This is a genomic window from Streptomyces sp. 8N616, assembly GCF_052246385.1.
Lineage (GTDB): Bacteria > Actinomycetota > Actinomycetes > Streptomycetales > Streptomycetaceae > Streptomyces.
In genome coordinates this window covers 1-57018 of record NZ_JBQQBY010000023.1, presented here as the reverse complement: position 1 = coordinate 57018, position 57018 = coordinate 1, and the positions used below count along the sequence as shown (strand labels likewise).

Here is a 57018-nt window from a genome sequence, read left to right as displayed (position 1 = left end):
TTGATCCGTATGTCCCCGGCCACCACGACGCCTTTGTCGAGCACCCGTTCCAGGATGTCCGCGAGATTGGCGCTGCTGCCGGAGGGACCGTAGGGCTCGGGCAGAGTTCCCGTCACGCCGGCCGTCCCCTCCCCGGCCCAGGTGTGCCCGTACGCCGCCGCTGTGCGATCTCGAGGCGATCCAGCAGCTCGTCCTCCCGGCGGTCGAACTCGGCCTCGTCGATCAGCCCGTTGTCCAGTTGATCCGCCAGGTCGCTGAGCTCGCGCTGGATCGCGGCCGGGTCGTAGTACTGCCGCTCCGCCTCCGCGACGACTTGTCTCAGCACCCAGCCCACTCCGCGTACCGGTGCGACCGGCAGGAGCAGGACCTCGCCGATGAGTCCCATCACGACTCCGCCGGGTGTGCGGCGGGCGCCTCCGTGACGAAGCTGTACGGGGGGAGCGGCCCGGTCGCCTGAAGGTTCAGGTGGAGGTTGGCCTGCCGAAGGTCCTCGACGGCGTTGAGGAAGGCAGCCGACTCCTTCTGCTCCAGCAGGAAGGAGACGTTGACCAGCCAGGCGGGCGACTCCGGCCCGGGACACTGCTGCTCGGCGTGCGGGGCCAGCGCCTCCTGGACGGTTTTGGCGTCGTGTATCTCGCGCTCGCGCACCCGGTTCGCCACCAGCTCGCCCAGCCGCAGCTGGTCCTGGTAAGAACCGCCGCCCGCCCTCTGGTTGGCCTCGCTGAGCGCCCGCACCCGCGGGTCCTCGTTCATGATCATCTGCAGCACGGTCTCTTCGTGGTGCACGGCCTTCACGTTGTACTCGACACGGCCGTCCAGCCGGTCGAGCTGTTCCGCGTAGTGGCTCGCGTGCTCGCCGAGCACGGCCCGTACGGCGTCGTCGTCGTAGGAGAGACTGCCGAACCGCAGGGGCAGCACGGGGCCGGCCGCTCCGGACTCCGTCAGCACATGCTGGTGCGCCAGCAGGTCGCGCCGCTTGGGCCGCAGCTCCGGCGGACAGTCGCTGACGATCGCGGCCAGACCGCCCGCGCGCAGCGTCCTGACCGGGTGGGGCGGGTCGCCGATGCCGCTCATGCCCTCGGGCGGCTCGGGGTGTTCCTCGCGCATGATGCCGTAGACATAGGTGGTCACTCCGACTCCTCCTTCTTGCGGGAAGTCGTGCGCCGGGGCCTGCGCGGCGCGGATTCCTCCTCGCCCTCATCACTGCGGGAGTGGCCCTGCTTGAAGGCGTCGGAGATGGTCTCCGCTGCGCCGGACAGGACTCCCTTGGACTTGCCGCGCGCACCGGACTCGGTCATCTCACCGACCAGGTCGGGCAGTCCGGGATCCTTCCTGGGGCCCGCCTCCAGATCGAGCCGGTTGCAGGCTTCGGCGAACCGCAGATACGTGTCCACGCTCGCGACCACGACGCGGACGTCCACCTTGAGGATCTCGATGCCGACGAGCGAGACGCGTATGAACACGTCGATCACGAGCCCGCGGTCGAGGATCAGTTCCAGGACGTCGTAGAGGCCGCTGGTGCCGCCTGAGCCCCGGGTCTCTTGTGCCGGGACAACACTCACCTTGGGGTTTCCTCTCTATCGATGCGTTGCGCGGCGGACTTAGCGCTGATCAGCCCGGCCGCGCTCGTATCGACGGACCCGGCGATAGCCGGTGATCGTCCCCTCCCGGTCCGTAGTGACCTCGTACGACGCCATCAGGCTCATCGTGTCCGGGATCCTGGCCAGCTCGAGGATCTCCACCTCGAGGAGCCAGCCGTCCTCCCTGCGCTCGAACCGGGTGACGGCCTCCGCGCCCAAGCCGGTCAGCTCCCTGAACTGGGCCCCGGCGTTGCGCAGGACGTCCAACGCCGGGGGACTGCTGCCCGCCGCGCTGTTATCAGAGTTGTCAGATGTGTCTGCCATGGCTCCCTCGGTACAGCGGGTACCGCGTCAGGGCCGGGGCAAACCCGTTCCCGACACACATACGAAGACCCCGCGGGTGTCTACTCACCGAATTTTCAAGGAGTTTGAAAGGGCATCAGGCAAACGTGGGATTGGTCACGGCTTCGCGAGGAACGCGAGTTCGGCGACGCATCCTCCTTACCCGCTGATCGACTATCGTCGCAGCGCGGGGGCTGGTGCCGCGGAAGGATTCCGTACGCACGTCCCCGCGCACACGGACCGCTGCCAGGGAGAAGGAGACTGATGCGCGTACTGATGCCCCTCCCCGACCGGGACTTCGACGTCACCGAGGTGGCGGTCCCCTGGCGCGTGCTGACCGGTGCCGGCCATCAGGTCGTCTTCGCCACCGAGCGGGCAGGCACCCAACCGGCCGCCGATCCCCGGCTCCTGTCCGGCGTGGTCTTCGGCAAGCTCGGAGCGGAGGACGAGCCCAAGGAGTTCTACCGGCAGCTCACCGGCAGCAGTGAGTACCGCGACACCATCGCCTGGGACGCAATCGAGCCGACCGCGTTCGACGGGCTGATCCTGCCCGGCGGCCACGCTCCCGGGATGCGCCAGTACCTCGGATCCGCCACGCTGCGGGACAAGGTAGCCGAGTTCTGGAAGCTCGGCCGACCCGTGGGCGCCATCTGCCACGGCGTCCTCGTACTGGCCCGCACGCGCGACCCGGAGACCGGCCGTAGCCTCCTGTGGGACCGCACCACCACCTGTCTGCCCAAGTACATGGAGCGCAGCGCCTACTTGCTCACGGCCTGGAAGCTGGGCCGCTACTACCGGACCTACCCCGCGTACGTCGAAGACGAGGTGCGAGCCGCGCTCGCGGTCCCGGAGAGGTTCGAGCGAGGCCCCTGGGGCGGTACGAAGCGCGGCACCGCCGAGGACGACACTCACGCCTTCGTCGTCGAAGACCGGAACTACGTCTCCGCCCGCTGGCCCGGGGACGCCTACCTCTTCGCCCGGCGGTTCCTCGTCGGCCTCGGCGCATCCTGAGCGAGGCACGGGAGTTCTGGCCGTAGCAGCACACCGTAGCCGTTCGGCGCCCGGCCCAGCACGGCGCGCAAGGCGTGCCGGTTCACCGATACGGCAGCCCCTCTGGGCCGAGGCCGAGTGGAATCCCGTAGCTCACGTGACGGTGGCCCTTTTCTGCCGCTTCTGCCGTTTCCGCGGCTTCTGCAGCTTCTGCGGCTGCTTCCGCGGCTGCGGTTTCTGCTCTCTCGAGCGCCTTGCGCAGTTGCTTGAGCGCCCGCTCGTCGGCCTCGGTGAGCCGCTGCACCTCGGCTTCCTCGGCGGCGGCGACGACCGGCAGTTCCCGCAGGAGGACCACGGACGGCTCGACTTCCAGAACTTTGAACGAGGTTCCGGCGGGGAAAACCACCTGCTCGTCCTGGCCGGGGTCGGCGAGCGCTCCGGTGCGCCTGCCTCTGGCGGACCAGACGGCGCAGAGGACGTGGGGGACGGGGGCATCGGGGGCTGCGGCGGACCCGGGAGGTGCCAAGGAGGCCGGGAAGAAGGCGGGTTCGAGGAGGGTCATGCCCGGGGCGTAGACGTCACCCACCTTGTCCGCTCCCTCAGGGAGCCGGATGGCGGCGAAGACCGCGCCGCGGCGGGAGGGCAGGCGCCGCAGTCCCGAGGCGAGACAGGCCGCCGCAGGAGGGACCGAACCGGAGCGGAGGGCGTCGGCGAGTCCGTCCAGCTCGCCGACCAGGTAGGCCCGGACGGCGATCAGGTCGGTCACGGCGGCGTCGGGACGCTCCTTCTGGTCGGGCGTACGGAGCCCGGGGTTCTCCGAGATGAGCCGGCTCACCGGCCGGACGTGTACGTCGTACCGGGTACCCAACTGCTCACGGAACCGGCCGCGTTCCTTGGCGGTGCTGGCGTGTCCGGGGTGCAGCGACAGGGAGACCGGGATGTGGGCTGGTCGGGGTCGGGCAGGAGTGGAGTCCGCCGCGGCGGGTGCCGATTCCGGTTCCGGCTCCGGCTCCGGCTCCGGCTCGATCTCCGTTACGGGAGCGGCCGGGGTCTCCGAAGCCGGCTCCGCGTGAAGCTCCCCTACGGGGGTGGCCAGGTGAACGCGCGGGAACCGCCGGCTTCCTGGGGCCTGCGGCGGGTGGACCGCACCCGCCTCCGCGGGCTCCCGTACCCCTGGTTCGAAGCGGCGGAAGTCGGCATCCGTGACGAGGAGTCCGTCACGGGTGCGCAGGACGGTACCGAACGCGGTGGTCACCGGAACGCCCAACGCGGCGCCCACGCCCGCTGCGTGGCCCGCCGCGGTGTCGTGATCCCCGCCCGCATCCTGCCCACCGTTGAGGAGGAGCAGAAGGGGCCGCCCGCGCCACGCGGGGCCGGCGGCTACGAGCCGGGCGACCTCTTCGGCGAAGAGCAGCTCGCCGCGGATCCAGAACCCGAAGTCGTCGCAATGCGCTTCGATGAGACAGGTGTTGTGCGGGGCGAGTGCCGATGCGGCCAGAGCTGCATCGCCCAGGACGTCGCCGTCGAGCACGCGCCCCGCCGGTACGGGGAGCCCCGCCTCGACGAGCCGCGCGAGCCGCTCGTCGAGTCCCTCGGCGACCGTCGTACGCCACGGGTGTGATGCGGGCGCGGTACGCCGAGGCGCACGGGTCCCCTCCGCCGCCTGGTGGAGCAGGGCTGCACAGGCCCGGCCCGAGGCGCCCGCGCGTACGGCCCAAAGGGCCGTGACGGGCCGACCGTCCGGGCTCCGCAGGTGCAGACGGGTACCACCGGTCACCCGCCTGCGGGTCGCCGACGGAGGAGCGACCTGACTCGCGCCCTCTGCCGGACGGGATACCCGGCGCACGGGCGCAGCGGACACCGCTCCGCTGCCGCTGCCTCCGTCAGACCGGGCAGAGGACGCGGACGTCGCCACGCTTGCCCCATCGCCCGCGGAAGTTGGCACAGACCCGGACTGCGCCCCACCGCCCGCGCCAGGCGGCGCTGCGGGCCTCTCATCGCCGGTCGCGCCACCTGAGCCAGCCGCCCCCTCGCCGCCCGCAGCAGGGGGAGCAGGCGCCACAGGCCTGCCACTCTCTGTCGCCGACGCGGGCACGGCGCCAACCCCCCTGCCACTCACGGCCTTTGATGCGGGTGCGCCAGGCACCCCATCGTCGCCCGCGACAGAGGCCGTCGGCACAGCACGGCCCTCGCCCCCGCTCGCGACCGACGGAGCAGGCGCCACAGGCTCGCTGCTCGCATCCGCCCGCGCGGGCACACCACGCGCCCCCGCGTCGCTCGGCGCCTTCGCCCCGTGTGTGCGTTCGGGGAGGCGCTGCCTCCGGTGGGGTCGGTCCGGCCGGGCAGGTGCCTCCTCGGCCGGGGAAGCCGGGGAAGCCGGGGAAGCCGTGGGTGCCGGCGGCGGAGGCGCCATCGGTGCCGCGGGCTGCGCTGGGGGCGGCGGGGTGGGCTGGGCGTCCCATTCCGTGGCCTTGGGCATTTTGATGGTCAGCGGCTCGTGCGCCGCCACCCGCTGAGCACCCTTCGGCTCCGGAGCACGCCACAGCCGCACTTCGCCCAGCGCGGTGAGCAGCCACAGCGTCATCCGCGGCCACCGCTCCGTGAGCGACGCGTGGACCCGTACCAGGTCGCTCTCTGGTGTCGTGTCCGGGAGCACGACGCGCAGCCATGCCAGCGTTTCGGCAGGCAGCCGCTGCAGCAGGTCGGCGACGGGCGGGAACGTCTCTCCCCCGGCCGCACCGGGGTTGGAGACCACCAGCGTCGCCCAGTCCGGGTGCGGCGCGAGGAGCCGTACGGCCCGGCCCGCGCCCGAGTCCGTACGAGCGCGCAGCCACAGCCCCGACTGGACCACCTCGACCACCCACGGCCCCTCCAGCCCCAGCACCCCGGGCCCCTCGAGCGTCAGCCCAGGGACCGCCCGCGGCCACGCGGCGACCGTGGGCCACGGCTCCCGCTCGACGAACCACGGCCGGTAGGTGAGGGTGTGGGCGAACGGCTGCCATGTCGGGCTTCCGGTGCCGTCCACGAGCATGACCCGCCAGCCGCCCCGGCCGCCTGACCCGCCCTGCCCGCCTGACCCGCCCTGCCCGTCCGGCTCGTCCTGCCCGCCCTGCGACGGGAACGGGATGCCCGTACGGACCCGGACATCCGCGCCGAGCAGGTCGGCGAGCGCCTGCCCGCGCGGCACCGACTGCTGGGGCTCCGGCCCGTACGGCATCAGCACAGCGCGCCGACGGGCGTCTTCCGACAACCCCTCGAGCACGGTACGGATGGCCCGGTGGTCCACCGGCGGTTCGCCCGGCCTGCCGATCAGCAGCGTGACTGCGTCCGGGTCCGGCGGTACGGCGAAGGCCCGTTCCGGCGGGGTCGTCGCCTGTGCCGGGCCGCCGCGGATCCACAGCCCGGCCGGGATCGGCTCGACGACGGTCCAGGTTTCGCTGCGCCGCACCGGACCGTCGGCCGGAAGCATCCGCTCCCACCGCGGGACCGGATGGCGAAGCCCTTCGCGCTCCGGCGCGGCGCCGCGGCGGAAGCGCCACCATCCGCCGGGTGTGCTCTGCCCCAGTACGAACAGCGTTCCGCCGGGCACGGGCAGCACCGCACCGTCCGGAGCCACCACGTCCAGGCCCATACGGTCGGCCAGCCACTGCGCCGGTGAACCGGCCTGGCCCTGCCCCGCGCCCGACATGACGAGGCGCACCGCGTTGGCGCCGTCCGTGCCCGCAGCACTCGCAGCGCCCGCAGCACCCGCGCCCGGACCGGCCAGTCCGGCGAAGAGGGCACCGAGCCGGTCCCAGATGCCGTCGGTGCCCGCGGCGTGCGGGTCGACGACCACGGCGGTACGGCGCGGCTCACGTGGCAGGGCGCCGGCCAGTTCCACGATCTGCGGATTCGCGGCCTGGCCTGCGACCCGTACGACCAGGGCGTGGCCAACGGAGTCGGCGAGGAACTCGCCCCCCAAGGCGATCAAGGGCGGTACCACCCCTCATTACGAGTTCACGGTGTGCGATACAGGTCAGTCGTGCGCGCGGTCGTCCCCGGAAGCCCGATCCGGGCCCGGGGCCGGAACCGGGACCGGCTCCGGGTCCGGGTCCGGGTCCGGGCCGCCGTACGACCAGACGGGCTCCTCGTCCGTCGGCTGCTGCAGCACGGCAAGGGCCCGGTGCGCCGCGACACCGTCCACGTCCGGCATCCGGTAGCCGAGCTCGCGGATGTGCGCGAGGAGTCCGCGATCGGGTTCCAGCAAGTGCTCGCGGAGGTAGTACGTGGTGGTGTCGGTCCAGATCCATGTGCCGTCGGTGCGGAAGCTCATGGGGACCACCGCGCCGCGGGGCGGGTCCACGACGTCGTCCATGAGAGCGGTCGTCACCAGCAGCAGCTCGCCGCTGTCCAGGTATGCGAGGATCCGGTTCCGCTCGGGCTCGTCCTCCAGCAAGGCGTGGCCGGGCTCGAAGGACGGGCCGTCCCTTTCGTCGACACGGTCGAACACGGCGGCCACGGTGATCTCGGGTTCCGGCGCGGACGCCCAGACCAGCGAACCGTATCCGCGCACCATCCGCTGGTAGAGCGGCAGTTCCGTGCCCGTCGGGTAGACCTCGACCTGCGGGTGCGGCTCCCCCGCGGCGGCCAGCGCATCCTGCATACGGCGCGCGGTGCCGGGCAGGTCCGTCCGGCTCCTCACCTCGAAGAGGTATACGGGGCGCGGCGGCGGCCAGGGAGCGCCGTCGTGCGGGTACCGCCAGGCGCGCCACAGGCCGATGGCCCCGGTCTCCGCCCTGGCCGCGGTCACCGCCGCCTCGCCCGCGCTGTTCGCCTCTGCGCCCTCACGGCCATCCGCGTCTTCCGGGCCCTCCGGGCCGAAGGCGAAGGGCGGACTCGGTTCGAAGTCGGCGACATCGAGCCCGTCCAGCGGCGAGGAGTCGATGCCGAGCGCGGTGAGCAGGTCGGACAGGTGCTCGGCCTCGAGCTCGGTCAGCAGCACCCGGTGCTGCAGAACGCCGAACAGCACCGTACGGGCGACCGTATCGACACGGCCTTCCGCCAGCCAGGCGCGTACCTGGCAGACCAGCTCGTCCGGGACGTGTCCGGACAGGCGCAGGATCAGTTCGTGCCAGGTGACGGCCTGCTCGGGTCCCGAGCTCTCAGTGGTGGACACGGATCTTGCTCTCCTCGCGGTCGGGCAGGGCTCTTGCCACAGCGGGGAGAACGCGTGCCGGTGCTCTCCCCCTTTGGCCCTACGGACAGGGCGGGGTCTCGGTTCGGTCCGTCCGGAACCAATTTCGCACGGCTTCACGCGAGGGCCCGAAAGGGCCCGCCCCGAACACCGGCAAGGGAACCGGCACCGGCCACCATCCCCAGGGCGGATCGCCGAGACCCGCTCCAGGTCTCGGCGATCCGTTACGAGGTTCAGCTCAGCTCCCGCACCAGTTCAGCGCGCGACGCCGATCAGGTCCAGCCGGTCGCTGACGCCCTCGAGGAGTTCGCTGTGCCGCGACCCCGCCTTCGACGGGGAGGACGGCCCAGGCGCAGGCGGCTTCTCGTCCGCGCAGACGGTCCGCTCCGGCGGGAGGATGAGGTCCGTCAGATAGCTCGCGACCGCGGCGGTGGCGCACTCGCTCCGGCCGAATGCGGTGTGCCCTTCGGCCTTGAAGGTCAGCAGCGAGGCGTTGTGGAGCCGCCGCGACAGAGCGACGGCGTCGCGGTACGGCGTGTCCGGGTCGCCGGTCGTGCCCAGAACGAGGATGGGCGCGGACCCCTCGGCGCGGTACGAGCCCTCGTGGCGGCTGACCTGCTCACCGGGCCACTGGTCGCATGCGGTCCCGTGCTGGTGGTCGTACGTCGGCGGGCCGTAGCCCAGAGCCGGGCCCAGCAACGGCGCATCCTCGGTGTTGGCCGCCAGCCTCCGCTCGAGCAGGCCGGTGTCGTGCGGGTAGGCGCGGTCGGCGCACTCGACCACGACGTTGGCGGTCAGAAAGTCGAAGCTGGCCGCTGACAGCGGCTTGAGCAGGAAGGACTCGGCGTTGCGCAGCTCCGCCCGGTGCAGCGCCTCGCCGATGGCCGGCCAGAGGACCTTGCCCTCGTTGATGTTGAACAGCAGGCGGTAGACGAGGGTGTAGCCGTTCGCCTTCCCTTCGCCGGAGGTCGGCACGGGGCCGGCGTCCAGGTCCCGTACGAGCTCGCCGAAGGACTCCTTGGGCGAGCCTCCACCGAACCCGCAGGCGGACAGCTCGTCGGCGCACCAGTCGAGGAAGCGGTCCACCGCCCCGTCCAGGGCCAGGTACTGCCCCCGGTCGTAGGCGTGCGGCCGGTCGGCGTACTTCACCGGGTCGTACGCCCCGTCGAGCACCATCGCGCGCACCCGGTCCGGGAAGAGGTCGGCGTAGACCGTGCCGATGTAGGAGCCGAACGACCGGCCGTAGAAGGTGAGTTGCTGCTCGCGCAGCGCCTGGCGGAGCAGGTCGATGTCGCGGGCGACGTAGTCGGTGCCGACGAAGGGCAGCAGGTCGGCGGACTTCTGCAGGCAGGCCTGGTTGAATCCGGCCGCGGTCCTCAGCGCCGGGGCGAAGGCGCCCGGCCCGGGGTTCCCCTTGGCCTCGGTGACGGCCTGGAGGTACTGCTTGTCGTCCCAGCACTCCAGAGGCGAACTGCGCCCGACGCCCCGCACGTCGTACCCGAGAACGTCGAACCGGTCGCGGAGCCCGGCCGGCAGGTCGGTGTAGTTGCCGCGCGCGAAGTCCACTCCGGAGCTGCCGGGTCCGCCGGGCTGCAGGAAGAGCGTGCCCTGCCGCTGTGCCGGGTCGGCGACCTTGTGGCGGGTCACCGCGAGCGAGATCTTGCGGCCGTCCGGCTCGCGGTAGTCCAGCGGCACCTCGGCCTTCGCGCACTCGAAGCCCTCTTTGCCTCCTTCGTCTTCCGGGCACGGCGACCAGGACAGCTCGGGAACCGGTGGCGCGCTCCCGGACCCGGCCGGCGGCCCCGCGACCGCGAAACCGGCCCCGGCAACCGCCATCACGCCCACACCGGCGACGACGAACCGGAGGCGACGTAGGACACCGGGGCCGCTCGGCGCGTGGGATGCGGACGAACGACGACCGAGCCAGTGCGTCATGCGTCTACGACCCACCGGATCCTCTCTGGAGTTGCACATGGAACCGATCTTCCTGTTGTGGGGGGTTGTGGATCTGCGTGACCGGTTCCGCTCGGTGAGGAACAGGCGAGGGGGGGCCACGGGAGGCGCGTCGGCCGATCAAGCGTGGCACACCGGCGGTGCGCCGCCATTGCACGCGATCACATCCGCGAGCGCGTCCGGGAGCGGCAGCGGGGTGCCGTCCGGCAGGCCCTCCAGCTCGGCGTACGCCCGGTGCAGGTTCATCACCAGCCGCTCCGGCTCCCCCAGCCCGGCGAACTCCCCGAGGTCCGCCTCCAGCGCCAGCTCGCGCGGAGTGATCCCGGCCTCGCGGCCCTGCTCGGCCAGGCGCAGAATCCAGGTCAGATACCGCTCCACCGTGTCGTACACCTCCGGCCCGCAGACCGGCCCGTGCCCGGGTACGACCGTCTCGGCGCCGAGCCCGCGCAGGAGCCAGACCGCGGCGAGCGAGCCGGCCACCGACCCCATGAAGACGAACGGCGTGCCTCCGGAGAAGATCAAGTCACCGGTGAAGACCACCCTCTGCTCGGGCAGCCATACGACGGTGTCGCCCACGGTGTGCGCGACGCCGGGGTGGATGAGCTCGATGTCGCCGTCCCCGCCCCCGCCCCCGTCCCCGTTGTGGAGGGTCATGCGGTCGGCGTACGTCGTCGTGGGCAGGGTGACGGCGATGTCGCCCCATGCGACATCGGGCCAGATCGTCGGGAGGTCCACTCCGGTGCGCAGGATCTCCTCACGGCAGTGCGGGTGGGCGACCACGCGCGCGTGGGGGGTGAAGAGGTGGTTGCCGAAGGTGTGGTCCCCGTGGTGATGCGTATTGACGAGCACGCCGGGCATCCGGCCGGCAGTCGCAACCACGGTGTCGCGCAACGCGCGCGCCCGCGCCTCGGTCGCCGCGGTGTCGATGAGCACGGTCTCCGACTCCTCGGAACCGACCACGAAACCGGCGTTGTTGAGGCACCAGCCCCCGGGAAGCTGGAGGTACGCGAACACCCCGTCGGCGACCTCCTCGAGCTTCGCATCGGACGCGACAATGAACTCCTCCTCGTGGCAGATGACATCAGCCACGGTGACGAACGCGAGGCGCGCGCGGTTTCAACAAGAGTGACAACCGGGACCGCACTCGCCGCACCGCCATCGCCATTCAGCCAGAGCCACTACGCCGGACGCGAGGAGCGACGACTGGCGCGATGGCCGGCGCGATGACAGGCCCAAGCAAGTCCGCGGAGGCCGCTCTGCGGACAGGGAATGCGGGTGTGACGGTGACGTGGCCCCATGCCGGCGAGCAGCTCACACTGGGCCGGACGTGCTACGACGACATGGACTCCGGTTCGCCCGCGTCTACGTCACGGGCAACGGGCGCTTCTGCTCCAGCGACTCACTCACCACGGGGTCGTTCACCGTCACCGCGCTCCAGACCGGCCGCCGCACGGGTGAAGTGACGGAGTTCGGGGCCGACTTCGTACAGCACTGCGACGACGCCTTCGCGGCGCTGCGCGGCACCGTTCACTACAAGAAGGGCTGACGACGGGCCGGAGACGCCCGGAGAACCGGAGAACCGGCGACCCGGAGACCCGGAAATCGCCGCGCGGTGCGGCGGTTTCCGGGGCCGGGGCGGTGCCAAGACGCGAGCCGGAGCCGCCAACCCCGCCCCGGCCGGATCCGTCAGTAGGAGCCCTTTTCGCCGTCGAGGAGCTCGCGGATCGCATCCATGTGACCGGCGTGCCGTGCGGTCTCCTCGATCATGTGCAGCACCATCCACCTCAGGCTCGCCGCAGCGGAGCGGAAGTCCGGGTGCCGCCCCGCGTCATCCAGCGAGTGGGCCGCAATGATCTCGTTGGCCCGCAAAGGGCCCGCATGTCAGCTCCCCGTCCTTCCCAGCCTCCGCCGCACCCCCCGCACCAGCCGGTGCGCCGTGAACCCCGCCCCGTAGACGAAGCGCATCGCCGGCCCGAACGACGGCGCGGTCAGCAGGCCCGCGAAGAAGAGCCCGGGATACGAGGACTCGAACCGGCCGCTCAGCTCCGGGGCCCCGCCGCCCCCCACCCGCCGCAGCCCGGCCCCCAGTTCCCGGTCCAGCAGCCGCAGCCGCGTGAGATCAGGTGTGAAGCCCGTAGCGGCGATGACGTGCTCGGTCTCGAGGGCGGTCCGTGCGCCCGCCGGCGTGGTGAGGTCCAGCCGCACACCGCCTCCCGACGGGGACGCCGCCCGCAGCCGGTAGCCCAGCAGTACGGGTACGGCGCTCTCGAAGCGGTCGCGCAGCCACCACGCGCCCGCCGGCCCGAGCGCGGTGGCCGCGATGCGCAGCCGCGTGGAGCCGGGCAGGCGGCGCACCGCCCACGGGATCTCGGACCAGACCCAGCTCGGCCAGCCGGTGCCCAGACCGCAGTGCGGGTCGCGCAGCGAGCGCATCAGCCCGCGGTTCAGGGGCTGGGGCGGGGTGTTCCAGTTGAGGCGGCCCGAGCGGGCGACGACGCGGGCGGTGGCGCCCTCCTCGGCCAGCAGCGCCGCGGTCTCCAGGGCCGCCTGCCCGGCGCCGATCACGGTGACGTCCTTGCCCTTGAACCGGGCCAGGTCGCCGTGGTGGCTGCTGTGGGAGGTGAGATTCTCCGGAAGCGCGACGAGCGGCTCCGGGACGTTGACGAAGGGCATGACCCCGGGCGCGAGCGCGACGGTCCTGCTCGGGATCGTCTCCCCGTCGTCCGTGGTGACCACGAAGCGGCCGGCGCTGGGGCGCACGGAGGTCACGGTCTGCTCGTCGATGCGCTCCACGGCATGCCGGGCGAACCACAGCCCGTAGTCCGTATACGTGGCGATGGGCACCGGTCTGCCGTGCTCGGCGGGCAGTTTGCGGGAGGCGCAATACGCGGACAGCGTGCGGTCGCCGGTGGGGTCGGACAGATTCGAGGACCATGGTTCCGACTTGAGGAACATGCCCGGCGGCATGTGGTCCCGCCATGAGGCCATCGGGCGGCCGAGCACGCGCAGCCGCAGTCCGGCCGCGGCCGCGTGGGCCGCGATCGACAGTCCGTAGGGGCCGGCGCCGACGACTACCAGGTCGTACATGGATGGTTCCCGCTCTCTCGTCGTGCAGCGATCGCCGTGCGGCGATCGCTGGGGCAGCGATCGTCGTGAAGGTCGTGCGCCGGGGGGCGCGGTGGGTCGGGTGATCGGATTCGGGAGCAGCTCAGGCACAAGAGGGCCGCTGTGGCATCAGGGGGCCGCTACGGCGGCGGGCCGGGGCCGCAGCCGCCGCAGTCCCTTCCGGCCGCCCCGCCCCACCCACGCGGCGGCCATGGCGGCGAAGGGGGCGGGATCGTCGGCGGCGAACCAGGCGGTCTCCGGGGCCCGGTACAGCCTCCCGGTACGGGCCCGCCGCCGTTCCCGCGCCCCGGACCGCTGCCGCGCAGCCGCGGCCGTGGCCAGCCCGGACAGCAGGGCGTAGTTCTCCGCCACGAAGATCCGCCCGGGCAGCGGCTGCGGGGCGGCGACCTCGCGCCCCGTCAGGTCCAGGTGGAGCGCCCGTACGACGTCCAGCCCGGCCCGGTCGGCGAACAGCCGGAACTGCGCACCCGGGCGCGGGTTGAAGTCGAGCAGACAGTACGAGCCGGTCGCGGCGTCACGCCGGAAGTCGAGGTCGAGGATGCCCCGGTACCCGAGCCGCTCGGCCAGCCGCCGGGCCGATGCGTCCACCTCCGCGTTGGGCAGCCACGTGCCGACGGCCGTAAGCCCGGTCCCCACCGGCCAGGACAGCTCCTTGCGCCCCGTACCGCCGATCAGGCAGGCGGAGCGCTCGCCGAAGCAGCCGTGGAAGAACCAGTCGGTGCCCCGGCCGCCCGGCAGGTGCCGCTGAAGCAGCAGCGGGCTGCGCGCCTGCCCGCTTCGCTCGTAGAGCTGCCGCGCCTCGTCGGGGGTGTGAACGAGGGTGGTGCTGCGCAGCCCTGCGGCACCGGCCAGCAGCCAGGGCCTGCTCCACTTCGCCACGAGGGGCAGCCCGAGTTCGTCGGCGGCCGCGACCGCCTCGAGGGCACTGCCAGGGATGACGGTGGGCGGGTGCGGTACGCCGGCGCTGCGGCACAGGTCGGCGAGCGCGGCCTTGTCCGCCACCCGTTCCGGCAGCCCGCTGGGTTGACTCGCCATCAGGAAGGAGCCGGCAAGACGCTCGGCGAGCGCGGCGACGGCGATGGCGCTGACGTCGTCCATGGGGATCAGCACGGCACGCCGCCCGATCCGCTCCGCGACCTGGCAGAGAGCCATGGAGAGCTGGGCTGCCGACGGATCGCCGGAGGGCCAGCGGTGCGCCCGGTGGACGTAGCGGGACCGGTTGACCGGACTGCCGGGGGATTCGACGAGCGTATGCACCTCGATTCCGGCGCGTCCCAGGGATCTGACGGCCCCCAGGGTTCCGTGGTGAAAAGGATTGCGGTCGAGGCGGATCAGCAGTGCCGGTACTCCGGTGTCGAGCATGGGGGACAGGGCGGGGCGGGCCGCGGATTCGTGGTGCACTGCTCCTCTTCGGGATCAATAGGCCGTGCGGGCGATGGAGTTCTCCGGAATACGTCCCAAATGGATTCGTAGGGTATGCATTCCGCGCTGGTTGCACGCCGGAAGGAGTAGCCATGTCCCACCCCCCTCGGAGGCTGGCCGCGACCTGCCTGGGAGCGGTCACCGCGGGATTTCTGCTCGCCGGGGCGGCCCTCGGAGCAGGGGCCGCTGAGCTGGAACCGGCCGGGGAGAGTACACCCGCCGAGGAGAACGCGCCTTTCGTGGAGCCGGTGCCGGGCGTTCCCTGGGGGGCGTTCCTGGGCTCGGGTCCTGAGGGCGTGGAACAGATGGCCGGGATGCAGGACTGGCTCGGCGGATCCGAAATGCGGGTCGGGCACACCTACCTTCCCGGCAACCACTGGGCGGACGTCGAAGGCGACGTCCGGCTGCTCGAGTCATGGGCCCTGTGGCGGCGCTCCGCCCCCGGCCGAATGTTCGTGCTGAACGTCCCGATGCTGGAGCGCAACGAGGAAGGCGTGCCGGACGAGGAGGTCGCCGAGCTGCTGGAGCGCGGCGCGCGGGGGGAGTTCGACGGGGTCTTCCACACCCTGGCCGGGCGGCTGGTCGCGCTGGGGGTGCCGGAGACGGTGATCGTGCTCGGCTGGGAGATGAACGGCACCACGTACACGGGCCGGTGCGCGCCGCACCCGGACGCGTGGCGGGCGTACTGGCGGCGGATCGTACGGGCGATGCGCTCCATTCCCGGGCAGCGGTTCCGATTCGATTTCGCGCCCAGCCGGGGTGAGGACGCCATCCCGTGGACGGAGTGCTATCCGGGCGACGACGTGGTCGACATCATCGGCATGGATTCCTACGACCAGCCGCCCGGGCACAGTTTCGACGAGCAGGTCAGCCAGCCTCTGGGGCTGCGCGCGCAGGTGGAATTCGCGCGCGAGCACAACAAGCCCATCTCGTATCCGGAATGGGGCCTGTTCCGCAACGGCGACAACCCGGAATACATGCGTCGCATGCTGCGGTGGATCGCGGAACACCCGCCCGCGTACCACACCATTACCGACTACTGTCCGCACGGGGTCTGGCGCTGCGGGGAGAATCCGCTGGCCTCGAGGGTCTTCCGGGCCCAGCAGTTCACCGGGAAGCGGCCAGGGGAGCAGGGGGCCGACTGCCTGACGGTGGATCTGGGCGCGTGGGTGGAGTCGATCCTCGGAGAGCGCCGGCTCTGCATCCGCTTCAGCTGGCGCAGCGGTTAGGTTCTCGGCCCGGCCCACGGGGGCTGGGGCGGAGCCCAGCCCCCCGTCCGGGTCCGGCCGGGCGCGTCAGTGGGCCGGACGGGCCGCTCCGGCACGCCAGTTGTTGAGCCGGGCCCGCCAGGCGAGCAGTGCCGGGAACCGCGTTCTGGCCTCCTTCGCCAGCCGGGCCCGGCCCGCCACCTGGGCGGCGTGCAGCCGCAGCGCCGCCGCCATCTCCTGCCGGGCCAGCAGGAAGCGCTGGTTGGTGACGGTGACGGGCCGCCAGTGGTGCTTGGCGGTCTCGTTGCCGCGCAGCAGGCTGATCACGCTGCGGCCGGTCTCGGCGGCGTAGGCGGCGTCGTGGCGCAGCAGCATGGTGGTGATGTCGGCCTTGGCCGCCCGCAGATCGGGGTGTGCTCCGTAGAGGTAGCCGCCAGCCAGGTCGGGGGAGGTCAGCATCACGTCGATGGCCAGCACCTGCTCCCCCCTCCGGTATTCCGTGACGAGGGCGTCACCGGTTCCGGCCATCTGCCCGGCGGCGCGCGCGAGGTGTTCGACGAACCGGGGCCTGCGGTGCTCCGGCGTGACGCCGCGGCCCCGCCACTGGAGGTTGTGCAGCCGCAGCATCCTTGCGACCGCTTCCGGCACCTCGTACTCGGGCACGCTGCGGTGCTCGATGCCGATCGAGTCGAGCTTGCGCAGCTTGGCGCGCGTTCTGCGGGCGGCCGAGCGGGGCAGGCGCTGCATCAGCTCGTCGAACGGGAGGCCGGGGAGTTCGAGGCACACCGAGTCGTCCAGTCTGCGCTTGACGCCGGGCCAGCGGTCGACCACCCGCTCGGCCGCCGCGCCCGGGCGCACTTCGCGCAGATCGACGACGGCGCCCCGCGCGGCCCGGCGCAGCCCGCCGGCCAGCCCCGCCGCCGCGGCGCCCGGGCAGCTGTCGTCGATCAGCACATCCTGGAAGTCCGAGATGCCGCCGCCGAGGAAGACGAGCACCGGCAGCGGACGGTACGTCAGTATCAGCGGAGCGGCGCCCACCAGCCTGCCCTCCCGGTGCACCAGCAGGAGCCGGAGGCGGGCGGCGGCCCCGTAGGACAGCCACCACGAGTGCAGCCACGCATGAGTCTGGAAGGGCGTCGCGGTGCGGCAGCGCCGGTGCAGGCGGTCCCACTCGGGCGCCAGCGCGGCGAAGCGGTCCGGGTGGTGGCAGAGCGTCACGGACAGCCCGGTGGCGGGCGGTTGGTGTGCGGTGGGGGGCGCGGTCGTTTCCGCCGTCACCGAGCCCCCTCGGTCACCGGCTGCGCGGCGGTCCGGGCCGGCGGCGCGGGGGCCTCGGAGACCGCGGAGCGGCGGCCGCCACCGGGCCGTACGAGCAGGAGGAGGCCGCCGAGCAGTCCCCCGGCGCAGGCCCCGACGGCGGTGGCGATCCGCGCCGAGGGGGAGGTGGGGGCGGTGGGTGTGGGGGCCTTGGAGAGCACGGAGAGCCGCACGCCGGTGCTGGTGGCCGAGGCGTTGGCGTACTCGGTGAGGGCGCGCGCGATCTCGTTGGCGTTGGTGGCCGCCCGTTCGGCCCGCGCGTCGCGCCCCACGATCTCGATCATGGGCGCGTCGGGGGACGTGATCGACTGGACGCGCGCCCTGAGATCGGAGGCGGGGACTCCGGTCGCTGCCTGGGCGTCGGCGAGGACGGCGCTGTTGGTGACGACGCGGCCGTAGGCGTGCGCGAAGCCCAGCGCCGTCGCGGGGTCGGCGGACCGCGAGGTGGCGACGACCACATAGCTGGTGGCCGTGTACTGCGGCGGCTTCAGCACCCCGTAGGCCGCGCCGCAGAGTGTGCCCAGCAGAACGCACAGGGCCAGCGGCCACCAGGCGGGCGGCCGGAGCGCGGCGAGGATCCGCCTGCGCGGGCGCGGTGCCGAGTTCTCCGCTGACTGGTTCTCTGCTGACGAGCACTCTCCTGCCGGGCTTTCTGCTGCCGGGCTTTTTTCTGCTGCCGGGCTCTCTGCCAGGGCGGTGTCGGTCATGACGGCGGTCACCTCTTCGGTCGGGAAACGGCGGGGGCGTGGTGGTACGGGCGGTGGAACGCGTCCAGCCCGGCTCTCCCACAGGCAGCGGCGGTGCGTTCGTAGAGCCCCGTCAGCAGCTCGGCGCTGCGGGCGATGTCGTAGCGCGCGACGGCGGCGGGGGCGGGCAGGCGGCGCGGTCCCGCGCGCTCGTACTCGCGCAGGACGTCGGCCAGGGCGGCGGTGAGGGCCCGTACGCCGAGGCCGATCCGCCGCGCACCCGGCACCTCTCCGGCCGGCAGCTCGTCGATCGCCGGGCAGGTCACGTGCAGTACGGGCAGCCCGGCGGCCAGGGCTTCGAGGACGGCCAGTCCGAAGGACTCCTCGGCGGACGGGGAGACGAAGACGTCCATGGCGGCGAGGAGTCCGGGGATGTCGGTGGACCGGTCGGCGCTCCACTCGACGGCCCCGCCGCGCTCGCCCAGCAGCCGTACGCGCTCCTCGGCGCCCAGCCGTACGGCCAGCTGCTCGAGTGCGGCCCTCTCCGGCCCCTCCCCCACCAGCAGCAGCCGGGCGCCCGGCAGTTCGGCGACCGCCCGCAGCAGGATGTCGAAGCGCTTGCCCGGCACGAGGCGGCCGACTCCCCCGGCCACGAAGGCCTGGTCCGGGAAGTCGAGCATGGCCCGCGCGGCGGCCCGGGCGGCCGGGTCGAACCGGAAGTGCCGGGCTTCGATGCCGTTGGGGATCAGCTCGATGCGGTGGCGGGGCACGCCCCAGGCGCGCAGCCGGTCCGCGACGGTGGCCGACACGGCCACCGTCGAGGAGCCGAGGCGCTCGGTGGCGAGGTAGAGGGCCCGGGTGCCGGGGGTGAGCGGGCGGCCCTCGATGCAGGTGGCGCCGAGGGAGTGCTCGGTCGCGAGGACCGCCTCGACCCCGGCCATCCGGGCGGCGACCCGCCCGAACACGCAGGCCCGGTAGAGGTGGGTGTGCACGAGGTCGTAACGGCCGAAGCGGATGGCGGTGACCAGCCGGGGCAGCGCGGACAGGTCGCGGTTGCCGCCCATGCCGAGGTGGAGGACGCGGGTGCCGTCGCTGCGGATGCCGCGGGCCACGGCCCCGGGGTTGGTGAGGGTGACGACGTCGCAGTGCACGGGCAGATGACGCAACATCAGCCTGAGCTGCTGCTCCGCTCCTCCCGCGCCCAGGCCCGTGATGATGTGCAGCACCCTCAGGGGCGCCCTCCCCGGCACCCTCATCGGCCGGCTCCGGCGAGCGGCGTGGCGCTCCCCTCCCCGGGCATGGCGCGGCGGCGTACGGGGTGCAGCAGCCGCTTGACGGTCAGCCGCAGGGAGGTGTCGCGGTCGCCGACGTGGATACGGGGCAGGGCGAACCGGCCGGTGAGCGGGCCGGGGTCGATGGCGCAGGCGTAGTCGTATCCCGCCGAGCGGACGGCGGCGACGGCGCGGGCGTCGACATGGCCGTACGCGTAGCAGTAGCCGTCCACCGTACGGCCGGTGATCTCCTGGAGCAGCTCGCGGCTGCGGGCGGTCTCCTGCCGCAGCGTGTTCCCGTCGGCCTCGGGGAGGGACACGTGGAACATGCCGTGGGAGCCGATCTCCATGCCCGCGGCGGCCGCGGCGCGGATGCCGTCCTCGGTGAGCAGGGGTTTGCGAGGGCCGAGCGGGTCCCAGGCGTTGTCGCCGCCGAGCTGTCCCGGCAGGACGAACACCGTTGCGGTGAAGCCCTGTTCCCGCAGCAGCGGGACGGCGTTCTCGGTGAAGTCGGTGTAGCCGTCGTCGAAGGTGAGGCCGACCAGGCGGGACCCGCGCCCGGCGGCCCGCTCGCGCAGCAGCTCCGCCACGCCGACCCCGCGCAGGCCGCGGCCCGCCAGCCAGCGCAGCTGGCGGCGCAGCCGGTCCGGGGTGACGGTGATCCGGTAGGGGTCCTCCGTGTATCCGGTCACGGAGTGGTACATCAGCAGCCAGGGTTCATCAGCGGGCATGTCGCAGGAGCTTCCGTTTCGCGGACGAGATCAGCGGGGGGAGCAGCAGGGGGACTTCGGGCGCCCGTACGGCGAACGCCGCGGCGGCGAAAGCAGCCGGGACGATCAGGCAGCCGGCCGCGGCCGTGCCGGGGGTGGAGGGGACGAGGGGTGCGGCGGCCCAGCCGGCAGCCACGGCGGCACCGGCGGCGAGGGCGAGCCGTGCGAGACCGGCGGTCACGCGGCGGACGTCGACGGCGATGCCCTGCTTGCCCAGGCCGCGGAGCAGGAGCAGCGCGGTGACCGTGATACCCGCGGCATTGGCCGCGGCGATGCCGTGGACGCCCCAGTGCGCGATGGCGGCCTTGGCGGCGACGATGGTGATCAGCAGGCCGACGGCCATGGCGGCCGCCGGGTCCCAGGTGGGCCGGGCGGCAGAGAAGAAGGGCCGGATGAGGGCACCGGTGAGGCTGTGGCCGAGCAGGCCGAGCGCGTACACGCGCATGACGGATGCGGTGGCGGCGGTGTCCTGGGCATCGAAGGCGCCGCGCTGGAAGAGTAGTTCGATGAGCTGGGGGGCGTACGCGATGACATACGCGGCGCCGACCAGCACCAGCAGCCCGGCGACGGTCAGATCCCGCTCGACCCGCCGCCGGGCCCGCTCCTTCTCGCCGTCGGCCATGGCGCGGGCGACCAGGGGAAAGGTCACGGTCACGACCATGAGGGAGAGGGTCATGGGGACTTGGGCGACTTTCTGCGCGTAGTTCAGGTGGGAGATCGCCCCGGCGGGGAGGGATGAGCCGAGGTAGCGCTCGACGAGAACCTGCGCCTGGCGCGCGAGCGCGAAGAGGGCAACGGGCGCGAGCACGGCCAGGACGGCAAGCCCTGCGGGTGCCCCTGCCGGGCGGGCGGAACGAGGGCCGACGGCCGCGCGGGCACGGCCAGTCGGCCGAAGGCCATCGTCGCGATGGGCCCGTCCCGCGACGCGGGACCCACCCGCCGGACGAACGCCATCCCCGGCGCGGGACCGATCATCCACGCGAGCGGTGCCGTCCGCGGCGCAGGACCGGTCATCGGCGCAGGGGCCGTCCGCGGGGCGCGATCCGCCCGGGATGCGGGAGCTCTCGGCGCCCGACCCCTCCGCGACGCCCGAGCCGCCCACCGGAGGGCCGCCATCCCCGGTACCGGACCGGTCATCCGCGCGGGAACCGCGGTCGGGAGTTCCCGCACTGTCCGCGGCGCAGGACTGATCATCCACGCGGGGACCGTCCGCAGGGCGGAACCCGCCCGGGATGCGGGAGCTCTCGGCGCCTGGCCCCTCCGCGATGCCCGAGCCGCCCGCCGGAGGGGCGCCGTCCACCGCGCGGGGTCCATCGTCCGTGCGGCAGCGGCGGTTCAGGCGGGGGCCATCCGGGATACGGAGAGCCGCGGCGCTCGAACCCTCCGCGACGCCCGAGCCGGTCGCCGGGCGGCGGGCCTGTTGCGTGCCGGTGCCGAAACGGGCGTCCGGGTCGTCCGCGGCGCCGGAGACGTCCGCCGCAGTGGCGGGGTTCCCGAGGGCCGGCGCGTCCGCCGCGCGGGAGGCGCAGGGCTTCGTGGCGGCGGGCGTCGTCGCCCGACCGCGGCGCTGCCTGCCGGGCAGGCGCCGCAGGAACGCGGGCAGTTGCACCAGCACCATCAGCGCGCTGCCCACGGCGACCCCGGCAGCGGCGGCCCGTACGCCCCACAGGCCGTTCACGGCCAGCACGGTGGCGATGATGCCCACGTTGTACGCCACGTAGATCGCCGCCGGGGGCAGGAAGCGCCGGTGGGCGCGGAGCGCCGCGCTGAAGTATCCGGCGATGCCGAAGGTGAGGACCGTGACAGCAGTGAGCCGGGTGCAGTCCACGGCGAGAGCCGGGTCCGCCAGGCCCGGCGCGAGCAGGCGTACGACCCGGGGCGCGGCCGCGGCCAGCAGCCCCGCGCAGCAGGCCAGGGCGAGGAACAGCCGGGGCGCGGTCGAGGCCACGAGCCGCCCGACGGGGTCCGGGCCCCTGTCCCGACCCACGTCCGGGCCCGCATCCCGACCCATGCCCACGTCCCCGCGGGCGTCCCGGTCCGCGTCGCCGCCCGAATCGGCACGCGCATGGGCGCTCGTACCAGCGGACGCCCGCCGGGAGAGCGCCAGGCTGAAGGCCGGGATCATCACCAGGGCCATGGCGTCCTCGATGAGGAGCGTCGCCGCGACCTCCGGCACCGTCCAGGCCACCAGAAAGGCGTCCGTCTCCCCGTCCGCGCCGAAGAGGTGCGCCACCAACTGGTCGCGCACGAGCCCGAGAAGAGCACCGGCCGCGGTGAGGACCGCCGTGACGGCCGCGGCCCTGGCGATGAACCGCTCGGGACCGCCGCGCTGCGGAGCACCGGAGCCCACACCCGACGTCGAGCCCGATTCCGAGCCCGTCGTCGAGCCCGTCGTCGCGCTCGGCTCCGCGCCCGTCGTCAGGCCCGCCGTCGCCGACTTCGCCGGGCCCGCCGTCGCGGACTTCGCCGGGCCGGCCACCGTTTCCGGCGGCCGCCCGGTCGTCGACTGCGGCACGGTCGGCGCGTCGCTCATCGGCCGTCCGCCACATCGTCGGGCCGGACGGCGGCGCGCCCCGCCGTCGGCGCGGTCTTCATCGCCGGGGCCGTCTTCACCGTCGCCGCGGGCCTCACCGCCCGTGCGCCGGCCGCCGCCGGCGGAGCCGGGGGAACAGCCGGGGCCTGCGCGGCCCGTACCGCCCGCCCATTCCTCGCAGACCGTCCATCCCCCGCAGCACGCCCATCCCTCGCAGACCGCCCATCCCCCGCAGCCGGCCCAACGCGCCCAGCCCCCGCGCCCGATGGAGCCAGAGCCGCGGGCAAGAGCGCCCACCACGCGGCCAGGCCCAACATGACGCCGGTGAGCACGGTCGAAGGCCCGCCGATGTCGCCGTACAGGAAGTCCGCGAACAGATAGGCCAGCAGGCCCATCGCAGCCAGCCCGCAGTCCACGGGCCATCCGGCCCGGCGGGCCCGCCGAAGCCTGCGGAGGCCGAGGACGACCAGGGCCGACCAGCTGCCCACAACCGCCGTGATACCGACCAGTCCCTGCTCGCTCAGCACGAGCAGATACATGTTGTGCGGCGAGAGCAGCGGCTCGCGCCGGAACTCCTGACCCGCGCCCTCCGTGTCGCTCCCGGACGACAGGCCCAGCGACGCGTGCCCGTCACGGTGTGCGGGGAAGCCCTTGATGCCGACTCCCGTGACCGGCTCGTCGCGCCAGATGGAAGCCGCCGCGGCCCACAGCGCGTACCGGTCGGTGACGGACCGGTCCGGCGCGTCGGTCACCTGAGTGATGCTGCTCAGCCGCTCGCTGATGAGGGCGCTGCCCACCCCGGCTCCACCGACCAGCACGACAAGGACGGCGAGGAACACGGCCAGCGCGGTCATCGCGGTGCGCAGCCCCACGAGCAGGAGCACCACGGCGGCCGCGACCGCCATGGAGAGCCAGGACCCGCGGCTGAAGGAGAAGACCAGCGGCACCAGCAGCAGCCCGGCACAGGCCACCGCGGCGGGCCGCACCCACCGCGGCGCACGCGCGGGCGCGCCGAGCCCCATCGCCAGCGCGAGGACGGCGCCGCAGGCGACGACGGTCGCCATGCCCATCACGTCCACCGGTCCGAAGGTGCCGACAGCCCGGATCCGCTGTCCCGCGTACGAGGCGCCGGTGCCGCTGACGTACTGGTACACGCCGAGCGCACCCTGCGCCAGCGCCGCCGCCACGACGGCGCCCGCCACCCACCGGAAGTCGCGGCGGGACCGCAGGAGCAGCGCCGTCGCGGCCGGTACGAGGACGAAGACCTGCGCGTAGCGCACGAATCCGGTCACGCTCGCCACCGGGTCCTGGGAGGCGGCCGTCGCCACGGCGAACCCGATCGCGGGCGCGGCCAGCACGGCGGCGCCCGCCCGGCTCAGCAGCCGCCGCCGGTCGCGCAGCAGGACGACCACGCAGACGACCACCAGTACGGCCGAGGCGCCGTCCGCGACCGAGAGGCGCGGAGGCTGCCTGTCCGGCCCGATGGGCACACAGAGCAGCAGGACGACGGCGGCGACGGGCAGCGTCCGCCACCCGCGGGCGAGCCCGGCCCGTACCGGATGGAACAGGATCGGCAGCGTCGTCATGGTCAGCTGCCCCCGCTCCGGATGAGGGAGCCCGCGGTGCGCAGCAGGATCCGTACGTCCTGCCAGAGCGACCAGGTCTCGATGTAGTGGTTGTCGAACCGGGCCCGGTCCTCGATCGAGGTGTCCCCGCGCAGGCCGTGGATCTGGGCCAGCCCTGTGATGCCCACGGGCATCCGGTGGCGCGCCGCATAACCCGGGTGGGTGGCGCTGAACTTCCCTACGAAATAGGGGCGTTCCGGCCGGGGTCCGACGAGGCTCATGTCGCCGCGCAGCACGTTCCACAGCTGCGGCAGCTCGTCGAGCGAGGTACGGCGCAGCAGGTGGCCGACGCCGCTCATCCGCTCGTCGTCCGCGACGTTCCACCGCGTCGCGGACTCGTGCTCGTCGGCCGGCCGGAGCGTGCGGAACTTCAGCACCGTGAACGGCCGCCCCGCCATGCCGATCCGCTCCTGACGGAAGATCACCCCGGGGCCGTCCGACCAGCGTACGGCGATGGCGCAGGCCAGCATGACGGGTGCGGAGAGGAGCAGTGCGACCGTGGCGACGGCGATGTCGAGGATGCGCTTGCCGAGGATGGCGAGGCGGTGGCGGGGCGGCGAGTCCAGGCGCAGACAGGCGAAGCCCCAGATGTGGTCGGGACCGCCGGGGCGCCGGGGGCCCGCGTCGGCCGCGGGCTCGCCGTGCACCAGCCACAGCGCGCAGCCCAGCTCGGCGAAGAGCCGGACGAGCGCGGCGTCCTGGGGGTCGTCCCAGGGGCTGCGGGTGAAGACCGCGTCCTGTACGGCGTTCTGGATGACGGCCCGGGCGATGTCCTCGTGGGCGACGAGGACGGGCACGGGGAGTTCGGGAACACCCGGCGGGGCGGCGTCGAGCTCACGTTCCAGCCCGCGGTCAAGCTCGCGATCCAGCCCGCGATCCAACTCGCGATCCAGCTCGCTATCGAGTTCGCGATCCAGCTCTCGCCCCAACTCACGCTCCAGCTCGCCGTCGAGATCCGGGTCCCCGGCCGGGTCGCGGTCGGCGGCGGGATCGTGCTCGGGTGCGGTGGCGGGGCCGGTGCCGGTGCCGGGGGCGCGCGAGACCAGTCCGACCAGGCACATCCCGTACTCGGGATGCTCGTGGAGAGCCGCGGCAACCCGGCGCCCCGCCGGATCGCCGCCCACGACCAGCGTCGAGTGCGGCCGCCTCCGCCTCCGCCTCCGCCGTACGGCGTGCAGCGCGGCTCGGCCCAGGCACACCAGCACGACGTTCACCGCCACGACGCCCAGCAGCAGGGACCAGCCGGGCGCCGCCGGCGGCCGGATGCCCGCCAGGACGGCCGTCGCCGCGCACCAGGCGACCGCGGAGTGCCCCAGCAGCCGCGGCAGTTCGTCGAGGGCGGTCGTCATCGGCCCGGGCCGGTAGAGGCCGCCGCGCGCACCCAGCACCAGCTGGACCGCGAGCGAGGGCCCGAGGGCCGCGGCCGCCCGCCCCGCCTCGCCGAGCAGGACCGCGGCGGCCACGGCCGCGAGGCAGTCCGCGGCGGCGAGCGCGGCGCCGAGGCGCCCGACCAGCGGGGCGTTCCGCTGCCCGGCCGGTGCCGGGCCGCGGAACGGGCGGAGCGGTGCGAAGACGGGCGAGGCCGGGCGGGTCGTGTCCCCCAGCAGGGAAACCACCCGCCCGGGACTGGGCACCCCTGCGTTCTCCGTGGTCATCGCCTGCTGTGCTCCCTGCTCTCGGGGGTCGGGCCGGGTCGGTCGACGGGGCCGGGGCGTGCGTGCGGTGCCGCACAGTCCGGCGGGCCGTTGCCGGCGGGGTCCGGGCCGAGCAGTTCGCGGTACAGGCGCGCGACGGCCGCGGCCGTCCGCCGTACGTCATGGCTGTCGCGTACGTGCTCCTGCGCCTGCCGCCCGAAGGTGTCGCGCAGCCCGGGGCCGAGCAGGAGCGCGGTCACGGCCCGCGCGAGGGCCTCCGGGTCCTCCGGTGGTACGAGGCAGCGGTCGGCGTGTCCCGGCGGCAGGCTCTCGCGCGCACCGGTCACGCCGGTCACGACCACGGGCCTGCCGCAGGCCATGGCCTCCAGCGGGGCGAGCGCCATGCCCTCCCAGCGGGATGGCAGGACGACCAGGTCCGCGGCCGCGTACCAGGCGGCCGGCTCCGCCGTCTCCCCGGCGAACAGGACCCGCGGCGGCGCGGCCCCCCGCAGCTCGTCCCGGGCGGGCCCGTCCCCTACGAGGGCGAGTACGGCGCCGGGCACCGCGGCGGCCACGGAGGGCCAGGCACGCAGCAGCACATCCTGGCCCTTCTGCCGGCAGAGCCGTCCAACGCACACCACCAGCGGTGCTTGCCGGGGCAGTTCACGCAGCGCGGTGAGCCCGGCCCTGGCGCGTTCCCCGGCCGCCCGGTCGGCCGGACGGAAGTGCTCGGTGTCGACGCCGTTGCGGATCACGGCCCAGCGGCCCGTCACCCCGGCGTCCCGGCCGCGCTGCCGCTCGTCCTCGCTGACGCACAGCAGGCGCGCGGCCCAGCGGGCGGCGAACCGCTCCCAGTACAGGGCGAGTTCCGCGGCTGTCCCGCCGACGGCCTCGAAGGACCAGGCGTGCGGCTGGAAGACGGTGGGGATGCGGCCGCGTACGGCGAGCCGGGCGACGAGCCCGGCCTTGGCGCTGTGGGCGTGCACGAGGTCCGGGCCGGTGCGCCGGATCAGACGGGCGAGTCGCAGGGTCTCCAGCGGAAGGTGCGGTCCCGGTTCCCTGCGGGCCGGCCAGCGCAGTACGGACGCGCCCGCCGCCGCGGCCGCCTCGCCCAGCGCACCGCCTGGCGGGCAGGCGACCAGGGCGTGCAGGCCCGCCCGGGTCTGGCTGCGCACCAGGTCGGTGACGACCCGGGCGACGCCGCCGTCGACGGGCTGGGAGATGTGCAGCACCGTCAACCGGCGTCCTTCACGCTTGTGTTGCGGCACGCGTTGCTCCCCGTACACGGACCGGATGGGAACGTCAAGCTCCGGCGACGGCCGCCGCCGGGGGTACTCGCCGCGCCCTCGTCTCAGGGGCGGGCGTCGGCCTGGAGGAAGAGGGCGCCGAGGTGGTAGCCCTCCTCCTGGGTGCCGAAGCCGACCCTGAGGTGCTCGGCGCCCGCGGCGAGGGCCGGTTGCAGGTCGAAGACGTCGGAGTCGAAGCCCAGGGTGTTCATGTGCGCGGGCTGCCTGCCTGGAGTGGACCGCCCGTGGTCACTGATGGTCGAGTTCATGGCGTCGTCGGCGGGGTTGGCGGCATCGAGCAGCGGGACGGGCTCGGCGGAGCCGGCGGCGACGGCGAGCGCGTTGCTGCCGAAGCCGCGGTCGCCGTCGTAGGCGACGACACCGAGACCGCCCTTGCCCTTCGCGGGGACGTGCAGGTCGTCGATGTCCAGGAAGTGTTCGCGGCGCTCGGGCGTCAAGGTCTCGAAGCCGTCCCAGAGCGCGAGCGTGCGCATCGGGGCGCTCGGGTCGGCGTAGGCGACGACCAGGGCCCAGCCGCCGTACGTTCCCGGGTCGGAGTGGCCCTTGGCGATGTTGATCTGGCCGACCGTGTAAGCACCAGGGCTGGCGTACCGCACGATGTCGGTGACGTCGGCCGAGGCCGCGTAGGCGTCGGAGCCGTCGGCCGTGCGGTGCCCGATGGTGGAGTCGGCGAGGACTTCCTTGTATTGGCCGCCCGGCTCCGCGAAGAGGACCCGGTGGTTGTCCTTGGCCGGTTTCTGTTCGGCGGCCAGCAGATTCCCGCCCCAGTAGAGACGGGCGTACGTGACGGTGGCGCCTTTGGGCAGGTGCAGTTCGGCCCGGCTGGAATTGTAGGTGTTGGCGTCCTTGTCGACGTCGATATACGTCATCTCGTAGTGGTCATTGCTGCCGGCGCCACCGCGCTGCACCTGGTCGCAGGGCATGGCGGTCTTGCTGACCGGGGTCTCGCACGTGGCCGAGGCATTGGCGGCCCTGGCGATTCCGCCGCGCTGGACGGCCCGGTAGCGCTCGACGAAAGGGACCTGCGACTCCTCCTTGCCGGCTGGAACAGCCACGGACTGCGGCAGCGCGATCGTCACGGCCACGGACGACATCGCGCACAGGACGCCTCGGCCGCCTCGGCCCAGGGAAACCTGCATGACTGCTCCTCCGATTTCCGCAAAATACTTCCGGCCCAGACCATCGCAGATAGCTATGCCCCAAATCACGTGAGACGCGCACGAATACGCCGAGCGTGTAGTCATCCATTCGGACTCGGCGCCGGCACCTGTCGAATACGCGATGTGCGCAGCGCAGCCCGGCTGCACTCATTACATTCCCGGGCCTGTTGACGACCAGTTGGATTGCGCCGAATGGGCCCTGATCGCGTGCCGCACCCCGGCCACTCCGAACTCGGGGCGCGAGGTCGACGGCGCACTCCGGTCGGCACTTCCTCCTGACTCGAACGGGCCTTACCCGCGTCATCCGGTCGGCCGACAAAAGGCGCGCACACTCTCCCGTCGCCCCCCGAATAGCAGAACTCCCCGCGCCGAGCGGGAAGTTTCGTGTGCATGATTGGCAAAGCCCCCCGAATGATCTCATCGGGTGACCATGTGGTGAAACGATGATCGGATCGGACCGTACGGGGAAAAACACCATTCCCAACCCGAAAGGAAAATGGTGATGAAGCGAATCGCCAGGGCTGCCACGCTGACCGTCGCGAGCTGCGCACTCGTCATGGGCGGCGCGGGTGCCGCAATGGCCTACGACGACGGCGGCTGGAAGAAGGACCACGGCAAGCACTACGGCAAGCACCACAACGGCCACAAGGACCACGACGAATACAACGATGACGACGACTACGGGAACGTCGGCAACAGCGCCAGCGCCGAAGCGACCACCGTCGGTTCCGGCGGCTTCCTGAGCGGCAACATCGTCCAGGTCCCCATCAACATTCCGATCAACGTCTGCGGCAACACGTTCAATAGCGGCCTCAGCTTCTTCAACCCGTCGATCGGCAACGTCTGCGTCAACGGCGCCTCCATCGACGACCACGACGAGCACCACGACGACGACCACGACAACCGCAGATACCACCACTGACTCGCCGGCCGTACATCACTTGCGGGGCCGCCGGAGGCACTCCGGCGGCCCCGCCCGCATGACGTCACGGTGCCGTGGAACCCGTACCGGATCCGCGGATTTGCGAGGAGGGCCGATGACCACCGACCGCCCCGAACCGACCGATCAGGAGCTGGCGGCTCTGGACACCCACTGGCGGGCCGCCAACTACCTCTCCGCCGGGCAGATCTACCTGCTGGGCAACCCGCTGCTGCGCGAGCCGCTCGTTGCCCAGCACATCAAGCCGCGGCTGCTCGGCCACTGGGGGACCACCCCCGGGCTGAACCTGGTCTACACGCACCTCAACCGGGTCATCAGGGACCGTGGCCTGGACGCGATCTGTGTCTGGGGCCCGGGGCACGGCGGCCCGGCGGTGGTCGCCAACTCCTGGCTCGAGGGCAGCTACTCGGAGACGTATCCGGACGTCGGGCGGGACGCCGAGGGCATGGCCAGGCTGTTCCGCCAGTTCTCCTTCCCCGGCGGCATCCCCAGCCACGTGGCGCCCGAGGTCCCCGGCTCGATCCACGAGGGCGGGGAGCTCGGCTACTCGCTCGCCCACGCGTACGGCGCCGCGCTGGACAACCCCGGGCTGCTGGTGGCCTGCGTGATCGGCGACGGCGAGGCGGAGACCGGGCCGCTCGCCGGGTCCTGGCACTCCAACAAGTTCCTCGACCCGGTCCATGACGGCGCGGTCCTGCCCATCCTGCACCTCAACGGCTACAAGATCGCCAACCCCGCCGTCCTCGCCCGCCTCCCCGAGCGGGAGCTGGACGAGCTGCTGCGCGGGTACGGCCACGAGCCGGTCCACGTCGCGGGCAGCGACCCGCTCCAGGTCCACCGGGCGATGGCCCTGGCCATGGACCGAGCCCTGGACCGGATCGCCGGCATCCAGCGGGCGGCCCGGGAGGAGGGCGCGGCCGAGCGGCCGCGCTGGCCCGTCATCGTGCTCCGTACGCCCAAGGGCTGGACCGGTCCCGCGGAGGTGGACGGGCAGGCCGTGGAGGGCACCTGGCGCTCCCACCAGGTCCCGCTGGCGGCCGTCCGCGAGAACCCTGAGCACCTGAGGCAGCTGGAGCGGTGGCTGCGCTCGTACCGGCCTGAGGAGCTCTTCGACGACCGGGGCCGGCCGCGGCGGGAGGTGCTCGCGTGCGTGCCCGAGGGGGACGCCAGATTGGGTGCCAATCCGCACACCAACGGCGGGCTGCGGCTGCGCGAGCTGCCGACCCCGCGCCTGGAGGAGTTCGCCGTGCACGTCGGCAAGCCCGGCGCCGCCCTCCACGAGCCCACCCGGATCCTGGGCGGCGTGCTCGCCCGCATCATGACCGACACCGCGGAGCGCCGGGACTTCCGTCTCTTCGGTCCCGACGAGACCGCCTCGAACCGGCTGGACGCGGTGTATGACGCCACGGGCAAGGCGTGGCAGGCCGAGACCGTCGAGGGCGACGAGCACCTGGCGCGCGACGGCCGGGTGATGGAGGTCCTCTCGGAGCACCTGTGCCAGGGCTGGCTCGAGGGCTATCTGCTGACGGGCCGGCACGGCCTGTTCGCCAGCTACGAGGCCTTCGTGCACATCGTCGACTCGATGGTCTCCCAGCACGTCAAGTGGCTGAAGACCTCGCGGGAACTGACCTGGCGGCGGCCGGTCGCCTCGCTCAACTACCTCCTCACCTCGCACGTCTGGCGGCAGGACCACAACGGCTTCTCGCACCAGGACCCCGGCTTCGTCGACCACGTCCTCAACAAGAGCCCCGGCGTCGTACGGGTCTATCTGCCGCCGGACACCAACACCCTGCTGTCGGTGGCCGAACACGTGCTGCACACCCGCGACTATGTGAACGTCGTCGTGGCCGGCAAGCAGCCCTGCTTCGACTGGCTCTCTCTGGACGACGCGCGCGCCCACTGCGCGCGCGGCGCGGGCGCGTGGGAGTGGGCGGGCAGCGAGCACACCGGCCGGGAGCCGGACGTGGTGCTCGCGGCGGCCGGGGACGTGCCGACCCAGGAGGTGCTGGCCGCCGCCAACCTGCTCCGGCACCACCTGCCCGACCTGGGCGTCCGCGTGGTCAACGTGGTCGACATGACGACGCTGATGCCGCGGGAGGAGCACCCGCACGGGATGCCGGACGCGGAGTACGACGCGCTGTTCACCCGCGACCGGCCGGTGATCTTCGCGTACCACGGCTACCCGTGGCTGATCCACCGCCTGGCCTACCGCCGGGCCGGGCATCCGCATCTGCACGTGCGGGGCTACAAGGAGTCGGGCACCACGACCACGCCGTTCGACATGGTGGTCCGCAACGACCTGGACCGCTACCGGCTCGTCATGGACGTCATCGACCGCGTCCCGGGCCTGGGCGTGCGCGCCATCGGCGTACGGCAGGCCATGGAGGACGCCCGCGCCCGCCACCACACGTGGGTCAGGGAGCACGGCACGGACCTGCCCGAGGTTGCCGAGTGGACCTGGTCGGGCTGAAGCTCCCCTCCCCTCTTCCGCGGTCGCTCACTTGGCCGGGCGGGCCGCGTACAGCTCGTTGATCTCCCGCGCGTAGGCCTTCACGATGGCGGCGCGCCGCAGCTTCAGCGACGGCGTCATGAGGCCTTCCGACGCGCTGAACTCGGCGGGCAGGATCCGGAAGGCGCGGATGGACTCGGCCCGCGAGACCGCGGTGTTCGCCGCCAGCACCGCGCGCTGGATCTCCTCGCGTAGCTCCTCGTCCGCCGTCAGCGCCCGGATGTCCAGGCCCTGCTTGCGGTGCAGCCGCTTCCAGTGATCGAGGGCCTCGGGGTCCAGGGTGATCAGCGCGCTGATGAACGGCCGGTTGTCGCCCACCACCAGGCACCGCGAGACCAGCGGGTTCGCCCGCAGCCGTTCCTCCAGCACCGCCGGGGCGACGCTCTTCCCACCGCTGGTTTTGATGATGTCGTTCTTGCGCCCCGTGATCGTCAGATAGCCCTCGTCGTCGAGGGATCCGACGTCGCCGGTGTGGAGCCAGCCGTCGCGCAGCACCGCCTCCGTACCGGTCCGGTCGTCGAGGTAGCCGGCGAAGACCTGGTCACCCCGCACCAGGATCTCCCCGTCCCAGGCGATACGGATCGAGCATCCGGGCAGCGGGCGGCCGACGGTGCCGAACTTGACGCGGCCCAGCGGCTGGGCCGTCACTCCTCCCGAGGACTCGGTGAGCCCGTACCCGTCGTAGATGGTGATTCCGATGCCCGCGAACAGCAGTCCCAGGTTCCGGTCGAGCGGCGACCCGGCGCACATCGCGTACCGGGCGCGGCCGCCGAGGACCGCCCGCATGCCCTCGTAGACCGACCGCTCGTAGAGCGCGTGCTGGACCCGGAGCGAGGGCGTCGGGCCCGCTCCGGTGCCCAGGCCCCGCCGCTCCACGGCCTCCGCATAGCGCACCGCCGCCTCGACCGCCCGGTCGAACAGCTGCAGCCGGCCGGCCTCCTCCGCGCTTCTGCGCGCCCGGTTGTAGATCTTCTCGAAGACGTACGGCACTGCGTAGATGAAGGTCGGCCGGAAGGTTCTGAGGGAGGGGAGCAGCGCATCGGCGGTGATGTCGGGCTGGTGACCGAGACGGACGCCGCCGCGCACGCAGGCGACCTGCATCATCAGGCCGTAGATGTGCGAGAGGGGGAGGAAGGCGAGGACGGAGGGCTGCTCGCCGGGCTCGGCCAGCAGGGAGCTCCAGCCGGCGAGGAGCGTGTCGCAGTCGACCGCGAGGTTGCTGTGGGTGATCACGCAGCCCTTGGGCCTGCCGGTGGTTCCCGAGGTGTACGTGATGGCGGCGGCCAGCTGGGGGCGTACGGACGCCCGCCGGCCCAGCACCAGCGCATCCGGGACCCCGCGCCCCTGCTCGGTCAGTTCCCTTACGCAGCCCGCGTTCAGCTGCCAGATGCGGCGGAGGGGCAGGCCGTCGCACACGGCCCCGACCGTCATGACGTGATCCTCGTGCTCGACGACGATGGCGGCGGCCTTCGAGTCGTAGAGCATCCAGTGCACCTGTTCCGAGGAAGAGGTGGGGTAGACCGGGACCAGCTGGGCGCCGATGGACCAGACGGCGAAGCTGAACAGGGTCCACTCGTAGCGGGTGCGGGACATCAGCGCGACCCGGTCGCCGAAGCGGATGCCCTCGGCGACGAGGCCCTTGGCGACGTCCAGCACCTCCTGCCGGAACGCGGCCGCCGTGACGGGGGTCCACTCGGGGGATGCGGGGTCCTCGCGCCGGGAGAACTGGGGCAGGGCCGGGCTGCGGTCGGCGTTCTCGTACACCGCGTCGGCGAGGCCTCCCGACTTCAGGGGCTCCACCAGGGGAGGAAGGCCGAGTTCGCGCACACCGCACCTCCCCCCCTGCCCGGGCACCTGCCGGGCGATCCGTGCTGTGCCGAGTAAGTGGCCGAGAGGGCAAGCTACCGGCTGGTTGGTCTGCTGCATAGATGCCGGGACACAACTCGCGGCGCAACTATGTGGGTTCGACACCTTGCGGTCCTGGGCCGGGCTCTGCTTCCGGGTCCGGACCGGCCGGCGGGCGCCACAGAGGGTGCTCGCGGGCGGCCCACCGGCGGTCGACGGTTCCGGTGCGCAGACCGCGGCGGGCCTCCGGATCGGAGAGCGCCATCCCGATGTGCCCGCAGACCACGGCGCCGAGGGCGAGCGCGAGCCAGTCGTGGACGAATGTCGCTCCGGTGCGCCAGACCAGAGGCGCCAGCCCGGTGAACCACATCAGCAGTCCCGTGCCGAGCATGACGAGGACGGCGCCCGCGGCGTACGCGGCGTAGAGCTTCTGTCCGGCATTGAACTTTCCCGCCGGGCGAGCCGAGGGGCGGTGGTCGCGGCGCAGCGCGGCGCGCAGCCAGCGCCGGTCGTGCGGGCCGAACCGGCCCAGGAAGCGCAGGTCGGACCGGAACGCGCGGGAGGCGAGGCCGAGCAGGAAGGGCGCGGGGAGCAGCAGCCCGGACCACTCGTGGACGGTGACCACCAGGGCGCGGCGGCCGACGAGTTCGGCGAGGGAGGGCAGGTAGAGGCAGCCCGCGGTGAGGATGCAGAGGCCCATGAGGGCGGCGGTGGCGCGGTGGACCCAGCGCTCGGCGCGGGTGAAGCGGCGGACGCGTACGGCGGGGCGTCCGATCGCGGTCGCGGTCTTGGTCCCGGCCGCGGTCCCGGTCGCGGTCCCGGCCCCGCTCGCGGTCCCGGCCTCGGTCTTCTCGGTCTCCGGCTGGTCAGGCAGTGGGGGCATCGTCGCGTCCGTTCGACCGGCCGACCCAGGCGTCGACGTCGTACCCGCGCAGCTCCCAGTAACCGGGCCGCACCGCGCGCGTGAGCTCGATGCCGGAGAGCCACTTCGCCGACTTGTAGAAGTACATGGGGGCGGCGTACAGCCGGGCCGGGCCGCCGTGCGCGTGGGTGAGCGGCTTGTCCTGCATGCGCAGGGCGACCAGGACGTCGGAGCGGCGGGCCTGTTCGAGGGTGAGGCTCTCGCTGTACGTGCCGTCGAAGCAGGTGAAGCGGACGGCGGTGGCCCCGGGCCGTACGCCCGCCGCGTCGAGCAGCCGGGACAGCCGTACGCCCTCGAAGGGCGTGCCGGGCACGCGCCAGCCGGTGACGCACTGGACGTCGCGGACCAGCCGGTCCTGGGGCTGGGCGCGGAGCTCGGCGAGCGTGTAGGCGGCGGGGCGTTCGACGAGTCCGCCGACGGTCAGGCGGTAGTCCCGCTCGCCGCGGTGGGCGACGGAGGAGGCGACGGAGTAGTAGCGGAAGCCTCCGCTGCCGGGGAACAGCCCGGTCACGCCCGTGGGGTCCTTCTCGGCGGCGGCGCCCAGGACGGAGTCGAGCCGGTCCTGGAGATACGGTCCGGCTGCGATGCCGGCTGCGCCGAGGCCGAGCATGCCGAGGACGATGCGGCGGCCGACGGGCGCGCCGCGGCCGTCGGCCGCGGGGCGTTCTTCGGCGGCGGTGGGTTCTTCTTCAGGGTCCACCCCATGATTCGAGCACTCAATGGCTGCGCGGGGCCAGTGGCCACGGGCAGCCGTCAGACTTCCGTCATACCGGGTGGTGGGCATTCGTTCCGCGGGGCGGAACGGGTGGGTTCGGGTAGTCGCCCGCCGGGTAGCGGCGATCGGGCCACCCGCGCGTCACCCACAGGTGCTTGGTGCCGTACACCACGCGCTTCGCCACGTCCGAGTCCGGCTGAGCGAGCAGTACGGGATGGGGGGGTCCGGTATGAGGGTGTACGCGACGGGCTTGCCCATCCGGTTCAGGGAGCCGGGATTGATGAACCCGCCAACGGCGCCCCGCCAAGGGGTCCGCGAGGCGGCCGCCGTCCGCGCTCTCGGCGATCGGCGTGGCGCGCACGGTAAAGGCGTTGCCCGCCGGGTTGCCGGGGCCGGTCTCCAGCAGCGTGACCCGGACCCGGCGTACGGCGGGGTCGCCATCGCGGTGGGCGAGTCCTTGGGGTGATGTCGCCGCCCACGGGCCGTCGGACCGTCGTTCACGGTGAAGTGACGGTCCGGCGGCCCGGAGGCGGTTCGGACGGAGGCGGTTCGGAGGGCGGTTCGGACGGAGGCGGTTCGGAGGGCGGTTCGGACGGAGGCGGTTCGGATGAGGCAGGACGCGGGCCCGCCGTCCGCGGCGCGCCGCGAGCGCCCACCATCATGCCCCGGTCGTGGGTGCGCCCTTCGCGGAAGCGGACTCCGCGGCCTTCTCCAGCTGGAACGCCTGGTTGCCCAGGCCGATACGGGCATGCACCTCGGGCTTGGCGGCGCGCAGGACGAGGCCGAGGGCGACGCCGAGGACCACGGCGGCCCCGATGATGCCGGGCAGGATCCAGCTGAGCGAGGAGCCGGGGTCGGCGCCCAGCAGCACGTCGAAGTCCTTCACCGCGTACACGGCGATCACGACCAGGGCAGTTCCGGCGACGGCGGAGGAGGCGATGCGCCAGGCCTGGACGCGGGCGGCACCGCGGCGGACGAAGAAGGCGATGACGGCGAAGGAGGTGGTCGCGAGGAGGACGATCACGCCGAGCGCACCGACGTTGCCTCCCCAGGTGAACAACTGCAGTACGGGCGCTGTGGGGTCACCGGCCGGCTTGTCGTCGCCGACCGCGAACGCCACGACGACGATCAGGGACACGGCGGTCTGCAGCAGCGAGCCGTAGGCGGGGGCGCCGCTGGCCCGGTTGGTGCGGCCGAAAGGGGAGGGCAGCAGGCCCTCGCGGCCCATGGCGAAGGCGTACCGGGCGACGACGTTGTGGAAGCTGAGCAGGCAGGCGAACATGCCGGTGACGAAGAAGAGGTGGAGTGCGTCGGTGAATCCGGCGCCGAGCCTGGCCTCGGTGAGGGAGAAGAGCAGCCCGGGGCCCTGTTTCTGCGACGCGGCGACGACGTCGGACGGTCCCGCGGCGACGGTGAGCGCCCAGGAGCCGAGCGCGAAGAAGACGGCGGCGAAGGCGACGACGAGGAGCGTGGCCCGGGCGACGAGGACCTGGGGGCGGCTGGTCTCCTCGGCGTAGACGGGGGGCTGCTCGAATCCGACGAAGCTGGCGATGCAGAACACCAGGGCGGTGCCGAGCCCGGCGCCGGACAGCGTCTCGGGGTTGAAGGCGTGCGCGGACAGGCCCTCGGAGGCCGGGTCGGCGAGCGCGGCGATGTCGAAGATCAGGACCATGGCGACCTCGATGAGCAGCAGCACACCGAGCACCCTGACGTTGAGGTCGATCTTCAGCCAGCCGAGTACGCCGATGAGCGCCACGCCCGCGAGGCCCGGGATCCACCAGGCGACGGTGACGTCGAAGTGCTCGGCGAGCAGCGCCGATATCTCGAAGCCGAAGATGCCGAAGACACCGACCTGCATGGCGCTGTAGGCGACCAGAGCGACGACGGAGGCCCCGGCGCCCGCGGTTCCGCCGAGGCCGCGGGCGATGTACGCGGTGAAGGCACCGGCGTTGTGCACATGACGGCTCATCTCGGCGTAGCCGAAGGCGAAGAGCGCCAGCACGACGCCGAGGATGACGAACAGCAGCGGCTGCCCGACGATGCCCATCACCGCGAATGTGGTGGGCATGACGCCGGCCACCACCATCAGGGGCGCGCTGGCCGCGAGCACCGACAGCAGGAGCCCTGCCATCCCGATCCGGTCGGCGCGCAGCGCTCTGTCCTGGCCTTTGAACGTGCTGATCTCGGTGCTGTTGCCCGTCAGCATGGCGGGGATGTCCTTCCCTGGAGGTGGGTGGGGGCGGGGGTGGTGCGGTGTGGTGCTGGGTGGTGCGCGGGGCGGTGCGTCGCGGGCGCTACGAGGAGCCGAGCGCGGCGCGGCGCGCGGTGCGGAAAGCTTTCCTCGGATCGCGGTCCGGATAGGACCAGGGTGCGGTGGTGACGTACGGCCCGATCCGGTTGAACAGGGCGGCGGCCTCGGCCGTCCGCCCCTCGTAAACCTTCGCGTGGGCGAGGTAGTTGAGGTCGACCTTGTTGCGGGGGTGATCCTCGCCCTCCCACTCGAGCCACCAGTCGAAGGCGGCCTTCATCGCCTGCCGGGCCCTGCGGGTCGTCCAGTGCCGGGACCGCGCGGGGTCGGCGGGCTCGATCCCGGCCTCGGCCAGGACGCGGTAGCGCTCGGTGTGCGCGACCACGGGCAGCACGGCGAGCGGCGAGTCCGCGGGGGCCTGCTCCGCGGCCCAGTACGCGAAGTCGTACACCTCGTGGAACGGGTCGTCGCCCTCGCCCTGCTGACGCTCCGCCAGGCAGGCCGTCATCAGATGGTGGGCGTGGTGGTGATCGCGATGGCGGCCGCGCACCTGGTCGAAGACCTGGAGCCGCTCGTCGTCGGTGCCGGTGCGGCGGGCGAGGATCAGCAGGGCGAGCCAGGGTGTCGGATCGGCGGGCGCCATGCGCGCCGCGGCCCGGCACGCCGCGCGCGCGGCGTCCCGGCTCGCCTTGCCGCGCAGCGCCCGGAAGACGGTGGCGCAGGCCAACAGCGTTGCGGCGGCGGCGCTGTCGGGCTCGGCCAGCTGCCATTCCTCGGCCCAGGCAGCGCTCGTGGGGCTCTCGGCGAGGACGACGATACGGTGCCCGCGGCGGTCCCAGTCGTCACCGGTCTGGGCGAGCAGCAACCGGGTCTCGGCCCATCTGCCCTGGGCGAGCGAATCGCGCGCACTCGCGAGCGCGGTGTCGTCGAGTGCGGGGTCGAAGCTCAGGCCGTCCCTGTGCCGAGATCGGCCGAGGGGAGGCGGAGGGGGAGTCATCCGCGAGCTTCCTCCACGGCGGCACGCCACTTTCTGCCCCTGCGGGGGCGTCCTGCCCGATAACGACGGTCGCATCCGGCGGGGTTGGTCACGCCCCACCAATGGCCAATGATCACGCACAGCAAACCGGTAGTCACCGCTCCGCGTCAAGGCCGGAAAGGAACCCCATAAGCTCCGCAACTCCATGTCATTTCCGGCAATGTTGGACTCATCCCCCGACCACGACCAGGCTCTTTGCGCCACGTGCCGAACCGACACCTGGTCTGGACCGGTGGCAGTCGGGGCTACCCGACGGCCTTCGCCGCCGCCCTGCCCGCCGTACGCCCGGAGAAGAGGCAGCCACCGAGGAAGGTGCCCTCGAGCGAGCGGTAGCCGTGCACTCCCCCGCCGCCGAATCCCGCCGCCTCCCCCGCCGCGTAGACGCCGGCCAGCGGATCGCCGCCCTCGCCCAGCACCCGGGACGACAGATCGGTCTCCAGCCCGCCAAGGAACTTACGGGTCAGGATGTGCAGCCGTACGGCGATCAGCGGTCCGGCCTTGGGGTCGAGGATGCGGTGCGGGGCCGCGGTACGGATGAGCTTGTCGCCGAGGTACTTGCGGGTGCCGCGGATGGCCATGACCTGAAGATCCTTGGTGAACGGGTTGGCGATCTCCCGGTCGCGCGCGGTGATCTCGCGGCGCAGCTCCGCCTCGTCGATCAGCGGCTCCTTGGTGAGGGCGTTCATGCCCCGGACGAGTGCGGAGAGGTCCTTCTCGACGACGAAGTCGACACCGTTGTCCATGAACGCCCTGACCGGGCCCGGCACGTCGGCGCGCGCCCGGCCGATCACGTCGCGGATGCTGCGTCCCGTCAGATCGGGGTTCTGCTCGGAGCCGGACAGCGCGAACTCCTTGCCGATGATGCGCTGGTCGAGGACGAACCACGTGTAGTCGTAGCCGGTCTTCATGATGTGCTCGAGCGTGCCGAGGGTGTCGAAGCCCGGGAACAGCGGCACCGGGAGCCGCTGCCCGCGCGCGTCGAGCCACAACGAGGAGGGGCCCGGCAGAATGCGTATCCCGTGCTTGGCCCAGATCGGGTTCCAGTTCTCGATGCCCTCGGTGTAGTGCCACATCCGGTCGCGGTTGATCAGCCGACCGCCCGCGGACTCGACGACGCCGAGCATCTCGCCGTCCACGTGCGCGGGCACGCCGGAGAGCATCCGCTCCGGGGGTGTACCGAGGCGCTCGGGCCAGTTGCGGCGTACGAGGTCGTGGTTGCCGCCGATGCCGCCGGAGGTGACGATCACGGCCTGGGCGCGCAGTTCGAAGGAGCCGGTGACCTCGCGGCTGCTCGCGGTGCCGCGTGCGGCGCCGCTGGGCGCCAGGACCTCGCCGGTCACGGTGTCCACCGTGCCCGCCGTGCGCGAGAGGCCGGTGACCCGGTGCCGGAAGCGCAGCTCCACCAGTCCGCGCTCGGCCGCGGCGCGCACCCGCCGCTCGAAGGGCGCGACGAGGCCGGGGCCCGTGCCCCAGGTGATGTGGAAGCGGGGTACGGAGTTGCCGTGCCCGGTGGCTTCGTAGCCGCCGCGCTCGGCCCAGCCGACGACCGGGAAGATCCGCACGCCCTGGGCGCGGAGCCAGGCCCGCTTCTCCCCCGAGGCGAAGTCCACGTAGGCCTCGGCCCAGCGGCGCGGCCAGTGATCCTCCTCGCGGTCGAAGGCGGCCGTGCCCAGCCAGTCCTGCCAGGCGAGGTCGTGGCTGTCGCGGATGCGCATACGGCGCTGCTCGGGCGAGTCGACGAAGAAGAGCCCGCCGAAGGACCAGTGGGCCTGGCCGCCGAGCGAGGCTTCGGGCTCCTGGTCGAGGAGGATGACGCGGCGGCCGGCGTCGGCGAGTTCCGCGGTGGCCGCCAGACCCGCGAGACCTGCCCCGATCACGATCACATCAGCGTCGTACGCCATCGCCATCGTTCCATCCTCGCCGGAGGGCGCCTCGTCGAAGCGCGACAGGTGCGCGGCCGTTACCGCTGCGTACGATCTTCTGGACAGTTGTACACGGCGTCAACCTGTTGAACGACGGTGTCCACCGTTCGTGGGGCGGGGCCGTGGGCTGTGGAAACGCAGGCCACTGGGCTCAACTCTCTGTGAATGAGCGGGAGTTGGTGATTTGGGGGACTGGACAGTGGTCGGCGCTCTGTGAATCATCCTGGCGCATGGCTGAGGCTGAGCGTGCACCTGAGCAGCGGCGGCGCGTGCTGCGCCCGACGCGGGTGATCCCCGCCCCGCAGCCCCTCGAGCCGGGGCGGGCGGGGACCGCGGCGGTCATCGAGGGGGAGGTTCTCCGGCCGGGGCGGGCCCGCGGCGGAGCCGGGCGCGGTTACGGACGACCGTACAGGCGGGGTTACGGACGGCCGTACGGGCGGGATTACGGACGGCCGTACGGGCGGGCTTACGGGCGGAGGCGCGCGGCGGAGGCCGTGATGGTCTCGGCCGTGGCGGTGGCCTCGGCGCTGCTGCTCGTACTGCCCGAGCCCCAGGGCCCCTCCGATGTCGCCGCGGCGCCCGTGCGAGGCGCCGGTTCCTCCGCCCCGCAGGCGGCATCGCCCACCACCGGCGAGGGCCGGACAGCCGCCCGCCGGGCCCCGCGTGACGCGCGGCGAGCGGCCCAGGTGGGGAGCGCGTCCGACCGCGCCGCGGGCAGGGGCGGTGCGGACGTGGGCCGCGTGCCGGTGCGCTGGACCACCGGGACGCCGTCCGACTCCAGGCCGCGCCCACGACTGGCTTCCCTGACGCGCTGGCCGAGCGCCATGTCGGCGCGCGCGGCCACGCGGCGCCCTGCCACCTTGCGGCGCATGGCCGCGCTGCGCGCCGGAATTCTCACCCGCCCTCCCTATATGGGGCGGGCGGGTGGCGAACACCGCACCCGAGGCACGGCCGCCCGGCAGGAGCACGCGGACGAGGCCGAGGACGACTAACCGGGCACCGCGGCTCCGGCCGCGCTGCCGCAGCCGCCCTCGTCTGCTTGGATGGCCGCATGGCTGAGCAGCAGGCGTCGCGCTCCGCTGAGGAGCTGCTGGACATCGTGGACGTGCAGGACCGGGTCGTCGGGCAGGCGCCGCGCGGCGAGGCATACGTGCAAGGGCTGCGGCACCGCTGCGTGTTCATCCTCGCGCGCGACGCCGACGGCCGGATCTTCGTCCACCGCAGGACCGCCGGGAAACTCGTCTTCCCGTCCCGCTACGACATGTTCGTCGGCGGTGTCGTCGGCGCCGGCGAGTCGTACGAGGACGCGGCGCTGCGCGAGGCGGAGGAGGAGCTCGGCGTGACCGGACTCCCCTCCCCCGTACCGCTGTTCAAGTTCCTCTACGAGTCGCCCGAGCACACCTGGTGGTCGTACGTCCACGAGGTCCGGTGCCCGCTGCCGGTCAACCCCCAGGCCGAGGAGGTGGCCTGGCACACCTTCCTCACCGACGAGGAGCTGGCGGAGCGCCTGCCGCGCTGGGAGTGGGTTCCGGACGGCCTGGAGGCGTACCGGAGGCTGCTGGAGTGGCGCGGCCGGTAGTGTGCCGGTCGTGATCGTTCCCGTGAAGGCCCTGCCCGGAAGGCTGCGGGCGGCCACCGCCGCGGCCCGGTTGTGGTGGGCGCCCGCACGGATCGGCGACGAGGGCGAGACGCCCGACTACCGCTTCTCGCTGGCGAACGAGCGCACCTTCCTGGCCTGGCTGCGGACGGCCCTCGCGCTCGTGGGCGGCGGCTTCGCGGTCGCCCAGTTCCTGCCGGATCTGCACCGGACGCTGCGCGTCACGCTCGCCCTGCTGCTGCTCGCGGTCGGCGCGATGTGCGCGGTGCGTGCGGTCCATCACTGGGTGCGCTGCGAACTGGCCATGCGGCGCGGCGAGGATCTGCCGGTGTCCCGCTTCCCCTCGCTGCTGGCGCTGACGGTCGGCGCGATGGCGGTGGTGATGGTGGTCGCCGTGGCCGCCGGCTGGGCCGACTGATGACGCGGGCCGAGCGGGATGCGCGAGCCGCGCGCGATCCGGGGCTGCAGCCGGAGCGCACGCGGCTGGCGTGGCGGCGTACGACCCTGGCGTGCACGGTGGTCGCGGTGCTGGCGGTGCGGCTCGCGCTGTACGGCGGGGTGTCGCCGCTCGGCATCGTGGCGGTCGTGTTCGTGGTCCTGGCGTTGACGGCGTTTCTGGGCGTGGCGCACGCGCGCATCCGCGCGCTGTCCGCGCCGCAGCCTCAGCCGCCGGTGCCATACGGTCCCCCGGTGCCGTACGGTCCCCCGGCGCCGCACCGTCCGCCCAGCCCGGCGCCGCACCGTCCCGTGCCGCCCCTGTTGTCCCCGCGGGCGGCAGCGGCTGCCGCGGGCTGCGCGGTCGCGATCGCCGCGTTCGGCACGGCGCTGCTGTTCTGATCCGCGCGCACCCGACCGACGGCGCGAGTTCTGCGCCCTCCGGAGCGAAGAACCGTCGCCGGCCTCCGGACCGCGCGGTCCGCGAACCCCGGTTCGCGGCTCATCATCCGCACCAGGTAGTCCCGCCGGTCGTGGCGTCGCGCCCGCCCGATGCCCTCCTCGAACCAGCGGGAGGCGGGGAAGGAGCGGTTCACCTTGACCTGGCGGTCGGCGAGCGGGCTCCAGACGCCCCGGTCCATCGAGACGTTGACGACGTGTCCTGCCGCAGCGTCCGGACTCACGCGCGCGTGTCCTCCTGCTGCTGCCGGCGCTCGTGGTTCGGGCCGGTCCCACCCCGGGGCGTGACCCCGACGCAGCGCAGTTTTGGGCCCCTCCTGCGCTGAGGCCGGCGGCAGGGGGAGGATCACCGGCCAGGGGTCGCGGCTCTCCTCGATCCACTCCGCGAGGGCGCGGTGCACGGTGTCGAACGTCCGGCCCTGGGCCACGACATCGACCAGGTCGATCGGCCGCTTGCGGCGCGCCAGCGCGTACGGCTCGAGCCCGTCCGAGGCGAGGTGCTCGCGGAACCTTCTCTGAACCAGGGGACCAGTGCCAAGACCGAGGCCCCTGGCAAGCGCACCTCGGGGCTGGCACGATGAGCGCCCATGAATGATCAAGAAACCCTGGCTGCTCAAGCTCTGCGCTTGGTCACCACCCACTTCCCGCACGCTTTGGGCGCCGTGCTGGGAGGCTCGGCTGCCCGGGGCTGTGCCACTCCGACCAGCGATCTGGACGTGGCCATCCTCCTGCCGGACTCGGAGGCCAGCCGCCGTGAGGTGATACGCCATGAGGGCCGCCCGGCCGAGCTGTTCCTGAACACCCTTGTGGACGTGCCGGAATTCTTCGAGTGGGACAGAGCCCGCCGTCGGGGCACGGTCCTGTTCATCTATGACCAGGGCTTGCCCTTGATGGACCCTTACGGCCACCTGTCCCGTACATGCGAACAGGCCCGAGCGGTGCTCGCGGCCGGTCCTCCTCCGCTCACCCCGGCGGAATGGGAGCGAGGTCGCTACGGCCTCACCTGCTTCATGGACGACCTGGTCGACACCCCGTCGGCCAACAGGTATGAACAGCTTTCCCTTGCCGACTTCACCCTGCGAGAGGCAGCGCACCTGCTCAGCGCCTACCACAGCGCCTGGACGGGCATCGGCAAGTGGCTGCCTCGCAGACTGCTGAGTGCAGACCCGGTACGGGGCAAGGCCCTGCTCGATGGCCATCAGGCTGTGGCCCAACACGCCGACCCCAGCCCGTTGGCGGCTGCGGTCGAGCAGGTGCTCGACCTGCTCGGCGGACCGCTGCGGGAAGGATACGCACACCGCTGGCGCACCTGACGCGCCTGGTGTGAGGCGGCGCCGTGCTCTCCATGACGCCACGCTCAGGCGAAAGCCGCGAGTCGCACGACGGAGTACTCCACCCGGCCGGACCATGTCGGTCACGGCTGGTCCGCAGTGCTGGTGCCGGCAGCGATCTGACGGAAAGGTCGGCATGCCGAGGACGACGGCCCGGGAGTGAAGATCGCGATTCTCTCGGCTCGTCTCAGCGCCAGGAACTACTGTCGCGAGCATGGTCGAACACGATGCCCTCAGTGCCACTCGCGAGGCCTACGACGCTGCTGCCCCCGTGTATGCGCAGCTGTTCCGCGGCGAGCTGCGTGACAGACCCCTGGACCGCGCGATCTTGAGTGCCTTCGCCGAGGTTGTAAGCGCGAGTAGCGACGGACAGGTCGCGGACCTGGGCTGTGGACCTGGCCATATCACCTCCTATCTGGACGAGTTAGGGCTGGTGGCGTTTGGCGTTGATGCCTCTCCTGCGATGATCAAGTTGGCTCGACAGACCTATCCGGGTCTGCGGTTCGACGTGGGCTCGATGGCCGCGTTGAACATCGCTGACGGCGTGCTGGGCGGCGTACTCTCACGTTGGTCCATCATTCACACTCCGCCGCAAGAACTCCCCGTCATCTTGGCGGAGTTCCACCGTGTGCTGGCACCTGGCGGCCACCTCCTGGTCGGCTTTTCCGCCAGTGATGATCCATCTCACCCGACGCAGGTCTTCGATCACGCAGTCGCGCCGGCCTATCGGTGGTCGCCGGATCACCTCGCCGCGATGCTGCGCAAGTCCGAGTTGGCCGAGGTAGCCCGGATGGTTCGCGAGCCTCAGCCCACCGACCGACGGCAGTTCCAGGAGGTTCAACTGCTCGCCCGCAAAGCCTAGGCAGGGGCTGTCTGACCACGCACATGACCGCATCCAAACGGGGGCGGTCAGGCTCCAGGCGTCGACTCGTGATCATGGCTCACCGCCCGTTCGAGCTCCGCTTTGATCGAACGAGGGGACTTCGAGGAACACCTTCGATGACCTGCGCTCTGGCGGGCATCGAGCTGGGCGATCTTCTCTTCTGCTGCGACCAGGCTGACCTGTAGTCCTTCGACTTCTCCGAGCCGGCCTTCCCGCTCGGCTTCGGCGATGCGGGCGATCAGGTTGTCGCGGATGTCGACCAGCCGTGCCCGTTGGGCCGGATCCGGTCGAAGGAGTGAGCATCTGACACAAGCGTGCTCATGGTGCAAGGGGTTCCGAAGGCGCTTGCGCACGTGCCGATGGACACCTTCCGCTTCTCGAAGTGGGCGAGGAAAGCGTCCCACTCCGCCTCGGTCGGGGTTCGGCAGCCGCAGGGTCCAGCGGTACGGCCGCGGCGGGCTGGGCGGCGTCGGGTCGCGCGGAGGCGTGGGCGTGACGCCCAGTGCACCACCGCGCGGCCCCCCGGGGGTCGCGCCGTTCTCCCGCGGCCCCCGCTATGCGGCCTCCGTCCCGGGCATCAGCGGCGGCAGCATCGCGCGCGGGTCAGCGCCGGACACGCGACCGCGAGCAGCACCGCCTCGCCGTACTCGGCCGCTTCGCGCAGGCTTCCGGCCGCCCGGGCCCGCGGGCCGATGCGCTTGGCCAGCGCGGCGGCGCGCGACGGCGTACGGCCGCCGATGAGCAGCTCGTGCCCGGCCCGCGCCCAGTGGGTGCCCAGCGCGTCGGCCATGTCGCCGGTGCCCAGAATCCCGATCCTCATCGCTTCCCCTCTCATGTGGCTCACGTAGCGTGTGCGAAAGGAACGGCAGGAAAGCCGATAGGCACCCTTTGGTGCCCAACGGCGGCCGTCAGGAGGAGACTTGTGACGCAGAGCGCCAAAGCCTCGGAGCGCTACTTCGCCGACTGCCGCGCACGGCTCGGCATCGATCTGATCGGCAACACCTGGAACGCGGTCGTGCTGTACGCGCTGGACCACGGCCCTTACCGGCCGGGCGAGTTGCGCGAGGCGGTCGGCGGCATCAGCGCCAAGGTCCTCACCGAGACGCTGCGCCGGCTGGAGGGGTACGGGCTGGTGTCGCGCCGGGTGTACGCCGAGGCGCCGCCGCGCGTGGAGTACAGCCTGACGGCGCTGGGCCGGAGCCTGCTGGAGCCGCTTCGCGCGCTCGGGCGGTCGGCCGACGAGTACGGCGACGCGTTCGTCGAGGCACAGGGGTGGAACCGCGATACGGCGGACGTCCCGGGCTAGCCTGGCCGGACAAAGCGTCACAAGACCATGCAAGGCGACACCGGACGACAGAGGGGCCCATGGCCACGACCCGCAAGCGGACCAAGCGCGCCGCTCCCCTGGTCGTCGTCATGGGCGTGTCGGGCGCGGGCAAGACGACGATCGGCGAGCGGCTCGCCGACCGGCTCGGAGTCCCGTACGCGGAGGCCGACGACTTCCACCCGCCGGAGAACGTCGCCAAGATGTCGGCCGGCACTCCGCTCGACGACGCCGACCGTCTGCCCTGGCTCGACGCCATCGGCGTATGGCTGGCCGACCACACCTCCGGCGGCGGGGTGGTCGGCTGCTCGGCGCTCAAGCGCGCGTACCGCGACCGGCTCGCCCAGGCCGCGCCCGCAGCGTTCTTCGTCCACCTCAGCGGCTCCTTCGAGCTGATCGCCCACCGGCTTGCGGACCGCAGGAACCACTTCATGCCGGCCCGCCTGCTGCGCTCGCAGTTCGCCGACCTGGAGCCGCTGGAGGAGGACGAGAACGGAGCGGTGGTCCCGATCGACGGCACCCCGGAGGAGACCACCGACCGGGCGCTCGCCGAACTCCCGCCCTCCTGAGCCCCGGGTGTCGGCGGGCACGACCCGAACCTCACCAGCGCGGGACCGCCGGGGTGATCCACTCCGGGTCGGCCTTGCGCATCGCGGCCGCGTCGTCGCGCTCCCGCATCGTGCCGTCGTCGGCCTGCCAGCGCCTGTGGAGCGCCGCGAGCGCGTCCCGGTCCAGCTCGACGCCGAGGCCAGGGGCGTCGGAGACCTCGAGCCGCCCGTCGCGGAAGACGTGCCGCGCGGTGATGACGTCCTCGGTCTGCCAGGGGTAGTGGCTGTCGCAGGCGTAGTCGAGGTTGGGCACGGTCGCGGCGACGTGCGTCATGGCGGCGAGGCTGATGCCCAGGTGGGTGTTGGAGTGCATGGACAGGCCGACACCGAAGGCGCGGCAGATCGCAGCGAGTTCACGCGTACGGTGCAGCCCGCCCCAGTAGTGGTGGTCGGAAAGCACCACCTGGACCGCGCCCCGCCTGAAGGCCTCCCGGATCTCGGGGACGGTGGTGACGCACATGTTCGTGGCGAGCGGAACCCCGGCACGGGCCGCGACCACGGCCATCCGCTCCGTGCCGCTGGTCGGGTCCTCCAGGTATTCGAGCACGTCCCGCAGCTCATGGGCGACGCGCAGCGACGTATCCACGGACCAGGCCCCGTTGGGGTCCAGGCGCAGCGGACGGCCGGGCAGCGCCTCGGCGAGCGCGCGCACCGCCGCGATCTCCTCATCCGGCGGGAAGACACCGCCCTTGAGCTTGAAGGACCGGAAGCCGTAGTCCCGCTCGAAGCGCCGCGCCTGCGCCACCACCCCTTCCGGATCGAGCGCCGCACCCCAGTCGTCCCGCGCCCCGATTCCCGCGCTCGGCTCGCACCCGTCCGGATGCTCGGCCCAGCGGTAGAAGAGATACGCGCTGTACTCGACGCGATCGCGCACCTTGCCGCCGAGCAGGGCGTGCACAGGCAGGCCGAGCGCCTTGCCCAGGGCGTCCAGGCACCCGACCTCGAAGCCGGAGACGACCGAGAGCCGCAGCTTGTCGGCGGTCTGCACGCCGCGCAGCCCGCCCGCGTCCACGCTGGCCGCCGTCCCGGCGGGGTCGCCGGAGACCTCGGCGGCGAGTGAGAAGAGCCCGTTCAGATCGCTGACCGAGCGGCCGGGCAGCACCTGGGCCAGCGCGCGGGCGATGCCGAGGTACTTCCCGTCCCCGTACGTCTCCCCGACGCCGGTCACACCGCCGCGCGTGACGACCTCGATCACCAGGCGGGGCGTATACGGCTGGTGCACCCCCTGGGTGTTGAGCAGCGGCGGGTCGGCGATCAGTATCGGGGTGAGCCGAACCTCGTCGATGATCAGCGCTGTATCCATACATGAACTCTATTCACGCATGCGTTACGGGCGCCAGATGGTTGCTGCAGCTCACTGGACTCCATACCGACTGGTCGGCATGATGAGGGGTGTTCGCCTTACCGACTAACCGTCTCCCACGGAGGAGAGTGCCTCGATGAGCAACGATCACCCCCCTGGACTCGACCTCGAGCAGCTGCGCGGCCACCTGGACCGCGAGCGCCCCGGACTCGTCCAGGGACCGCTCAGTGCCGAGCTCATCGAGGGCGGCCGGTCGAACCTCACCTACACGGTCACCGACGGGGCCTCCCGCTGGGTCGTCCGCCGCCCGCCCCTGGGGCACGTGCTCGCGACCGCCCATGACATGCGCCGCGAGCACCGGGTGATCAGCGGCCTGCACGCGACCGCCGTGCCCGTCCCCGAGCCGCTGCTGCTCTGCGAGGACGAGTCCGTCATCGGGTCGCCCTTCTACATCATGGAGTTCGTGGACGGGACCCCGTACCGGTCGGCCGAGCAGCTGTCCGCACTCGGGCCCGAGCGCACCCGCGGGGTGATCCTCGGACTGGTGGACACGCTCGTCGAGCTGCACGCAGTCGAGCCTGAGGCGGCCGGGCTCGGGGACTTCGGGCGCCCCGAGGGCTTCCTCGACCGCCAGCTGCGCCGCTGGGGCAAGCAGCTCGAGGCCTCCCGGAATCGCGAGCTGCCCGGCATCGACGAGCTGCACGCCGCCCTGGGCAAGGCCATGCCCCAGTCCCCCGCTCCCACGGTCGTCCACGGCGACTACCGCCTCGACAACGTCCTGGTCGGCGGGGACGACCGGATCAAGGCGATCCTCGACTGGGAGATGTCGACCCTCGGCGATCCGCTCACCGACCTCGGCCTGCTGGTGATGTACAGCCAGCGGATCGACGTCTCCGACTCCCCGGTCAGCACGACGGCCGGGGCGCCGGGGCACCCGGATCCCGCCGAGCTGATCGAGCGGTACGTCGCGGGCTCCGGCCGCGACGCCTCCGCCGTCTCCTGGTACACCGCCTTCGCGTGGTTCAAGCTCGCGGTCGTCCTCGAGGGCATCCACTATCGCTTCACGCTCGGCCAGACCGTCGGCGCCGGCTTCGACCGCATCGGCGATCTCGTCCCGGTCTTCATCGACAACGGCCTCAACACCCTTCAGGAAAGCTGAGCACGCATGGACTTCGCATTCGACGCGCGCACCGAGGAGCTGCGCCAGAAGCTCCTCGCCTTCATGGATGAGTACGTGTACCCGGCGGAGAAGGTGGCCGAGGAGCAGCGCGCCCAGCTCTCCTCGCCCTGGCTCACCGTGCCGGTCCAGGAGGACCTGAAGGCCGAGGCCCGCAAGCAGGGGCTGTGGAACCTGTTCCTGCCGGACGAGAAGTACGGCGCCGGGCTGACCAATCTGCAGTACGCGCCCCTCGCCGAGATCACCGGCCGCAGCCCGCAGCTGGCCCCCACCGCGCTCAACTGTGCCGCCCCGGACACCGGCAACATGGAGGTGCTCACCCAGTTCGGCAGCGAGCAGCAGCGCAAGCAGTGGCTCGAGCCGCTGCTCGCCGGGGAGATCCGGTCGGCCTTCGCGATGACCGAGCCCGAGGTCGCCTCCGCCGACGCCACCAATATCGCGACCCGGATCGAGCGGGACGGCGACGAGTACGTCATCACCGGCCGGAAGTGGTTCGCGTCCGGCGCGATGCACCCCGACTGCAACATCTTCATCGTGATGGGCAAGACCGACCCCGACTCCGATGACGTCCGCCGCCAGCAGTCCATGATTCTCGTGCCGCGCGACACCCCCGGTGTCGAGATCCGCCGCGCCATGCAGGTCTACGGCTATGAGGACCACTACCACGGCGGCCATGCCGAGGTCGTCTTCCACGGTGCGCGCGTCCCGGCCTCCAACCTGATCGGCGAGGAGGGCGGCGGCTTCGCCATCGCCCAGGCGCGGCTGGGCCCGGGCCGGATCCACCACTGCATGCGGCTGATCGGCATGGCGGAGCGGGCGATCGAGCTGATGTGCCGCCGGGCGGTGTCCCGTAAGGCCTTCGGCAAGCCGCTCGCCCAGCAGGGCCAGGTGCAGGGGTGGATCGCGGACGCGCGCGTGGCGGTCGAGCAGCTTCGGCTCCTGGTTCTGAAGACGGCCTGGCTGATGGACACGGTCGGCAACAGGGGCGCGCACACGGAGATCCAGGCCATCAAGATCGCGACGCCGCGGACGGTCGTCGACATCCTGGACCAGGCGGTGCAGCTGCACGGGGCGGGCGGCGTCAGCCAGGACTTCCCGCTCGCGGAACTCTGGGCCGCGGCACGCACGCTCCGGATCGCCGACGGCCCGGACGAGGTCCACCAGCGCTCACTCGCCCGCCGCGAGCTGAAGCGCTACGTGTAGCCCTCCCGGCGGGTCTGCTCACGTCATACGGGCCGGTGGCGCCAGCCGGGCTCGGCACCGCCGGCCCGTGCCGCTTCCCGTGCCGGCTTGCCGCCGCGCAGCGGCGAAGAAGATCCCGCCGCAACGGCGCGCGACCACGACGGCGTAAGCCGGCGGTGCCAAACCAGCCGCACCAACCGGACGCCCCGGTGGCCGCGGCCAATTCGGCACCACCGGCCCGCGCCATCGAGCCTCTCGCCGCTGCGGCACATTCCATCCGCCGCAACGGCGCACAACCACCACAGCGCAGACCGGCGGTGCCAAACAAACCGCTCCAACCGGACGCCCCGGTGGCCGCGGCCAATTCGGCACCACCGGCCCGCGCCGTCGGCTTCTCGCCATCGCGGCGGGAGAGAATTACGGCCGCAGCGCGCGGAGCAGGAGGTCCGCCAGGTGGTCCGCGACCTGCTGCGGCGTCATCGGCCCCTCGGGCCGGTACCACGTCGACAGGTGGTGGACCGACCCGAAGTGGTAGTCCACCACCAGGTCCGCCGGGGTCGCCGTGCTGAACACCCCGCTCTTCTGCCCCTCCTCGATCAGCGCCCGGAACCGCTCGTGATAGCGCCGCCGCTCCGCCCGCACCTGCTTGTGCTTCTCCGGGCCGAGGTGGTGCATCGAGCGCCAGAAGATCGACGCGTCGTCGAGGTTGTCGATCGTCGTCACCACGACATCGGCCGCGACGGCGCGCAGCCGCTCCTCCACGGGCGCGTCCGTGCCCGCGAGGGCGTCGAGACGCTCCTGCTGGAGCCGCAGCACGCGCCCGTAGATCTCGTGGAGCAGATCGTCCTTCGAGCCGAAGTAGTGGTAGAGGGCACCCTTGGTCACGCCGGCGGCCTCGACGATGTCCTGCACGGAGGTCTTGTCGTACCCGCGGTCAGCGAAGAGACGGGTGGCGGCGGCCAGAAGCCGCTGCGGGACGGGGGTGCCGTCTCCGTCCGTCGTCCTGGCCATTCCCGCCACCCGCCTTTCGTTTCGTGGCTTGTTCTGTGCATCTACGCGTGAGAACGCAATTTCAGTTCCCGCCGGAGGATCTTCCCACTTGTCGTCTTCGGCAGATCCGGCAGGATCTCGACGTCGCGCGGATACTTGTAGGCCGCGAGCCGTTCCTTGCAGTACGCGGCCAGTTCCCCGGACTCGGCGGCCTCGCCCGGGCGCAGGCTGACGTAGGCCTTCACCGTCTCGCCGCGGTACGCGTCGGGCACGCCCACCACGGCCGCCTCGCGGACGGCCGGATGGGTGTAGAGGACGTCCTCGACCTCGCGCGGCCACACCTTGAAGCCGGACGCGTTGATCATGTCCTTCTTGCGGTCGACGACGTACAGCCAGCCGTTCTCGTCCATGAAGCCGATGTCGCCGGTGCGCAGCTCGCCGTCCGGGAGCGCGGCCGCGCTCGCCTCCGGCAGCCGCCAGTAGCCGGGCACCACCATCGGGCCGCGCACCGCGATCTCGCCCTGCTCGCCAAAGGGCACGTCCTCGCCCCTCTCGTCCACGATCCGGACGACCGTGTCGGGGCCCGGCAGGCCGACGGACAGCGTGCCCGATTCCGGGTCGACCGGGGCTTCCTTCCCGGGCGGGACGAAGGCGCAGGGGGCGGTGCACTCGGTGAGGCCGTAGCCGTTGCGGATGTACGGGCCGAAGTCCGCCCGGAACTTCTCCACCAGCGCGGGCGGCACCGGCGCACCACCCGAGGAGATGATCCGGAAGGAGCTGAAGTGGTCCGGCGTACAGGCGGGGTGGGCGGCCAGGGCCATGAAGGCCGTGGACGGGCCGACGGTGTACGCGGGGCGGTGCTCGGCGAAGGCGTCGAGGACGACGCCGGGCTCGAAACGGTAGGCGAGGGCGAGCGTGCCCGCGCTCGCGATACAGGCCGACAGCTCGCACACCATGCCGGTGATGTGGAAGAGCGGGGCGAGCGCGAAGTACGTGCTGCCCTCGGGCAGGTCGAGCCCGGTGTGCTGCCGCTCGGCGTTGTAGGCGATGTTGCCGTGGGTGTTCGTGGCGCCCTTGGGGGTGCCGCTGGTACCGGAGGTGTAGCTGATCAGCGCGACGGCGTCGGACCCGAGCTCCCGGCCGCCCGGCGCGGCCGCGCCCCGGCGTGCGACGTCGAGCAGGTCCTCCGCACCCGCGGGCACCGGTATCCGCGCACCGCCCAGCACCCGCTCGTCGTTCCGCGTCTGGAGGTCGAGGTCGCTGGTGGTGAGGGCGATGCGGACCGGGGACTTGGCGGCGGTGTCGCGCAGGTACGCCTCCCAGGCGCGGTCCGCGCAGACCAGTGCGGCCACCTCGGCATCGGCGAGGACGTGCGCGACCTCCCGGTCCTTGTACATCGGGTTGACCGGCACGACCGTGCCGCCGGCCTTCCACGCGCCGAGCAGCGCCAGCACGAACTGCGGGGTGTTCTGCAGGACGAGCGCCAGCCGGTCGCCGTGCGCGAATCCGCGCTCCGCGAGGTGGCCCGCGATCCCGTCGGACAGCTCGTCGGCCTCGCGGTAGCTCAGCCGCCCGTCGAAGTAGGCCAGCGCGGTGCGGTCGGGAAAGCGGCGCACGGCGTCGCGGAAGGCGTGCAGCACGGTCTCCGGCGGCGTGGCCGGGGCCCGCTGGACATCGGTGAGCTGGGCCAGCCAGGGCTGGGCGGCGTAGATCGCGGTGCTCATCGGGTCGCCTCCCACTTCTGCTGGAGGTAGTTCATCCCGGAGAGCCAGCGGTCGTTCTCGGTGACGCGGGACTCGTAGTAGCCGGCGACTTCGGGGTGCGGAAGGACCAGGAAGCGGCCTTCGGCCATCGCGTCGAACAGGGCGTCGGCGACCTGCTCGGGCTCGATGGCGGTCGGCGCCAGCACGATCTCGCCCGCGCTGCCCGCCTCGGTCAGCATGTCCGTACGGACTCCCTGCGGGCAGATCGCGTGCACGTCGATGCCGCGGTGGCGGTAGGTGAGGGAGAGCCACTCGGCGAATGCGAGCGCGCCGTGCTTGGTGACGCTGTACGGGGCCGCGCCGATCATGGTGAGCAGGCCCGCCGCGGAGACGGTGGAGATGAAGCGGCCGGCGCCGCGCTCCAGCCACTCGGGCAGCAGCTCGCGCGCCGCCCTCACGTGCGCCATGACGTTGACGTCCCAGGCGGCGGCCCATACGTCCTCTCCGGCGTTCGGTCCGCCGGGCGAGGCGAGCCCCGCGTTGGCGCAGTAGACGTCGATGCGCCCGCCCAGCGCCTCGCGCGCGTCGCCGACGATCCCCGAGGCGTCACCGGGCACGGCCGTGCCGCCGATCTCCTCCGCCACGGCCTTGGCCTTGTCGGCGTCCAGGTCGTTGATGACGACCCGGGCGCCCTCGGCGGCGAACCTGCGGGCGAGCGCGGCCCCGATACCTCCCCCGGCTCCGGTGAGGACGACTCCGGCATCATGCAGCGTCTTCACGTCGCGGCTCCTTCGACTCGACTGTGCGCGGCGGCGCGGCTGGCCTGCGAGCAGACTAACCAGTCGGTATGTCACTCGGAAAGAGGGGGAACGCCGCTGCCGTGGTCGTTCCGCCGGGGGACGCGGACCACTAGCGTGCGTGAGCATGCCGACTTCTCCGGAACCGAAACTCTCCAGACGGAGCCTGCTGGCCGCCACCGGGGCCGCGGGGGCGCTCGCGGCCGGTTCGGGACCGGCCGCCGGGGCCGAGCGTCATTGCGGGGGCGAGCGGCTGCGTACCGGCTTCGACCGGCTGGCGGCCACCGGCTACCGGCTGCTGGACGAGCAGCGCGTGGGCGTGGTGACCAACCCCACCGGGATCACTGCGGACGTCCGGCACATCGTGGACGTGATGCACGCCGACGACCGGGTGAATCTGACCGCCGTCTTCGGACCCGAGCACGGCTTCCGGGGGACCGCGCAGGCAGGCGGCTCCGAGGGCCGCTACGACGACCCCGCGACCGGGCTGCCGGTCTTCGACACGTACCAGAAGAGCGGGCGGGAACTCGCCGGCATCTTCACCGAGTCGGGCGTGGACACGGTCGTCTTCGACATCCAGGACGTGGGCGCGCGCTTCTACACCTACATCTGGACGCTCTACGACTGCATGGTCGCGGCGGTCCTCGCCGGGAAGCGCATCGTCGTCCTGGACCGGCCGAACCCGGTCACCGGGCTGAAGGCCTACGGGCCCGTGCTCGACAAGGCGTACGCGACCTTCGTCGGGCGCGAGCCGATCGCCCAGGCGCACGGCATGACGGTGGCCGAGCTGGCGCGGCTGTTCAACGCCGAGTTCGTGCCGGAGGCGGCGGGCAAGGGCGTCGAGCTGGAGACGGTGGAGATGTCGGGCTGGCGGCGCGGGGACTTCTATGACGCCACGGGGCTGCCGTGGGTGCCGCCGAGCCCCAACATGCCGACACCGGACACCGCCCTGGTCTACTCCGGCACCTGCCTGTTCGAGGCCACGAACCTGTCCGAGGGCCGCGGCACCACCCGCCCGTTCGAGCTGCTCGGCGCGGAGGGCATCGACCGCCGGTGGGCGGAGGCCGCGAACGCCCTCGGCCTGCCCGGGGTCCGCTTCCGGGAGGCGTACTTCGCGCCCACGTTCTCGAAGTTCCAGGGCAAGACCATCGGCGGGGTGCAGTTGCACGTCCACGACCGGGAGGCGTACGACCCGGTGCGCACGGGCATCGGCCTGCTCGTCACCGCGAAGCGGGTGTGGAGCGGCTTCGCGTGGCGGCAGGACAACTGGATCGACAAGCTGACGGGCTCGTCGGCCGTGCGCACCATGATCGACGCCGGGGCGGACACGGACGAGGTGACGGGGGCCTGGCAGGAGCGCCTTGAGGCCTTCCGCTCCGTACGGAGGAAGTACCTCCGCTACCGGTGAGGCGGGGCTGTCGCCGGCGGTGCGGCGGAGCTATCGCCGGGCACCGAAATTCTGGGCCCACCAGGGTCCGCTGGGGCCCTTGTGAACTCCGACACCGATCTCCCGGAACTCGCAGTTGAGAATGTTCGCCCGGTGCCCGGGGCTGTTCATCCAGTCCTGGGTCACCTGGGAGGGGCTCTTCTGGCCGCGCGCGATGTTCTCGCCGAGGACGGACCAGCCGCGATAACCGACGCGTGCCGCCCGGGTGGTCTGCTGCGAACCGTCCGGGCCTGTGTGGGACAGCATGCCGGACCTGGCCATGACGTCCGCGTGGTTCGTGGCGGCCCGGGACAGGGCCGGGCTCACCCGCAGCGGCCTGCACCCGGCAGCGGCCCGCCTCGCGTTGATCAGCCTGACGACCTGCCGGGCCGCCTTCATGAGCGTTCCGGCCCGTTGTCGGCGCTGCGGCTTGCGAAAGGTCTTGCCCCTGACGGCTGCGCGATGCTGGGACGCCCGGGGCGACTTGGGCCTGGTCGACGGGCGACGGTCGTGTTTGTGGGGCGACTTGGGCTTGGCGGCCGGGCGACGCTCGTGCTCCCGCGGCAACTTGGGCCTGGCGGACGGGCGGCGCTCCGGTTCCCGGGGCGGCTCGACACCGGCCGACGGGGGCTCAGCGGCCGGTTCCTTACGGGGCGCGTCCGCGGGCGCCGGAGGCTGCGCACCGCGCTGGCCCCGCTCGCCCCCCTGCGGCTGAGCGGGCGGCCCCGGGATGGGCCGGGCAGCCGGATCCTCGGGCAGCCTGCCCTGCGGCCAGGGCGGGACGACGGCGGAGGACTCGGCGTTGGGCTCCGACGGTCCGCCGACGGGGTCCGGCTGCTGGTGGGCGGGCTCCGCGTCCGGTGCGGCGGCATCCGAGAGCTGGGCGGCCATGTGGTCCGCAGGCGGTCTGTCGCCCGGCAGCCCGGGCGGCGCAGCGGAGGACTCGGCCGGTGACGCCGACGGAGGTTGTGCGGGCGGTGCGGCGCCGGGCATCAGCAGGGACAGCAGGCCGCCCGGCTCCATGACGGATTCGGCGGAGGGCTCGGCGGACGGCGCGGCACCGGGCTCCGCGTCCGGTGCGTCGGGGGGCTGCGCCTCCTGTGCCGCCAGGGGCTCCTCGCCCGCGCCTTCGTGCGCGGGCCCAAGAGCGATTCCGTCGGCGAGGTCGTCGCCGGACGCGGCCGCCTCGCCGGGAGCCGAGGGCTGCCCGGGAGCCCCGCGGGCCCCGGCGTCGTCGCCATCGCCGCTCGCGGCGGGCGGTGGCGGCTCGGACGCGGCCCAGGCGCTGCCGGACGGCAGGCCCAAGGTGGCTGCCAGGACCGCGGCGGGCACGACGAGCCGCAGCCGCGCTCCACCTCTGCCGCGCCCGAGGCGCGGGCGTACTCGGAGAGGCCCCTGAGGGCCGGTGTGGAAATCCATGATCCATGCGTACCGGAGGGCCGGGAACGCCGCATGCGGACGGCGGCCGATCGGGCAACTGCCCTGCCTCCAACGGGTCATACGGCACCGCGACCGCGCCGCCCGTACGAGAGGCGCGGGGGGGGGGGGGGGGGGGGGGGGGGGGGGGGG

At 72.6% G+C, this 57018-nt stretch carries 50 protein-coding genes and 1 pseudogene (1 of these 51 only partly in view); 16 read left to right on the top strand and 35 right to left on the bottom strand.

The annotated features are described in order from the left end of the window. The 5 genes in view from ACTWQC_RS21635 to gvpO are tightly spaced (at most 39 nt apart) and all read right to left on the bottom strand, a layout consistent with a single transcriptional unit that may run on beyond the window. A protein-coding gene (locus ACTWQC_RS21635; protein WP_443317417.1) for a gas vesicle protein crosses the window boundary here: on the bottom strand, positions 1 to 116 show its 5' end (the start). It extends 214 nt beyond the left edge of the window; the window shows 116 of its 330 coding nt (coding positions 1-116); the start codon lies at positions 114 to 116; its stop codon lies beyond the left edge, outside the window. Beyond that, positions 113 to 385 (bottom strand): gas vesicle protein GvpG, encoded by a 273-nt coding sequence (locus tag ACTWQC_RS21630; RefSeq protein ID WP_443317416.1) that lies wholly within the window; start codon positions 383 to 385, stop codon positions 113 to 115. The genes ACTWQC_RS21635 and ACTWQC_RS21630 overlap by 4 nt, the downstream gene beginning before the upstream one ends. Then, on the bottom strand, positions 385 to 1131 hold the full coding sequence (locus ACTWQC_RS21625; RefSeq protein ID WP_443317415.1) for a GvpL/GvpF family gas vesicle protein: 747 nt from the start codon (positions 1129 to 1131) through the stop codon (positions 385 to 387). The genes ACTWQC_RS21630 and ACTWQC_RS21625 overlap by 1 nt, the downstream gene beginning before the upstream one ends. Continuing rightward, entirely contained in the window at positions 1128 to 1562 is a 435-nt protein-coding gene (locus ACTWQC_RS21620; RefSeq protein WP_443317414.1) for a gas vesicle structural protein GvpA, read from the bottom strand. Before ACTWQC_RS21620 ends, ACTWQC_RS21625 begins: the two co-directional genes overlap by 4 nt. Before the next feature lie 39 nt (positions 1563 to 1601). Then, positions 1602 to 1904 (bottom strand): gas vesicle protein GvpO, encoded by a 303-nt coding sequence (gene gvpO, locus ACTWQC_RS21615; RefSeq protein ID WP_443317413.1) that lies wholly within the window; start codon positions 1902 to 1904, stop codon positions 1602 to 1604. 282 nt (positions 1905 to 2186) lie between these two features. Here gvpO and ACTWQC_RS21610 point away from each other — a divergent pair, with 282 nt between their 5' ends. Continuing rightward, on the top strand, positions 2187 to 2933 hold the full coding sequence (locus tag ACTWQC_RS21610; RefSeq protein ID WP_443317412.1) for a type 1 glutamine amidotransferase domain-containing protein: 747 nt from the start codon (positions 2187 to 2189) through the stop codon (positions 2931 to 2933). A gap of 82 nt (positions 2934 to 3015) precedes the next feature. Here the strand turns inward: ACTWQC_RS21610 and ACTWQC_RS21605 are convergent, their stop codons facing one another. From ACTWQC_RS21605 to ACTWQC_RS21590, 4 genes are all read right to left on the bottom strand, one after another. Next, positions 3016 to 6882: a hypothetical protein gene (locus ACTWQC_RS21605; RefSeq protein WP_443317411.1), complete on the bottom strand. Its 3867-nt coding sequence runs from the start codon at positions 6880 to 6882 to the stop codon at positions 3016 to 3018. A 45-nt stretch (positions 6883 to 6927) separates the two neighbouring features. Beyond that, the gene (locus ACTWQC_RS21600) at positions 6928 to 8067 is read right to left on the bottom strand and encodes a hypothetical protein (protein WP_443317410.1); all 1140 of its coding nucleotides are present in this window, start codon (positions 8065 to 8067) and stop codon (positions 6928 to 6930) included. A 273-nt stretch (positions 8068 to 8340) separates the two neighbouring features. Continuing rightward, on the bottom strand, positions 8341 to 10020 hold the full coding sequence (locus ACTWQC_RS21595; RefSeq protein WP_443317409.1) for an alpha/beta hydrolase: 1680 nt from the start codon (positions 10018 to 10020) through the stop codon (positions 8341 to 8343). A 138-nt stretch (positions 10021 to 10158) separates the two neighbouring features. Continuing rightward, on the bottom strand, positions 10159 to 11127 hold the full coding sequence (locus ACTWQC_RS21590) for an MBL fold metallo-hydrolase (protein ID WP_443317408.1): 969 nt from the start codon (positions 11125 to 11127) through the stop codon (positions 10159 to 10161). 238 nt (positions 11128 to 11365) lie between these two features. Here ACTWQC_RS21590 and ACTWQC_RS21585 point away from each other — a divergent pair, with 238 nt between their 5' ends. Beyond that, positions 11366 to 11584, top strand: a complete 219-nt coding sequence (locus tag ACTWQC_RS21585; protein ID WP_443317489.1) for a hypothetical protein — start codon at positions 11366 to 11368, stop codon at positions 11582 to 11584. Between the two features lie 140 nt (positions 11585 to 11724). On the opposite strand, the pseudogene ACTWQC_RS21580 reads toward ACTWQC_RS21585, so the two are convergent. The 3 genes and pseudogenes from ACTWQC_RS21580 to ACTWQC_RS21570 all read right to left on the bottom strand — a co-directional run. Then, positions 11725 to 11904 (bottom strand): annotated as a pseudogene (locus ACTWQC_RS21580) (mycothiol transferase); the annotation flags it as partial. 15 nt (positions 11905 to 11919) lie between these two features. Then, a complete protein-coding gene (locus ACTWQC_RS21575; protein WP_443317407.1) occupies positions 11920 to 13125 on the bottom strand; it encodes an NAD(P)-binding domain-containing protein in 1206 nt (401 codons plus the stop codon). A 147-nt stretch (positions 13126 to 13272) separates the two neighbouring features. Next, a complete protein-coding gene (locus ACTWQC_RS21570; protein ID WP_443317406.1) occupies positions 13273 to 14565 on the bottom strand; it encodes a carboxylate--amine ligase in 1293 nt (430 codons plus the stop codon). Between the two features lie 113 nt (positions 14566 to 14678). On the opposite strand from ACTWQC_RS21570, the gene ACTWQC_RS21565 reads away from it, so the two are divergent. Then, on the top strand, positions 14679 to 15815 hold the full coding sequence (locus ACTWQC_RS21565; RefSeq protein WP_443317405.1) for a glycoside hydrolase family 26 protein: 1137 nt from the start codon (positions 14679 to 14681) through the stop codon (positions 15813 to 15815). 66 nt (positions 15816 to 15881) lie between these two features. On the opposite strand, the gene ACTWQC_RS21560 is transcribed toward ACTWQC_RS21565, so the two are convergent. From ACTWQC_RS21560 to ACTWQC_RS21520, 9 genes are all read right to left on the bottom strand, one after another. Further along, positions 15882 to 17072: a GNAT family N-acetyltransferase gene (locus ACTWQC_RS21560; RefSeq protein WP_443317404.1), complete on the bottom strand. Its 1191-nt coding sequence runs from the start codon at positions 17070 to 17072 to the stop codon at positions 15882 to 15884. Continuing rightward, positions 17069 to 17818 carry a Wzz/FepE/Etk N-terminal domain-containing protein gene (locus tag ACTWQC_RS21555; RefSeq protein WP_443317403.1) on the bottom strand — a complete coding sequence of 250 codons (750 nt, stop codon included), beginning with the start codon at positions 17816 to 17818 and terminating at the stop codon, positions 17069 to 17071. Before ACTWQC_RS21555 ends, ACTWQC_RS21560 begins: the two co-directional genes overlap by 4 nt. Before the next feature lie 8 nt (positions 17819 to 17826). Next, entirely contained in the window at positions 17827 to 19029 is a 1203-nt protein-coding gene (locus ACTWQC_RS21550; protein ID WP_443317486.1) for a glycosyltransferase, read from the bottom strand. Positions 19030 to 19049: 20 nt separating this feature from the next. Beyond that, positions 19050 to 19799, bottom strand: a complete 750-nt coding sequence (locus ACTWQC_RS21545) for a polysaccharide deacetylase family protein (protein ID WP_443317402.1) — start codon at positions 19797 to 19799, stop codon at positions 19050 to 19052. After that, positions 19789 to 22371, bottom strand: coding sequence for a lipid II flippase MurJ (locus tag ACTWQC_RS21540; RefSeq protein WP_443317401.1), 2583 nt, complete (start codon positions 22369 to 22371; stop codon positions 19789 to 19791). The genes ACTWQC_RS21545 and ACTWQC_RS21540 overlap by 11 nt, the downstream gene beginning before the upstream one ends. After that, on the bottom strand, positions 22368 to 23957 hold the full coding sequence (locus ACTWQC_RS21535) for an O-antigen ligase family protein (RefSeq protein ID WP_443317400.1): 1590 nt from the start codon (positions 23955 to 23957) through the stop codon (positions 22368 to 22370). The genes ACTWQC_RS21540 and ACTWQC_RS21535 overlap by 4 nt, the downstream gene beginning before the upstream one ends. Positions 23958 to 23959: 2 nt before the next feature. Then, positions 23960 to 25651, bottom strand: coding sequence for an exopolysaccharide biosynthesis polyprenyl glycosylphosphotransferase (locus tag ACTWQC_RS21530; protein WP_443317399.1), 1692 nt, complete (start codon positions 25649 to 25651; stop codon positions 23960 to 23962). Continuing rightward, positions 25648 to 26898: a glycosyltransferase gene (locus ACTWQC_RS21525; protein WP_443317398.1), complete on the bottom strand. Its 1251-nt coding sequence runs from the start codon at positions 26896 to 26898 to the stop codon at positions 25648 to 25650. The genes ACTWQC_RS21530 and ACTWQC_RS21525 overlap by 4 nt, the downstream gene beginning before the upstream one ends. A gap of 83 nt (positions 26899 to 26981) precedes the next feature. Further along, positions 26982 to 28076, bottom strand: coding sequence for a hypothetical protein (locus ACTWQC_RS21520; protein WP_443317397.1), 1095 nt, complete (start codon positions 28074 to 28076; stop codon positions 26982 to 26984). Between the two features lie 523 nt (positions 28077 to 28599). On the opposite strand from ACTWQC_RS21520, the gene ACTWQC_RS21515 reads away from it, so the two are divergent. Further along, complete coding sequence (locus tag ACTWQC_RS21515) at positions 28600 to 29019, top strand: chaplin (RefSeq protein ID WP_443317396.1); 420 nt, start codon at positions 28600 to 28602, stop codon at positions 29017 to 29019. Between the two features lie 115 nt (positions 29020 to 29134). Continuing rightward, the gene (locus tag ACTWQC_RS21510) at positions 29135 to 31507 is read left to right on the top strand and encodes a phosphoketolase family protein (protein WP_443317395.1); all 2373 of its coding nucleotides are present in this window, start codon (positions 29135 to 29137) and stop codon (positions 31505 to 31507) included. A gap of 27 nt (positions 31508 to 31534) precedes the next feature. Here the strand turns inward: ACTWQC_RS21510 and ACTWQC_RS21505 are convergent, their stop codons facing one another. From ACTWQC_RS21505 to ACTWQC_RS21475, 7 genes are all read right to left on the bottom strand, one after another. Further along, a complete protein-coding gene (locus ACTWQC_RS21505; RefSeq protein ID WP_443317394.1) occupies positions 31535 to 33373 on the bottom strand; it encodes an AMP-dependent synthetase/ligase in 1839 nt (612 codons plus the stop codon). Between the two features lie 127 nt (positions 33374 to 33500). Continuing rightward, complete coding sequence (locus ACTWQC_RS21500; protein ID WP_443317393.1) at positions 33501 to 34274, bottom strand: cytochrome b/b6 domain-containing protein; 774 nt, start codon at positions 34272 to 34274, stop codon at positions 33501 to 33503. Further along, complete coding sequence (locus tag ACTWQC_RS21495; RefSeq protein ID WP_443317392.1) at positions 34258 to 35013, bottom strand: molybdopterin-dependent oxidoreductase; 756 nt, start codon at positions 35011 to 35013, stop codon at positions 34258 to 34260. Before ACTWQC_RS21495 ends, ACTWQC_RS21500 begins: the two co-directional genes overlap by 17 nt. A gap of 64 nt (positions 35014 to 35077) precedes the next feature. After that, complete coding sequence (locus ACTWQC_RS21490) at positions 35078 to 35431, bottom strand: copper amine oxidase (protein ID WP_443317485.1); 354 nt, start codon at positions 35429 to 35431, stop codon at positions 35078 to 35080. Between the two features lie 255 nt (positions 35432 to 35686). After that, positions 35687 to 37234, bottom strand: coding sequence for an APC family permease (locus ACTWQC_RS21485; protein WP_443317391.1), 1548 nt, complete (start codon positions 37232 to 37234; stop codon positions 35687 to 35689). Between the two features lie 88 nt (positions 37235 to 37322). Beyond that, entirely contained in the window at positions 37323 to 38273 is a 951-nt protein-coding gene (locus tag ACTWQC_RS21480) for a hypothetical protein (protein ID WP_443317390.1), read from the bottom strand. Positions 38274 to 38557: 284 nt separating this feature from the next. Further along, positions 38558 to 40213 (bottom strand): FAD-binding dehydrogenase, encoded by a 1656-nt coding sequence (locus ACTWQC_RS21475; RefSeq protein ID WP_443317484.1) that lies wholly within the window; start codon positions 40211 to 40213, stop codon positions 38558 to 38560. A gap of 251 nt (positions 40214 to 40464) precedes the next feature. Here ACTWQC_RS21475 and ACTWQC_RS21470 point away from each other — a divergent pair, with 251 nt between their 5' ends. From ACTWQC_RS21470 to ACTWQC_RS21445, 6 genes are all read left to right on the top strand, one after another. Continuing rightward, complete coding sequence (locus ACTWQC_RS21470; protein ID WP_443317389.1) at positions 40465 to 41226, top strand: hypothetical protein; 762 nt, start codon at positions 40465 to 40467, stop codon at positions 41224 to 41226. A gap of 59 nt (positions 41227 to 41285) precedes the next feature. Next, the gene (locus ACTWQC_RS21465) at positions 41286 to 41813 is read left to right on the top strand and encodes an NUDIX hydrolase (protein ID WP_443317388.1); all 528 of its coding nucleotides are present in this window, start codon (positions 41286 to 41288) and stop codon (positions 41811 to 41813) included. Positions 41814 to 41823: 10 nt separating this feature from the next. Then, complete coding sequence (locus tag ACTWQC_RS21460; RefSeq protein ID WP_443317387.1) at positions 41824 to 42249, top strand: YidH family protein; 426 nt, start codon at positions 41824 to 41826, stop codon at positions 42247 to 42249. Further along, positions 42249 to 42668: a DUF202 domain-containing protein gene (locus ACTWQC_RS21455; protein ID WP_443317386.1), complete on the top strand. Its 420-nt coding sequence runs from the start codon at positions 42249 to 42251 to the stop codon at positions 42666 to 42668. Before ACTWQC_RS21460 ends, ACTWQC_RS21455 begins: the two co-directional genes overlap by 1 nt. Positions 42669 to 43312: 644 nt before the next feature. Beyond that, positions 43313 to 44038, top strand: a complete 726-nt coding sequence (locus tag ACTWQC_RS21450; RefSeq protein WP_443317385.1) for a nucleotidyltransferase domain-containing protein — start codon at positions 43313 to 43315, stop codon at positions 44036 to 44038. Positions 44039 to 44270: 232 nt separating this feature from the next. Beyond that, the gene (locus ACTWQC_RS21445) at positions 44271 to 44918 is read left to right on the top strand and encodes a class I SAM-dependent methyltransferase (RefSeq protein WP_443317384.1); all 648 of its coding nucleotides are present in this window, start codon (positions 44271 to 44273) and stop codon (positions 44916 to 44918) included. Between the two features lie 47 nt (positions 44919 to 44965). On the opposite strand, the gene ACTWQC_RS21440 is transcribed toward ACTWQC_RS21445, so the two are convergent. Both ACTWQC_RS21440 and ACTWQC_RS21435 read right to left on the bottom strand, forming a co-directional pair. Next, a complete protein-coding gene (locus ACTWQC_RS21440) occupies positions 44966 to 45292 on the bottom strand; it encodes a hypothetical protein (protein ID WP_443317383.1) in 327 nt (108 codons plus the stop codon). A 224-nt stretch (positions 45293 to 45516) separates the two neighbouring features. Then, positions 45517 to 45759 carry an NAD(P)-binding domain-containing protein gene (locus tag ACTWQC_RS21435; protein WP_443317382.1) on the bottom strand — a complete coding sequence of 81 codons (243 nt, stop codon included), beginning with the start codon at positions 45757 to 45759 and terminating at the stop codon, positions 45517 to 45519. A 102-nt stretch (positions 45760 to 45861) separates the two neighbouring features. Here ACTWQC_RS21435 and ACTWQC_RS21430 point away from each other — a divergent pair, with 102 nt between their 5' ends. Next, positions 45862 to 46245 (top strand): winged helix-turn-helix transcriptional regulator, encoded by a 384-nt coding sequence (locus ACTWQC_RS21430; protein ID WP_443317381.1) that lies wholly within the window; start codon positions 45862 to 45864, stop codon positions 46243 to 46245. Between the two features lie 59 nt (positions 46246 to 46304). Next, the gene (locus ACTWQC_RS21425; protein WP_443317380.1) at positions 46305 to 46832 is read left to right on the top strand and encodes a gluconokinase; all 528 of its coding nucleotides are present in this window, start codon (positions 46305 to 46307) and stop codon (positions 46830 to 46832) included. Between the two features lie 31 nt (positions 46833 to 46863). Here ACTWQC_RS21425 and ACTWQC_RS21420 read toward each other — a convergent pair whose 3' ends face one another. Next, positions 46864 to 48174 carry a glucarate dehydratase family protein gene (locus ACTWQC_RS21420; RefSeq protein ID WP_443317379.1) on the bottom strand — a complete coding sequence of 437 codons (1311 nt, stop codon included), beginning with the start codon at positions 48172 to 48174 and terminating at the stop codon, positions 46864 to 46866. A gap of 136 nt (positions 48175 to 48310) precedes the next feature. On the opposite strand from ACTWQC_RS21420, the gene ACTWQC_RS21415 reads away from it, so the two are divergent. Then, complete coding sequence (locus ACTWQC_RS21415; protein ID WP_443317378.1) at positions 48311 to 49333, top strand: phosphotransferase family protein; 1023 nt, start codon at positions 48311 to 48313, stop codon at positions 49331 to 49333. A 6-nt stretch (positions 49334 to 49339) separates the two neighbouring features. Then, positions 49340 to 50554: an acyl-CoA dehydrogenase family protein gene (locus ACTWQC_RS21410; RefSeq protein WP_443317377.1), complete on the top strand. Its 1215-nt coding sequence runs from the start codon at positions 49340 to 49342 to the stop codon at positions 50552 to 50554. 396 nt (positions 50555 to 50950) lie between these two features. On the opposite strand, the gene ACTWQC_RS21405 is transcribed toward ACTWQC_RS21410, so the two are convergent. Genes ACTWQC_RS21405 through ACTWQC_RS21395 form a run of 3 tightly spaced genes read right to left on the bottom strand, consistent with a single transcriptional unit; the run spans position 50951 to position 53996 of the window. After that, positions 50951 to 51544: a TetR/AcrR family transcriptional regulator gene (locus ACTWQC_RS21405; protein WP_443317376.1), complete on the bottom strand. Its 594-nt coding sequence runs from the start codon at positions 51542 to 51544 to the stop codon at positions 50951 to 50953. Positions 51545 to 51585: 41 nt separating this feature from the next. Beyond that, entirely contained in the window at positions 51586 to 53247 is a 1662-nt protein-coding gene (locus tag ACTWQC_RS21400) for a class I adenylate-forming enzyme family protein (protein ID WP_443317375.1), read from the bottom strand. Then, positions 53244 to 53996, bottom strand: a complete 753-nt coding sequence (locus tag ACTWQC_RS21395) for an SDR family oxidoreductase (protein WP_443317483.1) — start codon at positions 53994 to 53996, stop codon at positions 53244 to 53246. The genes ACTWQC_RS21400 and ACTWQC_RS21395 overlap by 4 nt, the downstream gene beginning before the upstream one ends. Positions 53997 to 54150: 154 nt before the next feature. Between ACTWQC_RS21395 and ACTWQC_RS21390 the strand changes: the two genes are divergently transcribed. Further along, positions 54151 to 55431, top strand: coding sequence for an exo-beta-N-acetylmuramidase NamZ family protein (locus ACTWQC_RS21390; protein ID WP_443317374.1), 1281 nt, complete (start codon positions 54151 to 54153; stop codon positions 55429 to 55431). A gap of 30 nt (positions 55432 to 55461) precedes the next feature. On the opposite strand, the gene ACTWQC_RS21385 is transcribed toward ACTWQC_RS21390, so the two are convergent. After that, a complete protein-coding gene (locus ACTWQC_RS21385; protein ID WP_443317373.1) occupies positions 55462 to 56868 on the bottom strand; it encodes a CAP domain-containing protein in 1407 nt (468 codons plus the stop codon). Between the last annotated feature and the right edge of the window lie 150 nt (positions 56869 to 57018).

Bases quoted from the DNA above. Each gene is read 5' to 3' on its own strand.
- ACTWQC_RS21595 (WP_443317409.1), bottom strand. From the start codon at position 10,020: ATGACGCACTGGCTCGGTCGTCGTTCGTCCGCATCCCACGCGCCGAGC.
- ACTWQC_RS21450 (WP_443317385.1), top strand. From the start codon at position 43,313: ATGAATGATCAAGAAACCCTGGCTGCTCAAGCTCTGCGCTTGGTCACC.
- ACTWQC_RS21475 (WP_443317484.1), bottom strand. From the start codon at position 40,213: ATGGCGTACGACGCTGATGTGATCGTGATCGGGGCAGGTCTCGCGGGT.
- ACTWQC_RS21545 (WP_443317402.1), bottom strand. From the start codon at position 19,799: ATGCCCGCTGATGAACCCTGGCTGCTGATGTACCACTCCGTGACCGGA.
- ACTWQC_RS21425 (WP_443317380.1), top strand. From the start codon at position 46,305: ATGGCCACGACCCGCAAGCGGACCAAGCGCGCCGCTCCCCTGGTCGTC.
- ACTWQC_RS21465 (WP_443317388.1), top strand. From the start codon at position 41,286: ATGGCTGAGCAGCAGGCGTCGCGCTCCGCTGAGGAGCTGCTGGACATC.
- ACTWQC_RS21385 (WP_443317373.1), bottom strand. From the start codon at position 56,868: ATGGATTTCCACACCGGCCCTCAGGGGCCTCTCCGAGTACGCCCGCGC.
- ACTWQC_RS21630 (WP_443317416.1), bottom strand. From the start codon at position 385: ATGGGACTCATCGGCGAGGTCCTGCTCCTGCCGGTCGCACCGGTACGC.
- ACTWQC_RS21435 (WP_443317382.1), bottom strand. From the start codon at position 45,759: ATGAGGATCGGGATTCTGGGCACCGGCGACATGGCCGACGCGCTGGGC.
- ACTWQC_RS21485 (WP_443317391.1), bottom strand. From the start codon at position 37,234: ATGCTGACGGGCAACAGCACCGAGATCAGCACGTTCAAAGGCCAGGAC.
- ACTWQC_RS21575 (WP_443317407.1), bottom strand. From the start codon at position 13,125: ATGTACGACCTGGTAGTCGTCGGCGCCGGCCCCTACGGACTGTCGATC.
- ACTWQC_RS21520 (WP_443317397.1), bottom strand. From the start codon at position 28,076: ATGCAGGTTTCCCTGGGCCGAGGCGGCCGAGGCGTCCTGTGCGCGATG.
- gvpO (WP_443317413.1), bottom strand. From the start codon at position 1,904: ATGGCAGACACATCTGACAACTCTGATAACAGCGCGGCGGGCAGCAGT.
- ACTWQC_RS21455 (WP_443317386.1), top strand. From the start codon at position 42,249: ATGACGCGGGCCGAGCGGGATGCGCGAGCCGCGCGCGATCCGGGGCTG.
- ACTWQC_RS21470 (WP_443317389.1), top strand. From the start codon at position 40,465: ATGGCTGAGGCTGAGCGTGCACCTGAGCAGCGGCGGCGCGTGCTGCGC.
- ACTWQC_RS21515 (WP_443317396.1), top strand. From the start codon at position 28,600: ATGAAGCGAATCGCCAGGGCTGCCACGCTGACCGTCGCGAGCTGCGCA.
- ACTWQC_RS21565 (WP_443317405.1), top strand. From the start codon at position 14,679: ATGTCCCACCCCCCTCGGAGGCTGGCCGCGACCTGCCTGGGAGCGGTC.
- ACTWQC_RS21445 (WP_443317384.1), top strand. From the start codon at position 44,271: ATGGTCGAACACGATGCCCTCAGTGCCACTCGCGAGGCCTACGACGCT.
- ACTWQC_RS21390 (WP_443317374.1), top strand. From the start codon at position 54,151: ATGCCGACTTCTCCGGAACCGAAACTCTCCAGACGGAGCCTGCTGGCC.
- ACTWQC_RS21420 (WP_443317379.1), bottom strand. From the start codon at position 48,174: ATGGATACAGCGCTGATCATCGACGAGGTTCGGCTCACCCCGATACTG.
- ACTWQC_RS21480 (WP_443317390.1), bottom strand. From the start codon at position 38,273: ATGACTCCCCCTCCGCCTCCCCTCGGCCGATCTCGGCACAGGGACGGC.
- ACTWQC_RS21415 (WP_443317378.1), top strand. From the start codon at position 48,311: ATGAGCAACGATCACCCCCCTGGACTCGACCTCGAGCAGCTGCGCGGC.
- ACTWQC_RS21400 (WP_443317375.1), bottom strand. From the start codon at position 53,247: ATGAGCACCGCGATCTACGCCGCCCAGCCCTGGCTGGCCCAGCTCACC.
- ACTWQC_RS21610 (WP_443317412.1), top strand. From the start codon at position 2,187: ATGCGCGTACTGATGCCCCTCCCCGACCGGGACTTCGACGTCACCGAG.
- ACTWQC_RS21555 (WP_443317403.1), bottom strand. From the start codon at position 17,818: ATGACCGACACCGCCCTGGCAGAGAGCCCGGCAGCAGAAAAAAGCCCG.
- ACTWQC_RS21510 (WP_443317395.1), top strand. From the start codon at position 29,135: ATGACCACCGACCGCCCCGAACCGACCGATCAGGAGCTGGCGGCTCTG.
- ACTWQC_RS21500 (WP_443317393.1), bottom strand. From the start codon at position 34,274: ATGCCCCCACTGCCTGACCAGCCGGAGACCGAGAAGACCGAGGCCGGG.
- ACTWQC_RS21540 (WP_443317401.1), bottom strand. From the start codon at position 22,371: ATGAGCGACGCGCCGACCGTGCCGCAGTCGACGACCGGGCGGCCGCCG.
- ACTWQC_RS21530 (WP_443317399.1), bottom strand. From the start codon at position 25,651: ATGACCACGGAGAACGCAGGGGTGCCCAGTCCCGGGCGGGTGGTTTCC.
- ACTWQC_RS21405 (WP_443317376.1), bottom strand. From the start codon at position 51,544: ATGGCCAGGACGACGGACGGAGACGGCACCCCCGTCCCGCAGCGGCTT.
- ACTWQC_RS21410 (WP_443317377.1), top strand. From the start codon at position 49,340: ATGGACTTCGCATTCGACGCGCGCACCGAGGAGCTGCGCCAGAAGCTC.
- ACTWQC_RS21535 (WP_443317400.1), bottom strand. From the start codon at position 23,957: ATGACGACGCTGCCGATCCTGTTCCATCCGGTACGGGCCGGGCTCGCC.